This is a genomic window from Drancourtella sp. An57 (genome assembly GCF_002161525.1).
In the GTDB taxonomy this organism is placed as follows: Bacteria; Bacillota; Clostridia; order Lachnospirales; family Lachnospiraceae; genus Sellimonas; species Sellimonas catena.
On sequence record NZ_NFHY01000001.1, the window covers coordinates 230,687 to 287,210 of the forward strand.

A 56,524-nucleotide genomic window follows, 5' to 3' on the forward strand; every position below is an offset into this window, starting at 1 on the left:
ATCCCGCTTCCTGCAAACGCCAGCCGCGGAGATCAGATCCTCAATGCCCGTTCCTTTGAGCGTCAGGGATTCAGCATTGTCCTGGAAGAAGAATCACTTACAGACGAAATTCTTCTGGATACTGTCCACCGCCTGTATCAGGATCGTGATACATATACAAAGGCAATGAGCGATTCCGGCATGCAGAATTCGATCGAGACAATTATTGATCTCATTGTCCGGGCTTCGCAAAAATAGTGTTCCATAAAAACTCTGAAATCAAAAAATAGGTGTCGAATCGGCACCTGTTTTTTTATATTATTTCATTTCTCTGTAATCTGCCTCATATTTTGTTTTCATCCACTTCTTTGCTCTGAACAGCATTGACTGGAATGCCTCCAGACGGATACCCATCTCTTCTGCGATTTCTTTCTGTGGAATTTCCAGCACAAACGCGCGGACAACTGCATCATACCATCTTGGATTGTGCTGATACAGCTCTTCCAGCATCGTACTCATCAATTCTGTTTCTTTTCTGCGGCGTTCCCGCATGAAAATCAGCTCATCCGGACCTGGTACTTCCTCGCCCATCTGTGCCACCAATCCCTCATCATCCAACAGCATCTCCAGTTTCCGCCTTCTCATCTGGCTGCAGGCCAGACGATAAGCGGTTGTGCGAAGCCATGACTCAATCGCGTTCTTGTTTCTGATCTTTTCATAACTGATCAGTAAATTTACAAAAGTGAGTTGGGTAATCTCATCGGCATCCGTCTCATTTTCCGAGTAATACTTTGCTGTTCTCCAGACAATATTTACATATTTATCATAGATATCATTAAATAGTATTTCATCCATATGAGCTTCTTACGCCTTACCCTCTTGTTATTCCCTGTTTTACTCTTCGTTGATTCTGGAAAGTATCTCATTCTTCTGTTCCTCATCAAGCTGTCCCATTTTCCAGCCAAGACCTACTTTATCTCCTTTGTATCTTGGAATCAGGTGCATGTGGAAATGGAATACGGTCTGTCCTGCCGCCTCTTTATTGTTCTGTACGATATTATAACCATCGCATCCAAGAATCGGCGTAAGCTTTTTCACCATCTTTTTAGCAAGCACAAGTGCTTTTGCAGCAATCTCATCATCCAGCTCATAAAGGTCTGCATAGTGCTGTTTCGGAAGAATCAGGGCATGTCCTTTCGATGCCGGACTTGCATCTAAAATCACGCGGAAAGCTTCATCTTCATAAAGCGTCGCAGTCGGAATATCTCCGTTTGCAAGTTTACAGAAAATACAATTATCGTCTCTCATATCTCATACTCCTTTACATTGATATTTGAATATTGCCTCCACCAGTGCTAAACTAGAAAGCATCGAACTGTTTAGAAAGGTGGGAAATTCCTATGTCTTTTACATCCGATGAGATGCAGCGTCTTCAATCCTATGTAAATCAGGATGCTGAAGCGTCTGCTCTGTTTCAGAAACTGCTCCATTCTCAGGATATGGAACGTCACAAAATCTGCCACGAAATCCGCAATCCCCTGACTCTTCTTTCCGGCACGCTGCAGCTGATCGAATCCCGGCATCCCGAGGTCCGCTCCTTCGAGTACTGGGACTCCCTTTGCCAGGATCTGGAATACATGATGCATCTTCTGGAAGAATTTTCACTGTTTAACAACAGCAGCTCTCTTCATCCGGAAACTTTTTCGTTCCGGAGCTTTATGGAAAAACTGGTCCTCTCCTTCGCCGCGTCCTGCGCCAATACGGAGATTGAATTTACTTCCCTGCTGGAAGATCTTCCTGTCATCACCGGAGATCCTGTCAAACTCCGTCAGGCACTTTTAAATCTTTTTAAAAACGCCGTGGAATCAATCCACGGTTCCGGGTCCGTCAATCTGAAAGCCTGGTTCCATGACAGCCAGATCCATATCCGGATTCAGGATACCGGCTGCGGCATATCCGAAGAACAGCTGAAGGAAATCTTTACACCGTTTTTCACTTCCAAATCTTCCGGAACCGGTCTGGGGCTTCCTGTCGTTCAGAATATCATTCTCGCACATCATGGAACAGTATCCGTGGATTCCCGCCCCGGATTTGGAACGACTTTTGAGATCACTCTCCCGGTACATCCCGGGCTTTCCGGAGATCCAAAGTGATGGTGCCGATACGGGACATGGCATTGATCCATGTCCCGTATACCGACTCTCTTATTCCCGTAACACATACCTGTTGTCGGCAGTTTTTTGTTATATACATTAAGTCTAGCGCAACCTGCCGGCTCTTTCAATACTTTTTTCTACAGTCAACATTCCGTTGCTCTCTCAATATATCATCCTGAGGTGCTTCCATGCCACGTCCGAATAGACGTTTCACAAACCCCCAGCCTCCTATTTTCTCCTTTATTACATCCCCAACCGGTTTCTCCTCCAGTCCCCAGTCATCATATTGCTCCTCTTCTTCATCATCTTCATATTCATCTCCATATTCATAAAGATCTTCTTCATAATCTTCCTCTTCCGCTTCTTGATCCTCGTATTCTTCCTCCTGATTATTTAAAATTTCCTCAATCACCTGGCAGATCTGATAATTTTCCGCGAGCGTCATTTTATGGAGGGCATAGGAAATATAAATCCCGGAACGATCCTGATAATCGGTCTCTCTGACAAAAAATTCTGTCAGTTCATGAAAGCTTTCCGCGATTCCCTGTTCATTGGCCGGATAATAGCAAAAATAATACCGTCCTTTCTCACAGAAAATACTTCTCGGGTCCAGCAGCAACTGATTCGGGCTTAGCAGATAGTCTCTCATTTCTTCCATAACCGCCAGCAGATCTTCGATAATCGCTATAATCATTTCGTAGGTAACCGGTCCTTTCTGCGTCAGAAATTCCAGTGAATGTTTTCCCTGGATTTCATACTCATACCGGCTTCTTCCGTTTACTCCACGCCCTTTCACCTGCAGAAGTCCGCAGATTTCATTATTTGCCAGCATTTTCAGCTGATAGTCCGATTGATAAAATCTGTCTGATTCGACAATAAAATAGGATGTATTCAGGTCTCTCCGGTATCCGATTTTCAGGTTCCTGTTTCTGCTGCCTTTTTTAGTTTCCTCATATCCCGGATCTTTCTCTCCGGCTCGACAAGTGCTGCTTTTGCTTCGACTGTAATCTTCATTCTTTTCCTCGATGCTTGAGCTGAAATCCACACATACTCCTTCTGACATTCTACTTCTACCTCTGCTTTCCGAAAAAGAATCATCTTTCCGGAAATTCTTTCTTTCCATAATTGTTGTATTTCTTCTTTCTGAAAAGGCGGTTCTTTTTTCTGCTTTCTTCCCGCAATCACCGCGGTCTCATAAGCGGTTCCTGTTAGAATATTTTTATCATGGTAGTAGAAAACCGCCATGATGACCCCATAAGTCAAAAGCAGGACCGCCGAAACAAGAACTGCTGCTTCCACAGTAAAACTACCACTCCATTTTTCTTCTACCATCCGATCACTCCCAAATATCCGGCTGTCAAAAAGGGGAGAAACGGGAATGTATCTTTATATCCGCCATTTTGCAGTACTACTTTTCCCAGACTCCAAATCCCTGCCGCAAAAAAGGCAATGCTCAAAACGGCTGCCAGTTTCCAGATTCCCATATACACACCCAGTACAAAAATCATCCAGCTGTCTGCAAACCCGAGCGCTTCATCTGTACATTTGCTGACGATCAGAAATGCACTGCCGGCCAGAGCACCCCAGACATAAATCCAGGTTCCGCTTCCGATTCCTATAAGCCGTGTCAGCGCTGCCAGCGCGCTTCCGCAAAGCAGAAGCCATCTCGGAACCGCACGGATGCGGATATCATATGCCGAACAAACTGCCTGAAAAATTAAAAACAAGGCATTGCAGATTTTTATTTCCCACACTTTGAGCACGCTCCTTTCCCTGCTGTCTCCGAAACCGGAACCGCGTAAATCTTTCGCTTCAGACCGCTGCAGGACATGGACGTGTGATATTTACTTCCGTAGTCCGTGACATATACTCCCATTCCTGCCACATTTTGTCCGCATCTTTCACAAGGATAATACTTCCCGCCCGACGCATTTCGCAATTCCTCCAGCCCGGAGTACGGAACCATATGGATCGACAGATCCAGATAGGAGCAGTGGTAGTCCTGATGATACACTACCCCGTTTTCTGTCACATACACAATCTTCTGCTCCGCCTGGACAGGGATAGACGATTCATAGCCGCACCACCCTTTTATCCGGATGCTCTCTTCTTTTTCTACATTGAAGATTCCAAATACCGGAACAGGGATCTCCACCGTATACGATGTGTTCAGATACAAAATCTGATTCATAAGATCCACGTAGGAACTGCTGCAGTCAATCCCGGAAGCACCTCCTTTTACCATGCTACGGTTCAGCCGTTCTGTGCTGACTTCCTCCCGGATATCCTCCTCCAGTTCTTCTGTACTGACAAATGGATTTAGATAAGCCTGTTCCGCATATTTTCTGCCCGCATACTGCATCCCCGCCCGGATATTTGTCTGTACTGCCATCACCTCAAACAAGTATAAAAAGGCCAGTACCGCAAACAGGAAAAGAGGAACCACAAAGGCTGCTTCCACAGTCATACTTCCTCCAGAAAAGGAGGTAAAGACAGGTGCCTTTAAGGTACACTTCTTATTTCGTGGGGAAAGCTGCTTCCATCTATGAAGCGAATCAGAATCTGTCTCCTTTCTATATATTTTAGGGTCTGAAAATTCGTTGACCATGGTTTGTATGTAGTTTAAATCACCTGAGTTGTCACAAAAAGGCACCTCGCTTTACCTCCTTTCTGTATATCAGACTGATCTGTCAGATATGAAATAAGAACTGTTTTCACAGATTTGTTATTGATATGCATAATATGTCGAAAATTGGTACGTAATTCCTCTTCTGAGTCTGCATGTACTTTGAATCCTGAGTTTTGTAATACAGGCATCGGCCTGAAAAAACGGACAGTCCAGCCGCATCTTCATATTCCATTCAATCAGATCCAGCATTCGGAGCCGCAGCGTTTCTTTGGATTCCAGAAGAAACAGCATCTTCATGTAGTCATCGTACCCGAATCCGCTTTCTCCGGCTTCACTTGCTCCGGAGTCGTCTTTTGTCCCAAGCTTTAGCAGGCCTGAGAGACTCAGCTTCCATGTCTCTTTACTCTTGGCCGCCGGCACCTTTCCCCCGGCAGTCAGTGTCCGAAGATCCATCACGCTCTCCCCGTATGCCCAGGCCATCAGGATGATCTGGCATACTACATCCGTCAGTTCCGGATTTCCCATCAGGGTACTTACTACACCGGCCAGCACTTTTGCTTCCGCCTTCTTCGTCTCGTCTGTCTGAAGATAGAAATAATTCGGTGCCATTCGGAGATTTCGGATTTTATCCAGTACTTCCTGCAGATTTTCCATGTCATCTGTATTTCCGCCGATCAGGTATTCCTGTTCGTATTCCAGCGGACGATTTTCTCCCGGACTGATATAGCTTCCAAAATGCTCCGGAATATAGGCAATAAAATACAACTTTTCGTTTCCCGTTTCCTCTGTGGCAGGTACATCTCCCTTGCCTTCCCGTCTCTCCCGCCCGGAAATTCCCGGAGTTCCTTCCACACTTTTCTGTGAAATGGTCCGGTCTTTCGGCAGAACAATCTCCGTCAGTACTTTCCTTTTCAGCTTCTGCAAAATCCCCAGCGGATTTTCCGTCTCCTCCCCGCTTCCTTCGGAAGAGCCTTCCGATGTCCCGTGAGATGCCAGAATCTCATCCATCTTCTTTTCTGTCTCCTCTTCCTGCTGCTGATACTTTTCGGCCTCTTCTTCCTGTTTTTTCGCCTCATCTTCTTTCCCGATCAGATCCTTGATAATATCGATTCCGAACCTGTTCTCCATATATCTGCAGACCTGATCCGCGAACTCCCGGCCTTTTCCGTCACTCAAAAAGCGGACGGCTTCCACCTGACTCTCTCCTGCAACCGCTCCATATACGGTTATACGGTTCAATACTCTTTCTTCCGAATAATTTCCTGTCTCGTACGTACCGTCCAGTCCGAAAAGATCATACTCTTCCAGAAGTTCCTTCTGATACTCCGCAAACAATGATTCCACCGCCCGCTCCGTGTCCGCCCGCCTGATATTCTTTGATGTCTGAATGGACGCACTCTCTAAAATCCCGGCTGTAAACGTCAGCAGAATCAGGATCAAAAGGCTCATCATCAATGTCAGCTGTGCATCTTCTTTCTTTTTTCCGGCCGGAATCATGTTTCTAAATCTTTCCGCTTTCACTTGTAATTTTATTGAAAATCGTCTGAACGAGCTCTGTCAGCTGGGTCTTGAAGATAATGACAAGTCCGATCAGTACAACGAGAATCAATATGATTTCCACCACTCCAATTCCACTTTCATCTTTCAGACATTCTTCTATCCTGTTCCAAATTCGTCTTGCATTCATCTGTAACCACAACATTTTGCATCCTCCTTTGTTTCCTGTCTTTGGATTCCTTCAAATTCCCATGCTCCAGAAGGCCGGTACAATAACAATGACCAGTACCACTGCCAGCATCATGATCATCGGCACGAGAAGTTTCGTTCCTGTCTCCTCGCCCTTTCTCTTTGCCCGCGCTTTCCGGTCCTCAAAGGCATGAACCGCTTCCAGACTGAGCAGTTCTGTAATGCCTCTCGTTCCTTTTCTCAGATTCTGGGAAAGAAGAAGTCCAAGTCGCATATATTCCTGTATCTGGCACCGTTTTCCGAAATTCTCATATCCTTCTCCTTCCGGTACACCTCCCTGCATTTCAAAACATGTCCGCATCATCTCCTCATAAGCCGGCCGTTTTCCCCCGGTCTCCCGTCTTTCCTGATAGTTTTCCACAATCTTGTACCATGCTCCTTTCACAGTCATCCCTGCACCGATCAGCAGGGAAAACTGTTCCAGAATCTCCGGATAATCTCTGAGAAGCTGCTCTTTTCTGGCTCTTGCCGCATCATTTACCTTCTGCCTTCTCCATGCAGCGGCCGCCACAAAGACCAGCACTCCCATTCCCATCACCTGATACCCGTTGACGGTTGACCGGTATCCCCAGGAAACCTTTCTTCCCGCAATTTCATCCGGAAGATACAGCGCTTCGTCCTCCCTGCTGATTTCGTTCTCTGAATCCACCAACTGCTCCAGAGCTTCTACGATCTCATCCGGATTCCGAAGCTTCGGCGGATACAGCGTCACTGTTATATCCCTCGTCCGCTCTACTGCTTCATCCGCTCCCTGATCAAAGCTTAAAACAGCTGTCAGCTGAACCCCGATTCCTTCTTTCGGGATTTCCTCCTTAAGACTTCCGTCTATACTTATGTACTGATAATCGTCCAGCGTCCATTGAACGGATACCGGATAATCCGGAAGAGAAGTCAACAGATTCAAATCTGACGTAACATGCTCCAGATCCTGATTCTCTCCCAGAATTCTCTTTTCCAGCTTCTCTGCCTCGTCCGTAAGGATCTTTTCTGCCTCCTCTTTCGTATATCCCTGCTCATCCACCCGGATCTGAATCGGGATATCTGCATCCACTCCCTCGACCGTCGCAAACACCGTTTCATTCCGGCTTCCGCCGCCTTTCTGATTTCTTCCAATCTTCCCGTCTTTCACCGGCCTGTCCTGTCCCGTCCATATAAAAACGGCCACGCTGATTGTGTTGACAAGAAAGAAAAACCAGATTCCCTTTCTGATCCGCTTTCTTTTTTCCCTGTTTCTTATCTTCCCTTTTCCTGTTTTCCAAAGCAGGACCAGCAAAATTAAATATGCTGCTCCGGTCACTGCTATTGCTTTTATGTCCATCCTCTCACACCTCAATCTGTATCATACGAAACCCGGTTCCAAACGCTGCCAGATATAAAACGAGACATCCTGTCATGACCGCCCTGCCCGGGACTCCCTGATAAAGAACTTCCATAAATTCCGGAAAGCTGAGCATCATATAGGCGATCATTCCAAATGGAATTACTGCCATGACAAGAAACTCCATCTTTTTGGCGGAGATTACAGTTTCGATTTCCTGATTCAGCTCCTCCTTCTCCTGAATCTGAGAAATTGTCTGCCGGATCACTCTTGCCATATTTCCCCCGCTCTTTTTTACAGTCGCAGTGACCGTAACAAAATTTCTGACATCCTCCTGATCTATCCGTTCGGAAAACTCCTCCAGGATCCGCTCTACTCCAATATTCATCTTCATCTGCCGGATCATATAATTCCATTCCTTTAAGATCCGGTCCTGCTCCCGGTACATGATCCGCATTTCCTTTCCCGCTTCCAGCAGAGAATTTTCCAGAGAATATCCCACATTTAAGGCGGCGGACACCGACTGAAGCGCATCCAGAAACTGTCTTGTAAATTCTCTTTCTTTTCTTCTTAATTTTTCCTTTTCCCAGACATACAGAAATGTTCCTCCCACCGGGAGCAGAAGTACCAGTGCCGCCACTGTGGACCGGTAGAATAAAAGCGCTGTCAGCCCGGCCGCTCCCACGGCTCCAAGGCATCCTGTCAGATATTCTCCCTTTCTAATATCCTGCCGCCAGCAGTTTTTCTTTTTTCTGTAATTCCTCTTTTTTAACAAGACTTCCCCTCACTTTCCCGTGGCTGCTTCCTTTCTCCTGAAACTCATACAGTGTATGCATCTGTATTCTGCCTTCCTCATATCCAGTAATTTCAAGAATCTCAAGGACCTTCCGGGTCTTGTCCCGCATCCTTCCAAGATGGATGATAATATCAATCCCGGATGCTATCTGTCTTTGTACCGCTTCGATCGGAATCTCCATCCCCATGAGCACCATGGTTTCCAGCCTTCCTATCATATCCTTCGGACTGTTTCCATGACCGGTACTTAAGGAACCGTCATGCCCCGTATTCATAGCCTGCAGCATATCGATCGTCTCTGCGCTTCGCACCTCACCTACAATCACTCGGTCCGGACGCATCCGAAGTGCCGTCCGGATCAACTCACGGATATCAATTTCTCCTTCTCCTTCCATGTTGGCATTCCGGGCTTCCAGCCTTACGAGATTGGGCAGAGACTGTAATTTCAGTTCCGCGTTGTCCTCGATAGTAATAATCCTCTCGTCCTCCGGTATAAACTGGGAAAGGGCATTGAGAAATGTCGTCTTTCCGGAACCGGTGCCGCCGCTGATAAACATGTTGTACTTTGCCTTTACAAGCTTTTCCAGAAATTCCGCAGCTTCTTTGGAGATACTTCCCCAGGCAATCAGCCGTTTCATCGTAATTCCTTCTTTCGGGAACTTCCGGATTGTAATAATCGGACCGTTGAGCGCCACCGGTGGAAGCACCAGGTTGACCCTGGAGCCGTCCGGAAGCCTTGCGTCCACGATCGGTTCCGCCTCATTGACTGTCCGGTTGCAGCCGGAGGCAATCTGCTGCGCGATATCTTCCAGCTTTTTCCGGGATACAAATCTTTTTTCATACTGATAAATCTCTCCTCCCTTTTCCACAAAAATATTTTCCAGTCCATTAATCATGATCTCAGTGATCGACTCGTCCTCCAGAAGTTCCTGGAGAATATCCAGCTTTCTGAATGCATTAAACAGATCTCTACCAAATTCCATCTTCATCCGGAGCGGAATGTACTTGTCTTTGGTATACTCTTCCAGCACCTGATAAATCAATTCGACCAGTTCGCCATCTTCGATTTCTCTCGACAGATCCAGCTTCGCCATGACCTGCTCCTGCAGCTTTTCCATATGCAGTGTTCTTATCATACTGTAATGCCTTCTTTACACATATTTCCGGCTCCCCCTTCATCTCTGTCATCCGCGCCTTCTGCCGCAGCTTCCTGCATCCCATCAGTTCCAGTGTGTCAAAAAACTGCTCCAGTTTCCGCTCTTCGTCCTCGTCTTCGATATAGGGAAGGTACCACTCATCACACATCTTCAGAATTTCAAACAGGCCCTGAACACTTTCACTGAGATCGAGGATCATATTTTGATACGGACCTTTCTTCAGGATCTGAAGAATCAGAGAATTCCAGTCCTCCCATGCCACCTCTTTCAAATCCCGGCTCACCGGTATCGGATCCAGAACAGCAAGTCCTTCCTGATCCTGCACCATAGATGTCAGACGCAGCCCCAGATGATTCTGCTCCTGGCGGGAATAATAGAGAAGATCCGCCAGAGATGCGCTCTTTTCTTCCCTGTGCATTCCCCATCCGGGATATTCCTGCATATTAATATAAAGTGTCTCTTCATCTCTGGACAGCTCATATCCGAGCGCCCTCGCAAAACGTGTTTTCCCGATTCTGTGAATAGGAGAATAAACGACAATCAGACGCTGATTATCTCTGCGCGGCACCTGAAACAGGCCTGCACGGTCGTGATCCAGGCATACTTCCATGATCCTGGCAAAAATCTTATGGACGGACTGGTATTTATAGACCGGGACCTCCTCTTCCCCCACCTCTGCTCCTTCCTGACTTGTCAGCACAAATCTTCTGGCAGCTCTGCTTGTCTGCCTCTTCTCGTAGGGAATCTCATCCCCGATCAGCAGAAGTTCTGCTTCCTGAAACTCCTCCAGTCTTTCTTCCTGCTCAAAAGAGGTGCAGACCTGTACCTGAAGATCCAGCTCTTCCCTGTCGGCAATCATATCTGCAAGCCGCAGTACATACAACTCCTCTTCTCCGCATATAATCATTTGTCTGTTCATGAATCATTACAGCCGATTCGGCTCTGATATAGATAAGCGCTTTCCCGACGCTTTTCAAATAAGACTCCGGGTGATCCGGATAAAACAAAAGAATTTTGTTTTGTGATATGCATTATAGACCGGTTTAGGAGTTTTGTCCACCGGTTTTTTTCATTTCCCTGATCTTTGTGAAACTCTCACAAAATTTCCCAGCATACAATGCCATAAAGGAGCGCAACCCCAGGAAGTCCAAGGATTCCGCCTGTCAAAACGGTAAACGGATTTAATCCTACGGCAACCGGTATTTTCTGAGAATCCAGAAACTGATTCACAAAAAAGATAACAGCCGCCCCAAGAACAGCCCGGACAATAAAGTTGATGATGATCTCGATTCCCTTTTCTTTCATCTCATACTCCCCGCTTCTTTTAGTACATTCTATTCTTCCAAACTGGTATTTTATTCCTGTTTTTGTACATACTATAACTATAACTTTAGGAAGGAAGGGATATCATGCCAACAAACACGAATCACCATTATGAAGCCGATGTTTATCTCAGAAGTTCTTATTCTGATCTTATAACGGAGATTGCACTTGTCAGGAAGGAGATCGAAGCTGCCGACAATCTCTTTCAAAACGCCTCTGATCCGGATTTGATTGACAGCTATATTTTTCAGGGGAATGCCGCCCGTAAACGATACAGTTTTCTTATCAAGCAGGCCAAACGAACCCCTGCATTAACATAGGTCCACCGAAAAAGGGACGTCAAAAACAACGTCCCTTTTCGCATAATTATTTCTATTCATCCGGTTATCATCCTGCATACCGGCAGAGCTTTTCTCCTGACAAAAATGATGTAAATCGCACATGCCGGTCCATCCAGCTGCCCATTACCCCTACACTTTTCCCCATTGTAAATGCCGCCAGAATCGTTCCGGCTCCCAATCCATCCAGATGTCCCAGAAAAATTCCTGTCATTCCGGCAGTCACAGCCAGACAGATAACATCAAAAGAAATTTTTATTTTCGAATACGTGATTCCTGTAATCTGCTCCATCTCCCGCGGGAAAAGGTCCGTCGGCACAATCGGAAGACGGCATCGGTTTGACAACGCGATTCCGAAACTGATCAGAAGATAACTGACAACAAAATAGATGACACGCCAACCGGTTGTCTCCGGCAGAATATGAATCCATAATTCATGAACGTCCAGTAATTCTCCGAACACGAATCCCACCACAAAGCTGAAAAGATATTCCGGGACAAAGCGTTTCCTCAAAATCATAAGGCTCAGTATCAGAAGCCCTTGAAACAGATAGGTTCATGTCCCAAGTGAAAGATGCGGAAAGACCTCCGAAAAAGCAAACGGCACACTGGAGATGGCAGATATTCCGGATCCGGAATACAACATCAGTACTACTCCAAACGTATTCATAATAACAGCCGCCACAAGTGCCGCTTCTCCTCTCCACACCGGTTTCTCAGCTTCCATCTGTTTCTCCCTCATTTTTTCTTTCCTCCTCATAAGATATCCTTGCACTTTCCATCCATTCAGTTTAGTATGGAGATAAATGGTTCGCAAATGAATAATTTGCATAAAATTATAAAATTTTTTTATGATTTAGATGATACCGTTATGGAAGGGAAGGACGTGCCTGTATGAACTTATTTTATCTACGTTACTTTGTCACCCTGGCGCATGTACAGCATTATACAAAAGCAGCCGCGCAGCTCTGTATTTCACAGCCAAATTTAAGCCATGCAATCGCACAGCTTGAACAGGAGCTTGGGGTTCCCCTCTTTGAAAAAAGCGGGCGAAATACAACTCTCACCCGTTTTGGCGAAGAATTCCTTGACTGCGCAGAACACACATTATCTACTCTGGATGCCGGAATGGAATCTATCCGACGCAGTGCACGGGGCGAAGGGCTGATCCGCCTTGGACTTCTGCGGACGCTGGGAGTCGAGTTTGTCCCTCGTCTGGCATCTGCCTTTTTAAAAGCACACCCCGATCTGGATCTCCAGTTTACCTTTCATACCGGGGTGACACAAAGCCTTCTGGACGGCCTTTCAAAGCGGAAATATGACCTGGTCTTCTGTTCTCATCCGCCGGACAGACTGAACTTCACAGCGGTTCCGGTACAGAAGCAGGATCTTGTTCTGATTGTCCCAAAAGGACATCCGCTTGCCTCCCGCCATACTGTTGACCTGGCCGAGACAGCTCCCTACCCACAGATCTTTTTTGATAAAAGCTCAGGTATCCGTGCCGTGGTTGATCAGATGTTTTCCGACATAAACACAGAACCAAAGATCGCCTACGAGACAGAAGAGGATCAGGTCATTGCCGGGCTGACTGCACAAGGCTTTGGTATTGCAGTCGTACCTTATATGGATTTACTCTTAAAGCTGGATCTCAAGATTCTGCAGATCAATACCCCCGCATGTGAACGAAATCTTTTTATGGTACACGACAGCCGCATCTTTCTGCCGCCATGCGTGCAGCATTTTCGACAGTTTGTACTTGACAGTACTGTCCTCCCCGGGCAGGAACTCATCTAGTTTTTTTATAGTTTCATCAGTATTTCGCATAATGAATAAAGAGGGGCATCCGGATTCCCTGGAATCTCAGAATGTCCCTCTTTATAGATACTTCCTGATCAGGAAGCAGAATTTATAATTTAATCTTTACTTCCCGGCCTGTCCGGTGATACTGATAGTATCTTACTCCTGCTGAATCCATCATCCGTTTTGATGCAATCACAGAGGCGGTGTCCTCATACTTGTCACAGTCATAAATTACTTCTTTAATGCCTGCCTGGATAATGGCTTTTGCACATTCATTACACGGAAACAGGGAAACATAAATCTTGGCTCCTTTCAAGCTGCCTCCCCCATAATTCAGAATAGCATTCAACTCGCTGTGGACCGCATACACATATTTGGTCTCCAGCGGATCATCCCCCTCCCTGGCCCACGGGTACTCATCATCGGAGCAACCATTCGGCAGCCCGTTATAACCCATAGAAAGGATTTTATTATCCTGGCTCACAATGCAGCATCCTACCTGGGTATTCGGATCTTTGGAACGCATGCCGGACAGCATGGCAATTCCCATAAAATATTCGTCCCAGGACAGATAATCTTTTCTCTTGGCGTTCATTTTATCACCTTCCTGCTATTTGGTTCCGAAGATACGGTCTCCTGCATCTCCAAGCCCCGGTACAATATAGCCATGTTCATTCAGCTTTTCATCAAGCGCCCCAACATAAATGTCCACATCCGGATGGTCTTCCCGAAGCTTTTCCAGTCCTTCCGGTGCTGCAAGGATACAGAGGAATGTCATATTTTTTACCCCTTTTTCCTTCAGCATGGTGAGCGCCTCGGAACTGGATCCGCCTGTAGCAAGCATCGGATCTACCACGAAGACCTCTCTTTTATCGCAGTCTGACGGCAGCTTGCAGTAATATTCTACCGGCTGCAATGTTTCCGGATCTCTGTAAAGACCGATATGGCCGATCTTTGCCGCCGGAATCATCTTCAGAATTCCTTCCACCATTCCAAGGCCGGCACGAAGTATCGGGACAACAGCAAGCTTTCTGCCCGCCAGCTCTTTTCCTGTCATCTTGCAAATCGGCGTTTCAATCTCCACATCCGCAAGTTTCAGCCCTCTTGTCGCTTCATAGCACATCAGCATGGAGATCTCCTCAATGATCTCACGGAATTCTTTTGTTCCAACCTCTTTGCGGCGGATATAATCAATTTTATGGTGAACCAGCGGATGGTCCATTATATGTACTCTTCCCATTTTTCCTTTGCCTCCATATTCAGCTTTCTAGCCAGTTTTCTCATATAATTTTCCAACTCCATATAGGATTCCTCATATTCCTCCAGAGACTTTCCGTACATGGACTCCACTTCCTTTTCTTCTCCGATATATTCACCCAAAGTGAAAATGTTGCTGTGGAATCCATACTCTGTAATAATTTTTCTCTTCTGCGCTTTCTCCATTGTCAGAATCAGGGTATCCGGAGTAATATCTTTCTCCTCAAAAGGCAGGGCCTCATGCTCTGTCGTGTCCACACCATTTCTCCGCATAATTTCCTCTGCTTTCGGATTTAACGGCTCCGGAAACAGTACGATCATGCCCCTGGACTGAATGTCATATTCCTGCAGAAGAATCTGCCTCTGCAGAAGGCGCTCTGCCATCGGGCCTCGACAGTTATCATCCTTGCTCACAAAAATGATCTTCCGGTATTCCTGCAGCTTGATAATCTCGGAGGCAGGAATCCGCTTGTGGCCTGCCGCTTTTAATAGACGATTCATAATGGCGGTGTCGATTGCTTCTCCGAAAAAACCTTCACTGTAGATAATATCCACGCCTTCTTCGTCAAATTCCCTTAGAATTCCATACAGATTTTTCGTGATTGTCCGACGGTTTTCCCTGCTTCCGATACTTTTCACGGTTCCGTATGTATACTGACTCATCGTCTCCGCAGTAGCAATAATACCGATCCGGTATCCTTCTCCATTTTCTTTTTTCCCAAACATCGCCTTATCATATGCGAGCTGTTTGATCGCAAGAACTGTATCTGAAGGCTTCCCCTCGATCAGAATCATCTGCGCTTTCGGTGCATAATGACGGTATTTCATACCAGGAGCCTTTGGAGCCTGGCTGCTGTTCTCCGAAATCAGGGTCTGATCCATCCTGACCTCACCAATCACCTCTTCCAGCATTTCTTTCGTGACTGCACCCGGTCTTAGAATCATCGGCGGCACACAGGTCATATCCAGAATGGTGGATTCCACTCCAATATTGACACTGCCTCCATCCAGAATCATATCGATCTTTCCGTCCAGATCCTCCGCAACATGCTGTGCAGTCGTAGGACTCGGGCGCCCCGATGTATTTGCGCTCGGTGCAGAAACATAACCTCCGCCTTTCCGGATCAGCTGCAGCGCAATCTCGTCGTCCGGCATACGCACCGCAACCGTGTCAAGTCCTCCCGTCGTTCCGTACGGTACTCTTTCGTTTTTCTTCAAAATCAAGGTAAGCGGGCCCGGCCAGAACTTATCAACAAGCGTTCTTGTTCCTGCCGGAATTTCTTCCACAATTCCATCCAGTGCATCTTTCTCTGCAATATGTACAATCAGTGGATTATCAGAAGGTCTGCCTTTTGCCGCATATGTTTTTCTCGCCGCCTCCTCATCAAGCGCATTCGCCCCCAGGCCGTAAACGGTCTCCGTTGGAAATGCGACCAGGCCTCCCTGCTTTATGATTTCTCCCGCTGTTTCCATGATCGTTTCATCGATCTGCATTCTGTCAATTTTTTCTATTCTTGTTTCCATAAATTTTATTATAACACACTCATCCTCTTTTCGGAACCCTTCACTGCAGACATTCCTCGATACCATCGGCAATCACTCTGGCCAGGGAATTTTGATAATCCTCCTCCGTCAGTTTCTGAGCTTCGCTTTGATTACTCAGAAATCCGCATTCAATAATCAATGTCGGGACTTCTGTACGTTTCAGAAGATAGTAAGTCGTATTGCCCTTTACCGGCCGGTTTTTTGTCCCCTCCAGGTTTTCCATCTGCTTCTGCACGACCGAGGCCATCTCTTCCCCCTCTTTCGAATGCTCATAATAAAAAACCTGAACACCGCTCACATCCGGCGAAGGATAACTGTTCTGGTGAATACTAACCGCAAGCGCCGGGGCCGTCTCATTAATCAATTCTACCCGCCGCTTTAAATCCTGCACCTGCTTATTATCAGCATTTTCATCATACAGTCCCTGATCCTCTTCCCGTGTCATCAGAACCGAAATCCCCCTGGCCTCCAGTTCCTCCTTCAGCTTCCCTGCAATTTGAAGATTAATATCCTTTTCAAGCGCGTCATTAACACCGACCTTCCCCGGATCCTTCCCTCCGTGTCCGGCATCAATCACTACATCCGCCTTCTGCGCCTGTACTTCTCCCTGCGTCACTATACTCTCCACCTTCTGTATCCCGTACAACACAAAAACAAGAATCAGAAGTGCCAGTACCCACTTCACTTTATCCGCCATATTATAATCCCTTTCCGTTCCCGTCTTTAAAACAAATATATGAATAAAGACTGTACGATAGACTTTTCATCGGGGACGTGTTCCGATGAAAAGGAACCTGTCCCCGATGAAAAAAATCTGAAAATTCGAGTTTTTCCTTATTTTATGCGGGTTCCGAGCGTTTTTTTGCCGTTTACGTCGTGTACCTGTGCACCGGAACACGTCCCCTACAGCCTCCACAAAAATAACGGAGCCGCTTCGAGGCAAGCGGCTCCGTCTTTCTTTGTTCGTTATTCAGTTTTTATTTTCTTTTTGTATTCTGTTATCCGTTCACGTACCTGGAGATCAGTTCCCAGATACCTGATTTTTCGAATCCGAGTTTCCATGCGGCTGCTCCTGCAAGATCGTATTCCTGCATGACTTTGAGCTTGGCCTCCAGGGATTGTTCGTCTTCAAGCCATATTTTGTACGTGTTTCCGTCTGCAGTCCACTCTGCGTAGTTCTGCTGGGTCTCTTCATCCCAGGATGCTGTCACGCCTGCATTGGCCACAGCCGTTTCTGCCTCCTGCATGCCGATCGCCTGGCTTGTCAGGCCGCTGGATGATTCGATCCACAGCCTCGTGAAAAACGGAAGTCCGTTAATGACTTTCTCTTTTGGTACTTCTTTGAGTGTCTCTGTGATACCTTCTCTTACAAAGTCAATCGATGCAACAGAGCCGGCTTCTTCAGAGCCCGCGAAGTGTTCGTCATATCCCATGATGATCACGTAATCTGCTACAATGCCCTGTTCTTCTCTGTTGTAATGGCTTGTAAATCCAGGTACATAGTTATCCACGGAAAGAACGATCTGGTTCTTCCTGCACTCAACAGATAATTCCCGGATAAACTGAATATAGTGGTCGCTCATCTCCTCGGTGATCTGCTCGAAGTCCACGTTGATGCCGTCAAGTCCGCTGTTTTGTGCCTCGGTAATCAGCTGGCTGATCATATTGGCCCTGCTCTGTGTGTTGCTTAATACCGCAAGTGTATCGACCTGATTGGTAAAGTTGTCAACCAGCCCCCATATTTCCAGCCCTGCCTGATGTGCGGCATCCACATAGGCACTGCTTGCGAGAGACGTAATATTGCCGTTTGTATCCTGGATTGTGAACCAGGTTGGAGAAATTGTAGTCAGTCCTGTCGTTCCTGCAATGACGGAGGCCACATTTTCATTGGCCGCCTGGCTTGTAACCTGATGCCATGCCAGATTGATCTTGTAGTCTTTCTGAATATTGGTATATTCCGGCTCTTCATATTCAGATTTCCGTGTCTGTTTTTCGGCTTTTTCCAGGGTATTGGATTTCACATAGCCGATATACCCGTCCACGGTTCTCACTTTCATCCAGGATCCGGCTTCTTCGATGACAACCACGTCGTCTGATTTACTGATTTCAGTCAGGATCGGGCTCTTTACACCTCCCAGGATCCGGACCTCGGTATCTTTGCTCACCCTGGCGTGGTTTTCTTCCTTGTTGGTTACAATCACTGCTCTGTCCGGATTTTCATAGACATCCAGTGACATGTCCGTATATTCTTTTACAAAATCCAGCGCGAGATAAACGGTATCATTTTCCACTTTTACAATTTCATAGTCTCTCGTCTGTGTTCCATCTTCGGATTCAAATTCTGTCGCGCCAGCCGGAATGCTGAGCGTCCTGTCCGGTAAAGTATAAAGCAGCCGGTTTTCATTAGAGTCCCAGTAAAATCTCTGATTTACGTAATCGTGTACAGAATCGAAATCCAGATAGACTTCGCTTCCTTCTTTCATGCTCTTTACATCTGGAATCTGATTGTCGATCGCAAGTCCCACCTGGCTGGTGTCTGTAATACCAAAATACTCATTTTTATCTGCTTCTTCCCTCGACGGGCCATATCTGATCCATAATACTATTCCTGCTGCGATCACTGCGATAAGTAAGAGCAGAAGAAGAATCAGGATGCGTTTTCTTCTCTTTTTCCGTCTTCGGATCTGGCGGCGCATCTCAAGCTCTTTCTGGCGTCTGCTTTCCTGATTCCGGCGTCTTGGATCCTGCTGCTGTACCGGCCTTTGTCTTTTTCTGGCCGGCCGTCCATCCGGTCTCCTTTTGCCTCGTCTTTCATCCATGTCCATACCTCCTGTATACGCTCACATTATATCAAGATTTCTTCTGCACGTCATTAATAATTTTGACATTTTCGGCTCTGTTCACTACCTGTTTCTGCGTAAAGGGGGATTATCGCTTTTTACTTTATGTTTGACAGTTTCACAAATCTGACTTCTTTAACTTTACCGTTCTCATCCGCCACATAGTCTCTCATATAGGAAAGTTCTTCCTTCACTGCATGTGCGGACGCAATCTGCAGCGGACTGGCCGGATGTCCGTTCATTTTCATCCGTACTCCCATCCGCTCATACTCCGAGAGTTCTACAAACAGATTCCTGTATTGCTCGTCCTCTATAATATCGCTCTCCATACTGTTTCCCTTTTCTTTCTGATAATCTGAAACAGAATTTTGAAAAACCTTTTTCTATGACTGCGGCCCGGAGTATCCCCTTGTGAAGTGCACAGGTTTCTTATCGTGATATATTATTTATGATACCCCGTATGCTGAAAAAGGTAGCACCGTTCCCGTTATTTTTCAAAATCATGAATCGTCTGAATTTATTAGTGGGTTCTTTTGTGATTAAATGAATATAAACTGAGAATAATTGTGATATGCTCTATTTTGATTCTATCGAACTGATTGCAGAAATGCTTTTAGTGAGATAAATCAAGGACTGCTTTGCATAAACTATATGCAGAAATGCTGACCGGAAAATAGATTCGTAAATATCCCCTCCTTTATTACTGTACACAGTCATCCGGGAATACTACCTCTGTCCAGATATTATACTCCTGTTTTCTGCGAATGCAAGTATTTTTTCTAAATTTTATTTACAGAATTTTATTTTTTGTTTATACTACTATTGAGTAAGTATAAGATTATTTACAGCTAGGAAGTGATTATATGAAAATTGAAAAGATCAATGAAAATCAAATCCGTTGTACCCTGACACGTGCCGATCTCGAGGACAGACACTTAAAGATCAGCGAGCTTGCCTACGGTACCGAAAAAGCGAAATCACTTTTCCATGACATGATGCAGCAGGCAGCCTTTGAATTCGGTTTTGAGGCTGACGATATTCCGCTCATGATCGAAGCGATTCCATCATCATCGGATTCCATCGTGCTCATCATTACAAAGGTAGAAGATCCGGAAGAGCTGGATACACGGTTTTCCAAATTTGCTCCTTCTCCGTTCGATGATACAGATACATCCAAAAAGGCTGTCCCAGACAAGCTGGAGGGTGCGGAAGAGTTTCTGCAGCTCCTTAATAAAGTCAAAGAAGCAGTTGCAGAAATTCCCGGAAAGAGCGGAAAGCCCGAAGCGGTCATCCGCCCGGCAGTCCGGCTGTTCTCATTTGGCTCCCTTGACCGGGTGATTGAAGCGGCGCATCTTCTCTCTCCGATGTATCAGGGTATCAATACGCTTTATAAGGATCCGTCCGATGGATTCTTTATCCTGGCTGTCACACAGTCTGGACATTCAAAAAGTGATTTCAGCAAAATCTGCAATATGCTGACTGAATACGGTATTCTGGAAAAGAGTACTCCGGCGTCTCTTGCATATCTGGAAGAGCACTGTGAGACGATCATTTCCCGCGAAGCTGTACAGCATCTTGCCAGTCTGTAAAATAAAGCGCTAAAAAACACCGTCTGCAGAATTTACTCACCTGCAGACGGTGTTTTTCTATTGCCTTACGGCTTATTCATTTGCTTTTAAGAAAGCATTGATTTTCTCTACTAATAATTCGGCGTCAATTCCATGAACCATTGCTGCTTCTTCCAGAGATTCCATCTGAGAAGCCGGGCATCCGAGGCAGTGCATTCCGATTTCCATAAGAATCGGAGCTACTTCCGGATGTGTATTTACAATCTCGCCAATCGTCGTAGTTTTTTCTACCTGAAAAGCCATTTTGAATTCCTCCTTATTTACTTGGATTTACGTATTCCTTATTATAATACCTTTTTTCCTAATACGCAACCAAAAAGCTTTCCTTTCCTCCGGAAATAATTGTCAGAATTTTCTATAATTTTTTGCCCTTTCAGAATCATAGTTTGATTATGAAAAAGTCAACCTTTTTTTCCGGTTTTTTCGACAAAAACTCAATTTTATTATTTCTTTACAAAACATCCGTTCTTTTAAAAGCCAAAAGTTATCCCCACAATTCACAACTTTTTCTGTGGAAAGTGGGGATAACTTTTGAAAACAACGCTATTTTACCCTTTTTTCATAATTTAAGTGTGGAAAACGATTTTGGCCCTATTTTCCATTTTTTTACAATTTATTACAAATTTGTGCATTTTGCTGATTCGCAATTTTTTCTCTCCGCGCCTGCTTAGAAAATCCGGCGCACTGTCAAAATACTCGTGTATGTTGCGGATGAAATTCCAATCCCATGTGCAGGATCCTGTGCGTTGACAATCTGACCGTCTCCCACATAGATTCCGACGTGACCATTATAACAGATGATATCTCCCGGCTGTGCCTCGGAATAGGAGACCTCGTATCCTGCGCTTCTTTGAGCCGAGGATGTCCTCGGAAGGGAAACGCCAAAATGGGCATAGACTGACTGGACAAAACCGGAACAGTCCGCTCCGTTTGTCAGGCTTGTCCCTCCCCACACATAGGGATTCCCGATAAACTGGCAGGCATAATCCACAACAGCCTGCCTCTGCGCCTGTTTTCTTTCGGCTTCTTCTCTTGCCCTCTGCTCTGCTTCTGCCTGAAGCCTTGCCGCCTCCTCTTCTTTTGTCTCTCCGTAGGAAAATGTAACCTCTGTTCCGTTCTTCAGCGTCTCCGCTTCCATCTGACGCACTTTCTGCTGCGACTGTCCTGCATCCATCAGATATTCCGACCGGATAAACCCGGTAATATTTCCGGACTGAACTGCCGTCCACTCTCCAACCGGTCCCTTCAATGTTACTGCATTTCCCGGATAAAGCTTTCCGGTCCAGTCACTGTCATCAGATGTGGCGCTTCTGACATAAATATAATCAGAAGAAATATTAACAAAGCCTGTATCTTCGTATTTCCCGTTCTGTTCCCTTACAACAAATTCTCCGTTTTTTTCTGTTTCTTCTATTATAATAGAAGATGCCTGATCCTCTGTCTTTTGTACCTGTCTGAGCAGTCCATCTGCATTGACTGCCGGATTTCCTGTCTGAACCGGAAGTTCAGCGGCCTTTGCATGGATCCCGGAGCCTGCTCCGAAAATACCGACAAAGGCAGCCAGTATCAGTCCCTTTTTGAAATAACTATGCATGGCATAATCCTCCTTTTATGATAGTTATGTATATTTTCTTTCGTATTTATTACATTTTTGTTACAAATGTTACGTTTTGTATTCTAACATATTTCGTTTTTTTGTCAAGGCACTTTCCTTTCTATATTCACTTTCAGTTATATTTTTTCTTGACAAAATCCGTGAAATTTTTTATTATAAATATAATAATTATTATCATTATTAATCGAAGGGAGGGTTTTTGTTGACAGCATTGAAATACAGCAGGCAGCGAGAATCGATTAAGGACTACCTGATGCATACAAATGCGCACCCGACTGCGGATATGGTTTACCTCCATGTCAAAGAACAGTTTCCTAATATCAGTCTTGGAACGGTATACCGGAATCTAAATCTTCTTTCTGACATGGGAGAGATCATCAAGATATCGACTCCAGACGGAGCAGACCGGTTTGACGGACGCACTGTTCCTCACTATCACTTTTTCTGTACTGAATGCGGTTGTATGGAAGATATGAACATGGCATGCATGAAACAGATTGACCAGCTTGCCAACGAAGCATTTGACGGCATCGTGGAATCACACTCCATTACATTTTATGGGAAATGCAGCCGGTGTCTTCAAAAGCATTCAGAAGCTGCTGCCATATAATTGTAAATAATTCATGAATTCCAAAATAGGAATTGACAAGCACACGGAAAAGTGCTATATTGATATCAGTAATTATTACTGATTTTTAACTAAGGAAACAAAAAAAACGAAAAGGAGATATGTGTTATGAAAAAATGGGTATGTACAGTATGTGGTTATGTTTATGAAGGAGAAAATCCGCCGGCAGAATGTCCTCAGTGCCATGTTCCTGCAGATAAATTCCAGGAAATGGCAGGAGAAAGAACATGGGCTGCTGAGCACGTAGTAGGTGTTGCTCAGGGTGTCAGCGAAGACATCATCGCTGATTTAAGAGCAAACTTCGAGGGAGAATGCTCCGAAGTAGGTATGTACCTTGCAATGGCAAGAGTTGCTCATAGAGAAGGATATCCGGAGATCGGATTATACTGGGAGAAAGCAGCATGGGAAGAAGCAGAACACGCTGCTAAATTCGCAGAATTATTAGGTGAAGTCGTTACAGACAGCACAAAGAAAAACCTTGAGATGAGAGTAGAAGCTGAAAACGGCGCTACAGCTGGTAAATTTGACCTTGCTAAACGTGCAAAAGCTGCTAACCTTGATGCAATCCATGACACAGTTCATGAGATGGCAAGAGACGAAGCTCGTCACGGAAAAGCATTCGAAGGACTTCTCAAGAGATACTTCAGCTAAGATACACCCAATATTCAGGAATTTAGGAGACGGTTCTTATGAATCGTCTCCTTTTTTCAAAGCCTTCCCCGCTTCACAGCGGAAAGATTGTTCTTTCAGATTAACTGTGCTATAGTAGGGATAACAAGTAATTTGTCATTAAAAGGAGGAAAAAAAGATGTCAAAATACGAAGGAACCAAAACAGAACAGAACCTGATGGCTGCATTTTCCGGTGAGTCTCAGGCAAGAAACAAATACACATTTTATGCTTCCCAGGCAAAAAAGGCCGGATATGTTCAGATTGCAAATATCTTTGAAGAAACAGCAAATCAGGAGAAAGAACACGCAAAAATGTGGTTCAAAGAGTTCCACGGCATCGGTGATGTAGCAGAAAATTTAAAAGACGCTGCTGCCGGCGAAAACTATGAGTGGACAGAAATGTACAAAACCATGGCTGAAGAAGCAAGAGCAGAAGGATTCGATGAGCTTGCTGCAAAATTCGAACTTGTTGCACAGGTAGAGGCCGCTCACGAGAAACGTTACAATAAGATTCTTGCTACATTCGAAGCAGGAAATACTTTCAAAGGAGACGCTCCTCTTGGATGGAAATGCAACAACTGTGGATATATCTATGAAGGCGAAGAGGCTCCGGAAGTCTGCCCGGTATGTGCTCATCCGAAGGCTTATTTTGAAAGAAAAGTAGAAAACTACTAAAATTTACTGATCAGAATCTGACAGGCACACAGAAGTGTGCCTGTTTTTATCAAAGGGGGGGGGGCCGGAATCTATGGATATTCAGGATTTTTACATTTTTCAGACTACAGCCCGTGAGGGGAGCATCACCAGGGCAGCAAAGCTCTTGTATATGACTCCTCAGGGCTTAAGTAAAATTATTAAAAACATGGAAAACGAACTGGACTGTACGCTCATCGACCGTTCCCCGCAGGGCATCCGGCTGACCGAAAGCGGAGAATGTTTTCTTCATCACTCTTTTTCCGTTACCGCTGAATACGGGAGCCTGAAAAAAGAGCTTTTAAATATCCGCCAGAGAAATCACGGCATTGTCGATCTGCTTTCCTCCTATGGAATTCTCCGCCTTGTCACTCCGGATTGTATTATGGCATTTCAAAAGCGTTATCCGGAAATCCAGTTTTCTTACCGGGAATACCCGGATCTTCAGACAGAGCGCCTGTTTCTGGAGAAGAATGGAAATGTTGCGTTTTCCATTGCCGATTTTGAGGATGGCCTCTATGATATCACAGAAATGGAAAGCTTTCCTGTATGCCTTCTTGTCAACGAGTCCCATCCTTTAAGCCGGAGAAAAAGCGTCACCATCGAGGACTTGAAAGGCGAGCCTTTATATATAGAAAGCGGACAATTTAAGATTCATCATCTGATCGTGGACAGATGCCGAAAGGCCGGATTTGAACCGAATATTGTCTTTGAAACGAGCGGCTTCAGCCTCTGCCATAAAATGGTGAAGGCCAATAAAGGGGTATCTGTGACAGTCGATTTTGTCTTCGAGGACATGAAATCCCAGGGACTTTGCCTTATCCCGTTTTCTGACGATACCTACGAATGGAAAATCTGTATGCTGACCCGCCGCGGGGAGCCGGTCAGTGAAGCTGTCACATTATTCTGCAACCATGTCATGGACTGGATGCGGGAAATTAAACTGGGGCATCTATCCAGGTAGTTGATGCCCCTCAATAAAACGCTTCTGCTTTTCTTCTTTTTCTACAATTTTCTCCAAAATATTCTCCTGTTTTTCATTTCCATTTTGTTAAATTTTCCTGCTCTTATAAACAATTTCAATTGATTTCAACAATTATTTCCTTTTTCTATTTCTCACCATTCTTCCTCTGCCTTATACTTTTACCACAGAAGTTACACATTCAAAGGAGGAAGAAAAAATGAACGTAAAAAATGAAGTAAGTGTAAGCAAAGTGCGCAAAGACGCTGAGGACTACTATAGAAACGGGTACTTCTGCTGCGAAGCTGTTATGGCATCTGTAAGAGACAATTTCGAGCTTGATGTTCCGAAGGAGGTCATTGCAATGTCTTCCGGTATGTCCGTAGGAGCAGGACGTTCCGGCTGTATGTGTGGCGCATTAAACGGTGGCATCCTTGCTCTTGGCATGCTTTTCGGAAGAACAGAGCCAAACGGACCGAAGGATCCAAAGGTTGTAAAATGTATGGAACTGACAAACGAACTTCACAGCTGGTTCCGTGAAGCAAACGGAAAGCACTCCGTATGCTGCCGTGTCCTGACAAAAGAATTTGACATGGGCAAGGGCGAACACAAAGAGCAGTGCATCTATTTCACCGGACTCTGTGCCGGAAAAGTAGCTGAGATCGTTGTACGCGAACTTGGACTTACAAATACAGATGAACAGACAGCTTAAGTGAGGGGCCAGCAACAATGAAAAATGTAATCAAAAAAGTACCCGTACCTTTGAGCGGGGTCATGCTTGGTCTTGCCGCCCTCGGCAATCTTCTGCAGAGTTATTCCGAGGGAGTCCGCTATTTCTGCGGTATTCTCGCAGGCCTCCTTCTGATCCTGCTTATCTTGAAACTGATTCTGTTTCCGGGCATGATCAAAGAGGACATGAAAAATCCGATCATGGCAAGTGTTGCTGCCACCTTTCCTATGGCACTCATGCTTTTGAGTACTTATGTAAAGCCTTTTATCGGAAATGCAGCATTTGTGATCTGGATTCTGGCAATCCTGCTTCACATCGTAATGATCCTGTATTTTACAGTAATTTTTATCGTGAAGCTTCAGATGCCAAAAGTATTTGCAAGTTACTTTATCGTTTATGTAGGAATTGCAGTTGCAGCAGTGACAGCTCCGGCATTCGGCCGGCTGACCATCGGAGCGGCCGCTTTCTGGTTCGGCCTGATTTCACTTGTTGTACTGCTGATTCTTATTACATACCGGTACATCAATTTTAAGGAAATTCCGGAACCTGCAAAGCCGCTGATCTGTATCTATGCGGCGCCTGCAAGCCTTTGTATCGCAGGTTATACCCAGTCGGTAGAGACAAAATCCTATGGACCGCTCATCGGACTGATGATCGTGGCAGCAATCCTGTATGTGTTCTCGCTTGTTAAAGCAGTGACATACCTGAAGCTTCCATTCTATCCGTCCTATGCATCCTTCACTTTCCCGTTTGTCATCAGTGCCATCGCGATGAAACAGGCTTCCGCCTGCCTGATGAACATGGGCAGACCAATCTCTTTCCTCTCCGGTGTGGTGACGATCGAGACCGTGATCGCAGTCCTGTTTGTTGCCTATGTCTTTATCCGGTTTATGGGATTCTTATTCGCAGGAAAGAAATAAGACACAGAAAAAAGGAAGAAATCATCCGCGATTTCTTCCTTTTCTTTTTACATCACTCTCTGATAAATCCGTTTCACCGGCAGATACAGGATGCTGACCGCCACAGCCATAAAGACTGCATTGAATACGGTTGCCGGAATCGAAGCGGTGGATGCTGCCACTGCCGCGCCGATACCGCTTCCTGTGAGAACCAGTCCAAGGATTCCCATTCCCCACTCAATGAAAATATTTAAAACTGCGTAGGCAATACTGCAGATCACAGCGCCCTGGTACTCCTTTTTCTGATCGCCGTCTGCTCTTTTTCGGAACCATGCGAACAGCGCTCCCACCAGAAGACATTTCACAATCGTCTCCACAAATACCTGCGGGATGGACTGTACATATCCATTGAGGAGGTCAAAAACGACAAGCCCTGCTGTTCCGGTGACGGCCCCTTTCCTGCCGCCCTGAAGAAGCATTCCCAGTACCACAAATACGTGTCCAAAGTGGATAAACGGTGTTCCGACCACCGCCGGAACCGGAATCCGGAACGCCTGAATCCCAAGGAATGTAATCGCCGTAAAAAAAGCCATACTTACTATCGTCTTGATTTTCCGGTCGTTCATTTCTTATACCGCCTTTGTCCTTCTTATCTCTTTCGTAATCAACCCGCTCTTTAAGAGAACCGGGCGGACCGCATTGTAAAGCAGTCCGGCAAGCACGATCGATACGACCGCATTGATCAGTGTCGCCGCCCCGTTGATCTTGGCCAGTGTCTCCGCCATCTGCTGCGGCTGTCCGAGAATATACTGCTTATAAAAATACCCCACAACAGGATCTGCGATCACATTAAATCCAAGCCCTGCCACACACGCCAGTGTGCTCCATTTCATCACATACTTTTTATCGGTACTGTCGTTGATCTTGGCGATTCTGTGCGCAACAAGCCCGACAATCAGACCAATCATGAATTTCAGCACGAATGTCTTCGGTGCTCCTACAATATAAATCGGATCCAGGAGGTCTCCGATTGTCATGCCGACTGCTCCGGCCAGCCCTCCGTAACCGCCTCCAAGGATCAGCGCCGCCAGCGCGCAAAATGCATTTCCTGCATGGATCGACGTCGCATCGCCGCCCGGAACCGGAATTTTTATCTGCAAAAACGCAAATGCTACATAACACAATGCCGCGAAAATCGCGGTCTGCGCAAGTTTAGTTGTTGTCTGATGTCTCTGATTCATAATTCTGCCCTCTTTCCTCTGTTTCTTGCCTCATATTATCACCAAACTGGATTCTTTAAAACATCCAGTTTTATTATTTTTAACCAGTCCAGTTGTGAATTTTAAATATTTTCTGTTCAAATCTTTATTTTTCTTTCGCAATTTTACTATTGATTTTTTGGAATATCGGATATAATATTAGCATATAGATTACGTAGTATCAAAAACTACATGTTGTTTTTCCAGCATGTTCAGACAGGAGGTAGTTTTATGAATAGACATAGCAGACATTTAAAAGATCCAGGAAGCGCCATTACACATTTTATCGGAATGCTGATGGCTATTTTTGCTGCAGTTCCGCTGTTAATCAAGGCCGCAAGGGAGCCGGATCATATTTATCTGATTTCCCTGAGTATTTACGCCCTCAGCCTGATCTTATTGTATGCGGCGAGCACCACCTACCATACGTTTGATCTCTCTGAGAGGGCAAATACGATTCTCAAAAAAATTGACCACATGATGATATTCGTCCTGATTGCCGGAAGTTACACCCCGATCTGCCTGATTACGTTAAAAGGGCGGACAGGAACCATCCTTCTTGCTCTCGTGTGGGGCATCGCCATTGTCGGAATTATCCTGAAAGCCTTCTGGGTATTCTGTCCGAAATGGGTTTCTTCCGTTCTCTATATCGGAATGGGCTGGACCTGTGTTCTTGCTTTCACTCAGATTTTAAATGCCCTTTCCCCGGCAGCATTCGGATGGCTTCTTGCGGGCGGTATCATTTATACAATCGGCGGTGTCATCTATGCACTGAAGCTTCCGATTTTCAACAACCGCCACAAAAATTTCGGTTCCCATGAGATTTTCCATCTCTTTGTAATGGGCGGAAGCATGTGCCACTTTATCGTGATGTATGCCTTCGTACTGTAATAATCTTACCGTAATAACCGGATTGCAAAATAAAAAGACCATGCACGATGCACAGTCTTCTCACCCGGCTCTGATCTGACATCAGGCCGGGTTTTCTTTTTGATTTTGAATCAGCTTTTCCTTTTCTTTCCGTGTCAAATGTTTGATCTCATATTCCCGCCTCATCGCCTCTTCTTTTGAACAGAAGCTCTCATAGTAGGCAAGCGCAACCGGACGTCTCGTCTTCGTATATCTGGCGCCTCTGCCGTCGTTGTGGGCCTTCAGGCGCTTTGTCAGATCATTGGTCCATCCGGTATAAAGTGTCCCGTCACTGCACTTCAGAATATAAGTATAATTTTTCTGGATCGTTTCTTTCTTCTCCTCCATGTTTCCTCCTAAAAAGGTGAATATGCTCCCTCTTTAAACCGCTTCAAAAGAATAACCGCCGCCACTGCAGCGATGACTTCTCCGGCCGGAAAAGATATCCACACCCCTGCAGGTCCGAAAACGCGGGACAGCAAAAATGCACACGGAATCGTGATGACAAACTGCCGCAAGAGTGAAATTACAAGAGAATGCTTTCCCTCTCCTATCGACTCAAAAACTCCGGAATAAATCACACCGATAGTGGAAACCAGAAATCCAAGGCAGATAATCCGAAGCGCCGTAATTCCCGCCTGCAGAAGAGACTCTTCCGCATCAAACAGCGCGAAAATCTGTCCCGGAACAGTAAGCGACAGCACCGTACCGATCAGCATAATACATCCTGCGGATAACAGGCTGTACCGGATAATGCTTCTCACCCGCTCTTTTTCTCCCGCTCCATAATTATAGCCGATCAGCGGCCTCATTCCCTGCACAATTCCATTCGCCGGCATATAAATGAAAGTCTGAAGCTTATAGTAAACTCCCAGAACCGCCACATACACATCCGAAAATCCTCCCAGAATCCGGTTAAGCACACTGACCAGAACCGATGGCAGCGTCAGCATAATACTGGATGGAATTCCTACACTGTAAATCTGCCGGATCATTGCCTTATCCAGCTTCAGATACTTCGGATGGATCTGAACGGCAAACCGCCGTCTCTTATATACGACAATATAGAGCAGAAACGCCGTAATCTGGCCGATAACCGTAGCGTATGCCGCGCCTTTTACTCCCATGGCCGGACAGCCGAGAAGTCCGAAAATCATAATCGGATCCAGAATGATATTGATGACCGCCCCGGTCGCAAGAAGAATCATCGTAATCTTCATCTCACCGATTCCCTGAAAAATCTTCTCAAAGGCAATCTGCAAAAGGCACCCAAAGGACAGACACAGTACAATATAAGTATAATCGCACGCCAGATCCACAATCACTTTATTTTTTGTGAACATCGCAAGAAACGGTTTTGTGACAAGCAGTCCAAGAATCACAAATAAAATACAGTGAATCACCGTCAGCGCAATTCCAATAGTCGCAGCCCTATTCGCTTTCTCCTGCCTTCCGGCCCCAAGATGGATCGCAATGGCCGAACTGATTCCGACTCCGATTCCGACCGCCACCGATGTCACCACGTTCTGCAGCGGATACGCAAGAGAAACCGCCGTCAAAGCGTCCGTTCCAAGCCTTGATACATAAATACTGTCGACAATATTATACAGCGACTGAATCAGCATGGAAAGCATCATAGGGACCGACATGGACATCAGAAGCGGAAATACCTTTCCGGTCTTCATAAACTCATTCGTCTTTTCCATTTTCTCTCTCCTTCTTCCACAGAATAAAAAAGACCATATGCCTGTTTAATTCTGAAACAGGAAAACCATATGATCTTTGCTTTGCTTTTCAATTTTGACCAATTTATGTTATCACACCACGGCGGGACTGTCAAACATATTTTCTCCGACAGAATTTGACAATAGTTATCAAATGATTCCGCCGTTTGCAATCATTTCTACTCCGCTCGAAACATCCCGTATTCTTTCGGCACATGTAATATGCCATTGGAAGTATGTTGAAGTAACATATTCTTAACATCCTGCTTAGGCACATTCCGCAACGGCATCATGCTGGATAACGAATAAATATATTCGACCATATCGTCCACTTCCCTTACTTGCAGCGAATCCACATATTCTAATTTCTCAACTTTTGAGAAAACTTTTCCTAGTATTTCGTACCCATTTTGAAGTGTGAAATTTTTATTTATGCTGTCTTCAACCCCATATTCAGAAAATAATGTCGTGAGATATTCTGTAATACCATGTTCTCCATAAGTAGCGCAATAAAATTTTCCACCCTTTTTTAACACGCGCCTTACCTCTGTCAACGCTCTATGTAAATCCGGCACATGATACAGCATCATATTGGCAATTACGATGTCAAATGTTTCGTCCCCAAACGGTATATCCTGAATATCAATAACCTGGTATTCAACATTATCATGGATGCCGACAGTTTCTTTGGAAACCTTGACCATACCAGCAGAAAAATCAGAAAGTACCAATTTTGAGCAGGAAGCAATCATTGCTTCTTTGTCTTTCCACATATCTCCTGTTCCGCATCCCAATTCTAACACTTTCATCCCATCAGAAATTTCATAATTAGAAAAGATCCAGTTTCCAAACCCCATTTTATTCGTTGAATATTTTTCGTGAATAGCGATTCTTATATTCAAATTTGTTTCAGTTGCATATTGCTGCTTTACGACTTCTGCATCATTCCAATTACTCATTGCCGTCTCTCCGACTCCTTTCCCCTGGCATTATAAGTTGATTTTAGCATATTTATTTCTCTTAGTCACATACGTTTTCAGAGTTCCCACGGGAGAAGATTGTAGATATTCTGACCTCCCCTTAGCTACAAAAATTCACAGGGAATAGGTTGAATTTCTCCTATTTTTGGATATAATAAAAGTAACGAAAGCAAAGGAGGTTTCCCTATGAATATCAATACAAACAATCTGGTCTCCATTACAGAGGCAAACCAGAATTTCTCTAAAGTAGCCCGCCTTGTAGATGAGAGCGGCGCAGTAGTCATCCTGAAAAACAATGTTCCCCGTTATCTGGTTATGGAGTTTTCGTCAGCTGAACAGGAGCAGCTTGCTGCTGATGAGGATGTCATGTCCATTTCCCGGCGCTTGATTGAAAAGAATCGTCAGGCTTATGAGGTGCTTGCCAAATGATACGGCTATCCAAATCACAAATACTTCTTATCCATGACCAGCTGATTACCGAAACCGGCGGTTCGTCCGGGCTGCTGGAGAGATAGAAGCACAGGAATTGCTTCACTGGATTCTTTCACATCAGATTTAAAAGTCACACCCCTGTGGCAGAAAAGATAGAAGTCCGTAAAAGATTATAAAACAGGGGGGGTACAACACTGAAAAATCCAGGGGGCACTCTCTCCGTCAGAGCCGCCCCTGGATGTTATTCGCTTAAATATTGTAACGGATCAATCGGCTGTCCGTCTTTGCGGAATTCAAAGTACAGATTGCACCCTTCTACGCTGTAGTATCTGGTAGGTTCCGCCAGATAGCCGAGCACGGTTTTTGCTTCTACGCTGTCCCCGGTCTTGACCTGTACATTCTGCAGCTGTCCGTAGATGGCCTCATATCCGTTTCCCATGTCTACTGTAACGGTCGTTCCTTCCTGCGGCGTTTTGTCGATGGATTTGACAATTCCTTTTCCTGCGGAAATGACCTGATCGTTGACAGCTCCTCCGATAATCAGAGCCGGATTGTATTTATATTCCTCCAGTGTTGCAAAGTACACGGTCTTGTCCATGCTGTAATTCATCAGAACCGCGCCGCTGACCGGCCAGATCAGCTTGTCGCCCTCGCTGAAATTGATCTCGCTGCCGGCCCCTGCCGTTTCCGCGGAATCAATCGTACTGCTGTCTGAATCTACTGCGTTTGCGGTACTGTCCGTGCTGGAAGTTCCGCTCTGGGATGTCGTCCCGCCGGAAGCTGTACCGTTATCTGCCGCATCTGTGCCGGAGGATGCAGGATCCTCTGCCTCTTCAGAAATACCGCTGCCGGAAAAATCAGATACTCCTTCTTCTGTCACATCGTCTGTAGAATCATTGATTACATCCCCCGCATCTGCGCTCTGGTATTCTTCCAGCTCCTGACGGCTTTCCTCCTCAATCTTTGCCATCTCATTTTTAACATTGCTTTTGTATTGCTGAAATGTATAGACACCCGTCAGAACTACTGCTGCCGCCATGCAGACTGCCAGCCCGATTTTTGCTCCCCGACGTTTTTTAGGAGCGCGCTTATTGTTGTTCATCTTCATCACCTCTGGCATTATCTTTGCCAGAAACCAGGAAGCTTATTCTGTGTCTTTCAAAATTTCCGCAACTTCTTTTAAGACAGTTTCTTCAAAAAAATAATTCAGAATCTCTTTGTAGTCTTTTCCCTCTTTCGCCATGGATTCGGCCATATTCTGGCTCATTCCAAGTCCATGGCCGATACCCTGAGTGATGACGATCGTTTTTTTATTTTCTTCTTTCAATGTATAGCAGGACGAAGCAAGCTCCCACCGGTCCCGGAACGTATCTCCATCCATTGTCTCTTCTCCCTGCCTGATCTCCAGCACATATCCGGCGCTGTCCTGCTTTGTGATTTCATACCCGGTTCCATCGATTTCTTTTGACTGAAACGCATCCTCCGCATCCTTGTCTTCCGCACAGTCTACACTTTTCAGGTACGGATACTGATCCGTTCCGAGTGCTTCTTTCGCATCTCTTGTCTTTCCATTTGTCAGACGGCAGTACGGTGTATATGCCGGATGATCCTCATAAACAAGAATTCTTTCTTTCGTCTCATTCCACGCTTTTGAAAGCTTCTCATAATATTCCTGCATATGGCTCTTCCACTCTTTTTCCATTTCGTCCACTGTATAAAAATGATCGGTAAAAACAAGTTCTTCTCCTTCTTTTTGCTCTGTCATCTTTTTGTAGATCCCGGTCCGCACAATGACCGCCTGCGCTTTGATCGTCTCTATATCCATCTCCATCGAGATCTCTTTTGCCAGCATGCCCATTCCATACGCGTCCAGAGACATGGTCAAAAGCCTGTCATCTTCCCCGCTTTGCACCATTACTTCTGTTTCCTCCTGCCGTGGAGGCGCCAGGCGCATCGGCCCGTTGATAAAAATCGTGATTACATATGGCAGCGCAATCAGAAGAAACAAAATACAGCCATATTTTTTCCATTTCCGAAGCATAAAAAACCCTCCCATACAACGTATGAGAGGATTTTTATTCTTATTCCTGTCCTTTTTGCAGGCGAATTATGCATCAACCTTAATGTGGTCCAGATGCCAGATGTCATCTACGTATTCCTGAATCGTTCTGTCAGAAGAGAATTTGCCGCAGCATGCAACATTCATGAGCGCTTTCTTAGCCCATCCTTCTCTGTCTTTATATGCTTCTTCCACACGTTTCTGTGCGTCTGCATAAGAACGGAAGTCTTTCAGAATGAAGTATCTGTCCGCACGTTCCTGACCGTGTGTGTTGACAAGTGAATCGTAGAGATCTCTGTACATCTCCCTGTCTCCATTGGAGTACGTTCCGTCGATCAGCTGATCAACGACTCGTTTGATGTCCCAGTCATTAAAGTAAATATCTGCCGGATTGTATCCGCCGTTGTTCTCAAAGTTGATAACCTCATCGGATGAAAGTCCGAAGATAAATGCATTTTCAATTCCAACTTCTTCAACGATCTCTACATTGGCACCATCCATGGTTCCAAGAGTCGGAGCACCATTAAGCATAAATTTCATGTTTCCGGTACCGGATGCCTCTTTGGATGCTGTGGAAATCTGTTCGCTGACATCTGCTGCCGCAAAGATGATCTCTGCATTGGATACACGATAATCTTCGATAAATACAACTTTGATCTTTCCGTTGATGCTCTTGTCATTGTTGATGACATTCGCAACAGAATTGATCAGCTTGATTGTCTCCTTGGCACGGACATATCCTGCCGCTGCCTTCGCACCAAAGATAAAAGTTCTCGGATAGAAGTACATCTCCGGGTGATCTTTGATCTGATTGTACAGGTACATCACATGAAGAATATTCAAAAACTGACGTTTGTATTCATGGAGACGTTTTACCTGCACATCAAAAATCGATCTCGGATCCACTTCAATTCCATTATATTTCTTAATATATTCTGCCAGGCGCAGCTTGTTCTGGTATTTAATCTCACGGAATTCCGCAAGCGCTTTTGGATCATCCACATATTTTTTCAGCCTGCTCATCTGAGACAAGTCGGTAATCCACCCATCTCCGATGCGCTTTGTCACCCAGTCTGCAAGGAGCGGATTTCCATGCATGAGGAATCTTCTCTGGGTAATTCCGTTTGTTTTATTATTGAATTTCTCCGGCATCATGTCGTAGAAATCTTTCAGCTCCTCATGTTTGAGAATCTCTGTGTGAAGTCTTGCCACACCGTTTACAGAATATCCCGCTACAATGGCAAGATGTGCCATTTTCACCTGACCGTCGCGGATGATAGCCATTCTGGCAACTCTTCCTTCATCCCCCGGATATCTGGAGCGGACCTGTTCAATAAATCTGCGGTCGATTTCCTGAATAATCTGATAAATACGCGGAAGGAGTCTGGAGAACAGATCAACCGGCCATTTTTCCAGGGCCTCCGCCATAATTGTATGATTCGTATAGGCAACTGTCTTTGTCGTCACATCCCATGCTTCATCCCACTCCAGTCCTTCCTGGTCAATCAGGAGATGCATCAGTTCTGCAACTGCCAGTGTCGGATGGGTATCATTCATCTGAATGGTTACTTTCTCATGAAGTTTACGGACATCGTCATGCTTCTTCTTATACCGTACCAGCAGCGCCTGAAGGCTGGCAGAGATGAAGAAATACTGCTGTTTCAGACGTAATTCTTTTCCTGCATAGTGGTCATCACAAGGATAAAGCACATCTACAATCATCTTTGCCAGATTTTCCTGTTCCACCGCATGTCTGTAATCACCGCGGTTAAACGCGTCCAGATGGAAGTCCGTAATTGCTTCCGCATCCCAGATTCTCAGTGTATTGACTACATGATTTCCGTATCCGATAATCGGCATATCATACGGTACAGCAAGAACAGAGCTGTAGTTTTCCTGAATGAAATTGTTCCGTTTCGTCACAGGGTCGTATTCGATTCGTACATCTCCTCCGAAACGGACTTCTTTTGCGTACTCATCACGGCGAATCTCAAACGGGTTGCCGTCCTTGAGCCAGTTGTCCGGTACTTCCACCTGATATCCGTTCTCGATTTTCTGCTTGAACATGCCGTAACGGTAACGGATTCCGCAGCCGTAGGCCGGATACCCCAGTGTCGCAAGGGAATCAAGAAAGCAGGCTGCAAGTCTTCCGAGACCACCATTTCCAAGAGCCGGATCCGGTTCCTCATCCTCTACCGCATTCAGATCGATTCCCATCTCATCCAGCGCTTCTTTGACTTCTTTATATGCAGTCATATTGATCAGGTTGTTGCCCAAAGCCCTTCCCATCAGGAACTCCATGGACATGTAATATACTGTCTTTGGATCTTCTTTTTCCATTTCTGCCTGCGTCGCAAGCCAGTAATCAATGATCGTCTCTTTTACGGCAAGGGAAACTGCCTGAAAGATCTGCCGTCCGGTTGCTTCTTCGATTGTTTTTCTATAAAGGTTTTTAATATTATTCTTTACTTCCTCTTTAAAAGCTTCTTTCTCAAATCTTTTACTGTACATCTTCCTTTTCCTTCCTGAACATTTTGAATGTCTGATGATTAGTTTTCTTTTGCCACTCCAATCGTAACAGCCTCGCCGTTAATTTTCCACTCTTTTACATAGCCTGCCGGCTCTGTTTTTTCCATGGATACAGCAAGAACATCTTCTGAAATTTCCTGTCGGTTCTCTGCGAAAACAGTTTCTGCTTTCTCACTTCCAGTATATGTTATATGGATCTTGTCTGTCACTTCGAAACCGGCTTCTTTTCTCATCGTCTGGATCTTACTGATGATTTCACGCACAAATCCTTCTTCCAGAAGTTCCGGTGTCAGATTGGTATCCAGAACAACTGTAATTCCATAATCGCTTTCAGATACATATCCTTCTGTCTGTGTCATGTCAATGAGCAGATCCTCTTTTGTAAGAACTACTTCATTTCCATCAACTGTGAATTTCAGTTCGGAATTGCTCTCAAGATCATCCATTGCCTGATTGCCGTCCAGAGTCTCGAGCTCTTTCTTAATACCGCCAAGCAGCTTTCCGTATTTTGGTCCGACTGTCTTTAACTGTGGTTTGAATGTGTAGGTTGTAAATGCCCGGACATCCTCTGTCTGCTCCATTTCTTTTACATTGAGCTCTTCTGTAATAATCTCTCTGTAATATTCCGGAAGTTCCTCCACACCTTTGACAAACATCTTGCCGATAGGCTGACGGTTCTTGATATTAGCCGCATTTCTGCATGCACGGCCCATTACAACGATCTTCAGAACTTCGTCCATGTAGCGCTCCAGTTCCGCGTCGATGTACGCCTCATTTACCTCCGGGAAGTCGCACAGATGAATGCTTTCCGGCGCACTCTGATCAAGACTTCTTACGAGATTCTGATAGATCTCTTCTGTCATGAACGGAATCATCGGAGCCGCCGCTTTTGATACTGTCACAAGCGCTGTATACAGTGTCATATACGCATTGATTTTATCCTGTTCCATTCCTTTTGCCCAGAAACGCTCGCGGCATCTTCTGACATACCAGTTACTCATATCATCTACGAATTCCTGCAGTGCTCTTGCAGTCTCCGGAATCCGGTAATTGGCAAGATTGTCATCTACCGTCTTTACAAGCGTATTGAGTTTGGAAAGAAGCCATTTGTCCATGACGGACAGTTTTTCATATTCCAGTTTATATTTTGTAGCGTCAAACTCATCAATATTCGCATACAGTACGAAAAATGCGTACGTATTCCACAGTGTTCCCATGAATTTACGCTGTCCTTCCTGGACTGCCTTTCCATGGAACCGGTTTGGAAGCCACGGTGCGCTGTTGACATAGAAGTACCAGCGGATCGCGTCGGCTCCGTAAGTTTCAAGAGCCTCAAACGGATCAACCGCGTTTCCTTTGGACTTACTCATCTTCTGGCCGTTTTCATCCTGCACATGTCCAAGAACAATGACGTTCTTATACGGCGCCTTGTTGAAGAGCAGTGTGGAAATCGCAAGCAGAGAGTAAAACCATCCTCTTGTCTGGTCTACCGCTTCGGAGATGAAATCTGCCGGGAACTGCTGCTCAAACAGTTCTTTATTCTCAAACGGATAGTGATGCTGCGCAAACGGCATGGATCCGCTGTCAAACCAGCAGTCGATCACTTCCGGCACACGGTGCATTTCCTTTCCGCATTTTGGACATTTGATCGTCACTTCATCGATATATGGACGGTGAAGCTCGATATCGTCCGGGCAGTTGTCGGACATTGATTTCAGCTCTTCGATACTTCCAATGGAATGCTGATGTCCACATTCACATTCCCAGATATTCAGCGGAGTTCCCCAGTAACGGTTCCGGCTGATACCCCAGTCCTGAACGTTTTCCAGCCAGTCGCCGAAACGGCCTTTACCGATGCTTTCCGGAATCCAGTTGATCGTATTATTATTTCGGATCAGGTCATCCTTTACTTCTGTCATGCGGATAAACCAGGATTCTCTTGCGTAGTAGATCAGCGGAGTGTCACATCTCCAGCAGTGTGGGTAGCTGTGCTCAAATTTCGGAGCTGAGAAGAGAAGTCCTCTCTTGTCCAGATCCTCAAGAACCATCGGGTCTGCTTTTTTACAGAAGATACCCGCAAACGGTGTCTCCTCCGTCAGTTCTCCCTTTCCGTTTACAAACTGTACAAACGGCATATCATAGCGGCGTCCCACCTTGGCATCGTCTTCACCGAATGCCGGTGCAATGTGAACGACTCCGGTTCCGTCTGTCAGTGTAACATAGGTGTCGCACAACACGTAAAATGCTTTCTTATTCTGCTTTTCTGCTGCCTTTGCAGCTCCTTCATAGAGTGGAATGTATTCTTTGCCTTCCAGCTCTTTTCCTGTATAGCGCTCTACAATTTCATAGGCCTTTTCGCCTTCTTCCTTTGCAAGTCCGCCGAGCACCTGATCAAGAAGTGCCTCTGCCATATAATATACACGTCCGTCAGCTGCATTTACTTTCACATAGGACTCGTCCGGATTTACACAGAGAGCCACGTTGGACGGCAGTGTCCAGGGCGTTGTTGTCCATGCAAGAATATAAGCGTCTTCATCTTTTACCTTGAAGCGCACGATTGCGGAACGCTCTTTTACGTCCTTGTATCCCTGCGCTACTTCCTGCGCGGAAAGCGGTGTTCCGCAGCGCGGGCAGTAAGGAACGATCTTAAATCCTTTGTAAAGAAGTCCTTTCTCCCAGATCTGCTTTAATGCCCACCACTCGGACTCGATAAAATCATTGTCATAGGTAACATACGGATGCTCCATGTCCGCCCAGAAACCAACTGTAGCAGAAAAGTCCTCCCACATACCTTTATATTTCCATACACTCTCTTTACATTTACCGATGAACGGCTCAAGACCATATTCTTCGATCTGATCTTTTCCATCCAGTCCAAGCAGTTTCTCTACTTCAAGTTCTACCGGCAGTCCGTGGGTATCCCATCCTGCTTTTCTCGGAACCATCTTTCCTTTCATCGTCTGATATCTCGGAATCATATCTTTGATAACACGGGTGAGGACATGTCCGATGTGCGGTTTTCCGTTGGCCGTCGGAGGTCCGTCATAGAACGTGTATGTCTCGCCTTCTTTTCTGTTTTCCATACTTTTTTCAAAAATATGGTTTTCTTCCCAGAATTTTTCTACTTCTTTTTCTCTGTCAACAAATTTCAAATCGGTTGAAACTTTCTGATACATGCTCTTCTCTCCTTTTAGAATTTTTCTAAGAAAAAAAACTCCCGTCCGTAATAGGACGAGAGTATAATCTTTCGCTGTACCACCTGTTACTGCATACGTTCATATGCGCTCTTGGTAACGGCAGAATACCGGCAGCGCTTAGTAGGATTCCCGTTCAGCGTCTGCAGCTCGGAAGTGATCTTCAGGCAGGGTCTACTTACACCGGGCTCACACCATCTCCGGCTCGCTGAAGGCTTTTGACATCTGTCTTACTCTCTTCGTCATCGCTTTTTCGATATATTTATGTATGGTCTGTCCCATACTTCGTTTATTATACTTGATAGTTTTCGTATGCGTCAAGTATTTTTACCATCTTTTCCTTCCGCGCCTTCTGCTTCTTCTGGCGGCTCTCTTCATTCTTCTCCGTCTCTGACGCTCCAGACGCTTCTGCCGTCTGCTCGTCCTCAGGAACGATCTCCGTCTTCTTCTGCGGAATACCAGAATCAGAATCACAACTGCCACAATGATTACAGCCGCTGCCGCTACGATCACGATCCACTGTCTTCCCTCGAATACATTTTTGATGGTGTCCAGAACCGATGCTGTTCCCTGCTCTTCTTTTTCCTTCCGGGCCACGGCTTTCTCATCGACATCCGCTTTTGCTTTGCCGACAGTCTGTCCTTCATACGTCAGATACAGCATGGACTCTCCATTTTCTTCTCCGGTCTCAAACTTCAGGTCTTCCTGGGAAGCGTCAGCCGGAAGACTTACATAAACCGGTTCTGTCTCCGTGACAGTTGCATGTGCTTCTTCCTGTGCCTGCTCCAGAACACTGCTTTCTACCTCCTGCCGGGTGAAATTCTCAAACGCGTAATCCAGAATACTTCTTGTATCATCATAAATGTGCTGGCCTCTTGTCTCCATCTCCACGCAGACAAGGTGCATTTTTCCGTTGTCCGCAAGAGTAATCAGCGTATTTCCGGCCTCATCAGTATATCCTGTTTTTCCTCCGACACAGTACTCATAATAATGATCGTTCCAGCTGACCAGCATCTCATGCCTCTGCTGGAATGTCCGGGACTCTGTCTCCAGATTGGTAGGGCCAATCGTATGCTCATATGTCTGCATGATTTCCATGAGCTCAGGATGAGAAAACAGCTCTGACGAAATCAGTGCCATATCATGTGCCGACGTATAATGATTTTCATCCTGCAGGCCGTGCGGATTGACAAAATGCGTATGGGTGGCACCAAGCTCCCCGGCCCGGTCATTCATGGCCGCCACAAACTTTTCATATCCCGTTCCGGTTCCTGAAAGTGTATTGCCGATATTTTCCGCAACCGCGTAGGACACCTCGTTTGCCGATGCCAGGAGTACCCCGTACAGCGCATCCGTCAGGGATATCTCCTCTCCCGGCCGCATCCCGATATAAGCGTCCCCCGGTTCGAGGAAATCCACGCTTTCCTGTGAGATCGTCACCCGTCCAGTCTCCAGATCTCCATTTTCCGCCGCCAGAAGTGCTGTCATCACTTTCGTAATACTCGCCGGATAGTGCTCATCATCAATATTCTTTGCATAAAGTACCGCCTTTGTATCGGCATCGATCACAATGGCCGACTTTCCATAGACTGCAGGACCTTCCGGCCAGTTTTCAACCTCATTACTCTGAACCGGAAGCGCATAGGACTGCTTCGCCTCCTCCTCTGCATCCGCCGCACTGACTCCTGATGCGGGCACTGTAACCGCTGCAATACAGAGCAGTCCTGCCAGTATTTTTTTCATTTTTCTTTTCATCATATGTCTCCCCTGTTTTTCTTCGTACCTTATAGTTTACCATATCTTCGGAAAGAAAGTGAAAAAAATCCACTTTTCCATCCACTTTTCTTTTTACACATCCTGATTCCTTTTTTCCACGATATTCACACCGTTTTTCTCCACATGCAAAACTGTCCACCTTATGTGGATAAAGTTGTGGATAACTTTCTTTTTTTCCTCTTTTCTTTCCCCGGTTTATTAGTATCTATCCTTCAGTTTCTCTTAAAAATCGGGCTTTTCCCTACTATATCCGCTCTATTTTCTTTTATTCCCTCTTTTCCCTATTATGTGGATAACTTTTTCTTCAATCTGGTTTTTTATCCTCCTTTTTTACCCTTTATCCACTTTCCCGTGTCGAAAACCAACTATTTTTTTCTACGTATTCTCCAAGCTTTATCCAAACGTTTTTGGAACATGTCCACAAAGTTATCCACTCTTTCCACATAGTTATCAACATCCTGTATCTAAAATTTTACTTGACACAAGACTATGATACGATTTTCATAAAATTCAAAGAAAAAAAACACATATTTTTTACTTTTTCTTTCTATACTTAATTATAATACCTGGTTTGCTATTGGAACATCAAAGGAGATGATTGGTAATGAAATCTTATAGAGCTTTAAAATGGATACAGGGTATATTCATCGTATTCTTTTTTATGGCGTTTTGTATTCTGCTCCGTGCTGAACACTTTTTATCCACGGAATATTCCATCTTTCTCTTTTCCGGGCTTTTCGGATGCCTTGCGTTTCTGGCTTTTGATCTGATTTCCTGGAACCGTCAGAAAAAGAAAGAACAGCGGCTGTTCCAGCTGGCCCAGACAGATGCTCTGACCCGGCTTCCGAATACCTCCGCACTAAAAAACGAACTCGTAAAGCTTTCTGAAACAGTACTGGAAGATGACATTTCCTGCGCGGTGATTTCTTTTGACAATATCCACCGTCTGAACCGTACTTACGGGCACGAGGCGGGAGATGCTGTATTCCGGGAATTTGCGGATATTCTCCGGGTTTCTGCGGAAGATCTGTGTTTTATCGGCAGAAAAAGCGGCCGTACTTTCCTCGCCATCTTCCGGGAAAACTCCCACGAAAAGACAGAACTGTTTCTGGAAAGGCTGAAACGCGGCGTGGAGATTCACAATGAGACAAACGGACTGCTGCCGATCACCTACCATGCGGAAGCAGCTTACAATGATGAACTTCATTATGTATCTATTTACGATCTGATCAAAATCCGGTCCGGGAAACGACGACAGCAGGCATAACCAACAGGAAAAATGCAAAAATATACCCCGGTCATCCGGTACACACGTGCCGGACGACCGGGGTTTTTGTAAGCTTTTTTATGATTCCCCGTTTTCGTCTTCTATTTCTTTGACGGCATCCTGAAATTCGTCTCTTTCCCGCAAAAATGCGGTATCTTCATCTTCCTTGATCATTTTTAACAACATCTGCTTCATCCTGGATTTGTCCTCAGTCTCCACTTTTTTTGTCTGGATATGCCGGTAAAGGGGAGACTTCTTAAGATCCCACCGCTTTGTTACTGACTTCAGCATCGGCACCAGCACTTTCAGCGTATTCACCCAGTCTTTTTGCGCTGAGTATAACTGAAAATGCGCCACATACGAAGTATACTCCCACTGATCGAAAAGCTTCGATGCATCTCTGGATACATCTGCAATGTACTCCGCGTCTTCAAACCGCTCTTCTTTGATGGCAATTTCCATCAACGTCATGAGTACCGAATGAATCTCCGTCATGGCCATGAGCAGCTTTTCTTCCTCCAGCTTCGCAGCCTCCTGCAGTTTTCCACAATCAATCATTAGATTTGCCTGTACCTGCTTTTTATCCACCGGGCTTTCATCCGGCAGAGCTTCCAGAAGTTCCCATGCCTTATCATACTCTTTCCGTCCCCGGTACCTGGATATCAGCATGGACCGCGCCTGATTCTGTATCCGGGCATCCGTACTCTCGAGTGCTCTCCTGTACAGCGCTTCACACTCCTCCCGGTATTGTTCCGCTTCCTTTACCTTGACATCCATCAATACCGCCCCGTCCAGAAACAGCGCGATATTCAGAATCAGCGGATAGCAGGATGGATATTCCCTTACCTTTTCCATCGCCTCTTCATAGGCCTTTTCTACTCCATCCGCATCGCTCACTTCACTTAAATGATTCAAAAACATGGCAATCTCCTGATCCGAGAGTTCCTCTTTAAAAGAAAGCAGCGTATTTAAATCCGTGTCCAGAAGCCTTGCAAGCGCAGGGAGCAGGGTAATGTCCGGGTAGGAAGTTCCTTTCTCCCACTTGTGGACCGCCGGGGCCGTCACTCCAAGATATCCTGCCATCTGCTCCTGCGTCATATGCTTCTCCATTCGTCTTGTTCTTATGATTTCATTGATTTTCATTTTTCTTTTCCCCTTATACGCGCTAACTGTTGTCCGGTTCTGCTTTGATTATATCAATCTGCCGCTGCATAAAGCAATAAACTGCTTTTTAAACTTTGGGTTAAAAAAGAAACCATTGGTTTTCTTCTGAAAAACAGAACACGATTCTCTTTTCTGGAAGTTTCTTCATCTTGACATTCTCTGTTTTTCTATAGTATGATGAACTCAGAAGAATTCGAACATATGTTTGTTTTGTTTGATCACTATTTTCAGGAAAGGAGACGCTTTGTATGAATCAGACCCTGCACAGTCCAGCTCCCGGTCCACATACCACAGAGCGCATTTATGTCAGTGTTTCTTCCATTTTTGATGCCACCGGCTATATGCAGCCGACAGCCATCACCTGGGCGGACGGCCGTACCTTTCCCATCGAAAGTGTCCGGGACTGCCGGCCTGCATCCGCTTTATCCCGGGGCGACTGTTATACCGTAGTCATTCACGGTCAGGAAAAGCATCTGTTTTTTGAACGTACGGATCCTCTATTTCCAAGCCGTGTCGGAAGATGGTTTGTAGAAAGAAGTGCTTCTGTATAATCTGTTACTCTGAAAAGAAAGAAGGCGACGCAAGATGAAAACCTATCTCGCAATTGATCTGAAATCCTACTATGCATCTGCCGAGTGCGCAGCACGTCATCTCGACCCTTTGACCACCAATCTGGTAGTGGCGGATGAATCCCGCACTGAAAAGACGATCTGCCTTGCCGTCTCCCCTTCTCTGAAGGCATATGGGATTCCCGGCAGGGCACGGCTCTTTGAAGTCATTCAGAAGGTCAAGGAAGTCAATACGCGCAGGCTTCAGGCCGCCATCCAGAGTCATACTGCACTGAATCAAAACGGACGGCTGTCTCTTGGAGAGCCTTCCTTTGACGCAAATGCCTTGAAACAGGACCCGACGCTTACGGTTTCCTATCTGGTTGCCCCTCCCCGTATGGCCTACTATATGGAACTTTCCGCAAAGATCTATTCTATCTATCTGAAATACATTGCCCCGGAGGACATTCATGTCTATTCCATCGATGAAGTCTTTATGGATGTGACCTCCTATCTGGAGCATTATCAGATGTCCGCCCATGACCTTGCCAAAGCAATGATCCGCGAAGTCCTTTACGCCACCGGCATCACCGCCACCGCAGGAATCGGGACTAATCTGTACCTTTGCAAACTTGCCATGGATATCGTTGCCAAACGCACGCCTCCGGACCCGGACGGCGTCCGGATTGCCGAGCTTGATGAGGCATCTTTCCGGTATCTTCTCTGGGATCATCAGCCGCTTACCGATTTCTGGCAGACAGGTGCCGGTACCGTCAGACGTCTGGAAAAGCACGGGATTCATACGATGGGCGAGCTGGCACGGGCCAGCCTCACAGAAGAAGATATGCTTTACAAGGAATTTGGTATTGATGCGGAAATCCTCATCGATCATGCCTGGGGGATCGAGCCGTGCACCATGCAGGATATTAAATCATACCGCCCTTCGGACAACAGCACCAGTGAGGGCCAGGTGCTCTCCTGCCCTTATGACCATCAGAAAGCCCGGATCGTCGTCCAGGAGATGACAGAAAGTCTCTCCTACCGTCTTCTGGAACAGAATCTGACGACAGATTCTCTGACTCTGGGAATCGGCTATGACCGTGAAAACTGCGACAGCGGCTCATATCACGGAGAAGTTCACATCGATCACTACGGCCGGAAAGTTCCGAAAGGCGCACACGGTACGATCCGTCTGGATCCTCCGTCCAATCTGGCAGGCAGCCTGATCCAGGCAGCTTCAGAGCTGTTTGAGCAGATCACAGATCCCCGTCTTCTGATACGCCGTATTACAATCACTGCAAACCGGGTAATGAAAGATGACGGGATCTATCAGCTCAATCTGTTTACCGACACAAAGAAGCTGGAAAAAGAAAAGAAGCTTCAGGAATCCATGCTGGATATCCGGAAGCGCTTTGGAAAAAATGCGGTACTGAAAGGTACCAGTTTTTTAGACGGCGCTACCATGCGGGAGCGCAACGGGCAGATCGGCGGCCACAAGGCCTGATCTGTTTCCGCCATATAAAAAGGAGAAATGTTGCCATGACAGACTATAAAAATTCAGCAGAAGGACGCATCGTCACTGCAAAATATCAGGATATTCTGCATCTTTCCCGTCCGGAACCATCCTACCGGCATCCCCGTATGCCCGTTGCCGGCCGCGCAAAGATCTTCTCACCTTTCGCCGCTCTGCGCGGATATGAAGAGGAAATCGCCGAGGAAGACTGGAAAAAGAATCTGGTCCCGAAAAAACTTCTGTCAGAAGAGAAGTCCCTGCAGATTTCCGTGCTCCTTTCTCGGGTAGAAAAGGGAAGCTCTCTCTCAGTTCGTTTTTTTCAGGAGGACATGCACCATTCTGACACGCCACCTCTTGGAATCTATAAAGAGGTTTCAGGAATTGTAACCAGGATTGATTCTGTCTTTCAGAAACTTGTCATCTCTGACGGAGAAACTGAAACAGTGATTTCTTTTGAATCTCTGTCAGAAATAAAACTTCCGGAATGAGCTGATTTTTTACTCACCCAGGAAGCTTTCTGCTATTTTAACAAAGCATTACATAAAATGTCTCTTTTTCATGATGAAGCCGCTGATTACTCCTCCAAGAGAAATTACGGCTGCTCCGGCCCAGAGAAGTACATTACTGCTGTCTCCGGTTTTTGGTGCCTGTGTTCCTGAATCACTTTCAGAAACGGCAGTCTTATTTTGATCCGCAAAGTTTTGATTCTGAGCATCCATTCCTCCGGCATTCTTGTCTCCGCTGTTCTGGTTTCCACCAGTCTGCTGGTTATCCCCTGTCTGCTGATTTCCTCCAGTCTGCTGTCCATCATCTCCTGATGTCTCACTGTAGTCACAATTCAACGAACCAACTGTCAGTGCACCGGATGTAACTCCATCCCGGAACCGGTATACCGGCCTTTGTCCGTTTACAGTATAAGAAGCATCCGCAATGGCAAAGCCTTCATTATTGGCGGAGGTATCCACACCTGACGGCGGAAGTACATGGACAATTTCCGGTGTCTCCGTTCCATTCAGAGTGATTTTTGCTCCTCTATTACCGTAACCGTCATCCGTCATCACCCAAAGAACATTTTCGTAGGTATCATAGTCCAGTGACATGGCACCTCCAAGTTTGGAATCAATATCTGCAATCTGTACAGATGTACCATCTTCATTCAATACATAGGCGTAAACATGTCCGTTATCTTCCAAAGCTACGAAAAATACACCATCAGCGACCGCATCCGGATAGTCTGCCGGGTCAAATGCAGCCCCTGTATTCTGGTCAAACAGTTTGTCTGTTACAGCCGTGTCAGAAACCCATTCGACTGCTTCAATTCCCATATTTGCAGATACCTGCGGCAGAGAAGACGTCAGATCCCACTCATTGACTGCTGTCAGGTCTGATCCTTCTGTGTCCGGATCTACCACCAGAATAGAATTATAATTGATTCCCTTCTGACTATTATCACGCTCCGATGCAATATAAACAAGTCCGGCTCCATCTACTGTAATTCCTTCCGCGTCCGGTCCGGCAGCAGACGGATCAGATGCATCCTTCTGAAAACGAATCCTCTTTCCTTCTTCAAATCCATTCGCAAAGCTTAATGTGCCGTCTTTTGCAACATCCAGAATCCAGAATTTTCCGGTTCCGTTATCTACCGCATACAACTGTCCTCCAAAAAAGTCAAGTCCTGAAGAATCTTCCAGAAATGTAGATTCTGTATCAAATACGGTAACCTCTTCTGCTCCCGGCCATGCAATTACTTCCGGAATATCCACAAACTTATTCGCTGCTCCCGGAGTTGCTTCCTGCGTATTCCTGTACTCCTGTCCGTTTACATCCGGATAAAGTCCCCAGGTCGGACTTGTATGCCCGGTCCATGTAGTGTTCGCAATCAGATTTCCATCTTCGTACAGACGGACAGAATCATCGCTTCCCAGTCCGAAATTCAGGTCATCAATCACCAGATACCCATTCGCCGGAATGGTCGTCCCTTCCGGTATTACATACTCATGCGAATCATCATTGTCTCTGATGATGATTCCGGAAACATCCAGCGCTTCCTGTGTCGGGTTTGCCAGTTCCACCCAGTCCGCTCCTCCATCCGGATCATTGGACTGCACTTCGTTAAGCACCACGGGATTCACGATCAGGTTCGCCTCTCCTTTAGTGGAAGTCTGGAATTCCGTCAGTTCTCCTGTCCCGTCCGGAATTCTTGCATATACTCCCGCTGCATGAGTCGTCCAGCTGTATTCAGCAACAGCCGCGCCTTCGCTGTTATAAATGGATACCTTGTCCTCATTCCCCAAACCGAATGAAAAGTCACGGTTTCCCTCAAAAACATAGTATTCTCCCGAATTTAAGATCGTTCCTTCCGCTACAGGAGTAATATCGGACGCATGTCCTACCGGATCATTATCATACAGGTACCATCCTGAAATATCTACCGCAGTATCTCCTGTATTTTTGATTTCTACCCAGTCTGTGCTGTCACCATTCGATTCTACTTCGTTGATTACAACAGATGGAGCATACCATTCATTCGCCTGTCCTTTTGTCTCTTTTGTGAGTGCAAATGCTCCTGTTCCATCCGGATATCTTCCATAAGAAGCCTGAGCCGCATCTCCTTCATATGAAGCATGTTCAGTCCAGGAGTATTCATCTAGAAGAGTTCCTTGTGAATCATAAAGCCGGATAGAATCCGCAGACCCGATTCCGATTGCTGCCTCAAACGTATTTTCTTCAAACGTGTCTGTCTGGTCATTATAAATTCTTCCCATTGTTTTAGCATCAACCACCAGCAGCGCTCCCGGTTCTATCGTGGAACCTTCCGAAAATCTCCACCGATGGTCATCGGAATTATCACGAATTTCACACCCTGACAGATCAATGGTTTCATTTCCTGTATTCATCAGTTCTACCCAGTCATCCGGAGAGGAATTGATTTCATTTATCACAAGCGCCGTCATATTCTGTCCGGATTCGCCGTTTTCCCCTTCTCCTGGTTCCTGTGCGGTAACATTTACCGCTCCCTTCGTAGAACTCTGATCAACAAACTCTCCTGTCCCATCTGGTACTCTGGAATAAGTTCCCAAAGCATGTCCGTCATAGCTGTAGGTATCCTTCAGACTGCTGTTTGCGTTGTACAAGGAAACAGTATCGCTTTTCCCAAGCCCAAAACTAAAATCAATACTGTCCTCCAATACCATTACCGCTCCTGCTTCCAGCACTGTTCCATCTGGAAATTGCTTTGTCTCATTGCTCGTAAGCCGTTCCAGACCCTTGTCGTCTGTGACAAACCAGCCACTGATATCCACGGCCTGATCTCCTGTATTCACTATCTCAATCCAGTCATTCCCTCCATTCGGATCATCAGACTCGACTTCATTGATAAAAACCGTATTTCCGGAAGATGCAGCAGACACAGGCATGCCTGCTGCCGGGGCAACTGCGGATGCGGTTAAAAATGCTGCAAGTGCTATACTGAGCTGTCGTTTCTTCATATTTAGACGTTCTCCCTTCTCAAATTATGATTTTTTTAAGTCTAACAGGAGAATGTCAAATCTGAAGTTGCAACACGTAAAATCATCGTAAAAAGAAAGCAGAGCAATCTTACGCTCTGCCTTTTTCCCTTCCTAAAACACCGTTATCAGTTCAGCTCCTTCCAGATCCGTTTCCTGCATCTCTACTTTCCGGATCCGGCTGTCATCGTATGTTTTGTAATAATATGCACCTGTCCGTGTATTAATACAGCAGGAATAAGTGGTGATATCATATGTTCCGGCCTCTGTAATCACAGACCCGCGCACCATCGATACCCCGTCCAGAATATGAAAGAACTGGGAAACATTCGATTTCTCGTCCTGCGGCGATACAGAATTCCATTTCAGGAAAGCAGCCCTTACAAACCGTGACGCGGAAGAAGCATCTCCCGGCAATCCTGCCGCTCCCATTCCCTGGGCATAAGGCTTTAAGCTCAGCTTGTCACAAAAGCGGTTCTCCGGGCTTTTTGCGCTGAGATTCATATAATTGTTCATATTCAGCCTGTGATATTCAAACGGCGGATTATTCGTCAGCACACCAAATGGATTTTCGTAAATTTTCAGTCCTTCCTGAACAGCCTCCAGAACAAGACACTGTTCCCGGTCCGCCAGCATCCAGTGAAGCGGCGCCGGAGGCATCTTCTCAGAAAACGCAATGTCCACAATTTTCATTTTCTCAAGATCATTTTTCACTTCCGCCACCGTGGAATAGTTTCCCAAAATCCAGGCAATGATCTCAAAAGAGGCAAGTTCCATTCCCTGACCTTCCGGTTTCTGATAGTATGCGTTTCCCGGGAAATTCAGCCCTGCCATACACAGCCCCTTTTCATTTACCGCTTCCGCATACAAAGGGAACCGGCTGACAGCTGATGCCATGCCGATCATGGCATAATGCTGTTCCTTACGCCCTGCCAGACGGAAATCCAGCGGGAAATTCCTCGGTGTGATCACAACCTTCTCCCCGAAAGAGCAGTCCAGATCCAGATTCCTTCCAAAGTAAAAATCTCCATTGTCATACGTAATACAGGTACACATATCATTCTTTCCTTTCCGCTATCGCACGTTTTGATTCTATTATTCACTTTCCTCCATCCGGACATTCATTCCCTCTATGTAATTTTCTTCCCGATCGTTGTCTGCCTCATAATCAAGACACACACAAAGGACACTGCCGCAATCACAAAAGTCAGCCCCGGTATTGCAATCCATGCCGTAAAATCAGTTGGTTCCATATATTTTTTGTAATTATCCAGAAATAAAATATGGATCAGATATATGCCAAACGAACAGTTGCAAAAAAGGTCTATTATACGCTTTCTGCGGTCTGAAGGCTGAAAATTTCCATCATTCACCCTTATCATAATAATAAAAAACATAACGGATGCCAAAATCACAAACGGTGAACCATAAGTCAATTCTTTTTCATAATGATACCCTTTTGCAAATGTTGCCCCCATGGTTGCTCCAAAAGATACCGCCATACTGAATATACAAATCAGCACTGCTGTTTTCTGGCGAATCGGGATTTTTTTTCCTGTACTTGCTAATATAATAACCGAAAAACAAGTAGTATGTATAGACTTTATCTCCAATCAACGGCAGATCATAATACAGTTCCTCACCTGTAAAAGTAGTACGAAAATTCAGAAGCACTGCTCCTGTCGAAATAATCAGGAGTGCAGTTTCAAGATTCTTCGACAGGTTTCTGCACATAACCTGCAGAAACGGAAGCACAAGATAAATCGGTATCATAGCATACAGGTACCAAAGATGGGCTTCCGCAGGAACAAAAATAATTTCCTGCAGTTTTACTTCTGTTTTCATATAACAGGTATTCCACAGATAATAAACCACGCTCCATACAGCCAATACCGACAAAAAGCGTAAGATCCTTCTGCAGTGCTTTTTCAGTGTCTCCTCTCTTCCCAGCAGCAACGCCCCGGAAATCATAAAAAAGGAAGGTACACTTACCCTCGCTGCCGTATCGATCACCAAAGAAAATGCATACTCGCTGTTCGGAATTTCTCCATAAGCTCTGCAGAAATAATTACTTACGTGAATCGCAATGACCAGAACAAAAGAAATCATCCTGATCAGTTCAAGATTATAATTCTTTTCTTTCATCTCATTTGTTCTCCCCCGACTTCAGGAATCGCCGGATTCCATATCATCCCTTTTCTCCTTTTTACATTTTAAAAATTACAATCCGTTCCCGGCTGTCTTTTCCATCATATAAATCTCCACAGTCAATCTCATCATAAAATGTCAGTTCATTCACCGTCATCAGAAAAGAAATATATTCATCTGACGGGTAATAGAAAAACAGTAAAATTTCTCTTGGCGCCTCGTAATACGAATCCCGAATCCTGCTGATCACTTTTTGCAGGATTTCCAGAGAAAACGGGTTGAAAAAATAGATCCGGTCCACACTTTCCGGCACCGGAAATTCTCCCGCATCGACAGCCTGAAACGTTACCCTTCCCGAAACTGACGACATGTTCTGATTTTCCACTGCTTTTTCATAAATCCGCTCATCATACTCGATTCCAATGGACCTGCACCTGGTCTGCCACGACAAAAAGAAATCAACACGGCCTTTGCCGCATCCATAGTCCAAAAGCGTATTTCCTTTCCGGATATATCCGCTGTTTGCCAGACGCTCCAGAACCGGATACGGCGTCGGCTCATATGGATACCGGTACTGGTCTGCATGAGAATCATCTCGCCCGGTTGTGCGGATCTGCAGCAGCTTGTCCCATTTTTCCTCTTTCATATCAGATCAGAATTCCTTCCAGATGATCGAGTTCATGCTGGCAGATCTGAGCCTGCCAGCCGCTCAGCTTCTGCCGCTGCTTTGTCCAGTTCATATCATAATATTCCACCTCAATGTTCTGATAACGGGTGGTTTTCCGGACACCGGGAAGGGAAAGACATCCCTCTTCTGTCTCGTACGGCGTGTCCTTTCTGACCATGACCGGGTTAAACATGACAACGTCAAACATCCCCATATTCACAATAATCACCCGTTTTCTGACTCCGATCATATTGGCCGCCATGCCGACACACGCCTCCCGGTTAGCCGCCAATGTATCCTGCAGATCTCTCCCGACCTGCAAATCTTCCCTTGAAGCAGGCTCAGACTTCTGCCCAAGGAAGAAAATATCTTTCATAATTGTTTTTACCATTTGTATCCATCCTGTCTATGCACTAATTTTCAGCTGAATCTATGATATCATAAATTTCTTTCAAATACATGAAAGAAGCTGAAACTCCTTATTGTTTAAAGAATTTTCCGCTTCTTTCATTACATTTTATATCATTCTAATACTTGTCCTGTCAACCAGGAGTATCAATCGTTTATTTCCCGATCAAAAATTTTACTCCCTTGATTCTGCCAAGAATCATCTCCTTATTTTTTTCGTGCAAATATCTTTCGTTTAATTTTTTCTTATTATATCTAAGATAAGAATCCTTGGTTCGTTCTGTCAAAACACTTGTAAAAAATCTTTCCCAGCTGAAATATTCTCTGCTGTCAAGGTAGTTCTCCGGATTTTCCAATATAGACTGGATGTCCTTTCCCTGTATCAGTCCCGAACTCAAAATCAGCCATTCAAAAGACTCCGGAAAATACAAATGAATATTTTTCTTTTTTAACGTATACTTATACAGACGATCCATCTCCGGACCAATAGCGGCTCCATCTGCTATCACGCATATTGGTTCCTGTCCTTCTTTCTGCAACAGTTGAAAAATGTTTGATTTGCCTCCGGCACTCTCACAGACAATCTCTCTTTCTTTCCCAACAGCTTTAAAAAATTCGTATCCAGAATTAGAATCTTCTGTAATAATTTTTTCCGGTACTATTGGAAGTTCTTGATAATCAGAATAAATCTGATACATCTGATTATACATTTTCTTTGTATCATGATATTTTCCTGAACAATGGATACCATAAATTTCTTCCACACTATATGGAAGATTATATAAATTTTCCCTTGTAATCAGTACATAATAATTATCCGAATTCTTAACAGCTGTCGCAAATTCTTCTGTATTGATAAATGTATTTTCTTCGTCTGTAAAAAAAATCGTTCCTGATGAATTTTCCAAAATTAACTTCCAGTTTGGCCCTTCCAGAATTCTGCAGGGAACACTGCATACCACCTCAATACCGCTTGAAGCACCCAGATTTTCTGACTGTCTCAACATGTTAATCAGTGTTGTTTTTCCAGTAGCACTATCGCCCCGGATAACGGTAATATTTCTTTTTATTTCAAATTCATAGTGAAGCCGGTTATTTTTTACAACGATCTTATATTTTCCTCTCATCACTCTTCACCTACACATATCTACCAGCGATTTCCACAAACTGCCCCATATCATGAACAATTTCTCCCGTATTGAGAATTTTGATTTCAAATTTTTCATTTCCAAAATCCATAATATGACGAAGATTAATCGTCAGGTCTTTTTCTTCGCCTATTTTCAAAATCCATTTTGCGCAGTTGTCTCCGCAGGCAGAAGCATTAAATATTTTACCCGACTGGTCAAATGCCATCAGGATAAGCGTTTTTACTCCACCCGAAATCTCTTTTACAGAAATAGGACCCAGTACAGGACTTTCTATTAAATGCGGTCCGATAACTTCCGATTTATCTACGTCCTTTATCATTTCCATGGATAATTTATCTGTAATCCACTCATCTTCATACTGATTGTCAAAGTATACAGGCGGATAGTAAATTGCCTGATCCATTTCTCCCAGATATATGCTCAGCATAACAGCCCTCCAAAACAGCAGATATTTTTCTTGCAATCCGATTATCATAATTATAAGCAAATTTGCAGGAACTGTCTATCTGCAAATCTTCTCCCTATTGCTAACGTATCTTATTCCCTTTGCACATCTTTTCCATTTTTCATCTTTCTAAACGCTTCAAGAATCAGAACGTAGCTTATCACGTGTTCAAAGAAATCACTAAATTCCTCAGAAGTAACATATAGTAACCTGTCAGTCCGAAATTCTCCCAAATGTATCCGCCCGTTCTTTTCGTCCACTAACGAAGGCATTCTCATCCTTACATACTCAAGCACTTCCTGCACTTTTGCCCTGCCTTTGCGGCCGACATTAATTTTCCCGCTGTGGTTTATAAAGCAACGCACTCCTTCTTTGGTATGACATAGTTCCATATTTGTATCTAATATTAATTGCAGCGCATGATGGCATCTATTCCCATCGTCTACTGCTGCGGCCTGTATCGTTTTTTCTTCAGATGCTCCCTGGTCTGTCTTCCTATATAGCTGTCATAATGTCTGCGTACATATGTGATATTCTCAAGCGTCTTTAAATCCGGACGTGAAGAAAGTGTCATTGCCTGTGGTGTTTCATTACAGTTAGATCTGCACATCCGTTTGTATGAGGCAGGACATTCTGTCTCTTTATATCCGGATCTCTGATCAAACCGAAATACTCTCAGATCACTTCCGTTCGTTGCGAAAGCAAATTCTGAATTTAAAGCTTTGGCGTAGCGCAAAAGCTGAGCAATTACCTTCTCATCGATCGGAATATACGCCGCCTTGCACTCCACTACAGCCAGAATTGTATTTCCATCGGGCTGTAAAATCAGTATATCTGCCCGGTCTCTTCGCTCCGGATATCCGTACCGCTTCATGGAAACTTCGGTCTGTATGTTTCTTAAAGGGGTATGCAGTTTCCATCTGAAAAATTTGACTGTTGTCTGCCGTATGATTTCTTCCGGTGTTTTTAAAATGTACTTTTTCCTGCATTTATCATAAAAATACTTCTTCCCGTCAAATGTATATTCTCTGTGAAATGAGAGAAGTTTTTGCATAAAAATTCCCCTTTCAAAAAATAAAAAGCAGGAACTGTTTCGCATTTTCAGCTAATAATTCCTGCTTTTGAAACTCATTCCTCCGTTTCCAGTTCTAACCTCTGCAATATATCCCTGATGATCCCTGCATCTTGAATAAGGTTAATCCCAAAACACTTTTTTCCTGCATCCTTTAATGATGCTCCCACATGATAAGCTGTACCTCTATCAAGAATTAAAAAGCGATCATGGAACACCTTTGTGTATTTCACTTCCAGAGTTGGATACTGTGCATTGAAATTCTCCACATCTGTTTTGGTAAGTCTTGTCCGTTTTTGAGTGTAGATTGTAACAGACACGTTTTCATTTTTCTTGGAGAGTAAATTTAATGTTCCCACATCCACATATCCATCTATCAGTGTAATTTCTTTTTCTGCCTTTTGTATCAGACTGACAATCAAACTGAATGCATCATAAATCTGACCATCAAAAAACACTTTCTGGCCAGCTTCCTCATGCCCGGATATGTACTCAAATATCTGCTCTAATTTCTCATCAGTCTGTTTCTGGTATTCTAGCTGTTTTAGTTCTATGTTGCTGATACGTTCAAAAAGCAAAGCGTTATTGGCTATAAAACGCCTCATCTCTACAAATGCATTCATAATATTGATACTAACTTGAATAGCAACATCGCTTCTTAAAACAGCCGATAACATTGCGATTCCCTGTTCAGTAAAAACATAAAGTAAATATCTTCTGCCACCTTTTTTGTTACCATTAGCATCCTCCTCTTTTGAGGTCACAATTTGTGATCTCAAAGCCTCATACTCGTCTTTACTAATTTGAAACCTAAAACTATCCGGAAAGCGTGCTATATTTCTTTTTACAGCCTGATTAAAAACTCTTGTTTCCACCTGATACAACATGGCTAAATCGCTATCCAGCATAACCTGCTGGTTGCGTATAACATAAATCATGCTCTTAATATTATAGTGTGCCACTTCACTGTTTGGTGCCTGGGCTTTTTCATCAATAACTACCAATTCTTTTTCTGTTTTGCTCATAGCTATACCTGCCTCTCGAATTTCAACGAATCAATTCAGCA

The 56,524-nt window shown here is 45.0% G+C and carries 61 protein-coding genes and 1 pseudogene (1 of these 62 only partly in view); 17 read left to right on the plus strand and 45 right to left on the minus strand.

Annotation, left to right across the window (positions count from 1 at the left end; genetic code table 11):
• Positions 1–237, plus strand: partial view of an undecaprenyldiphospho-muramoylpentapeptide beta-N-acetylglucosaminyltransferase gene (locus tag B5G11_RS01185; RefSeq protein WP_087166572.1) — the 3' portion only. It extends 831 nt beyond the left edge of the window; 237 of the gene's 1,068 nt are visible here — the last part of the coding sequence; its start codon lies off the left edge, out of view; the stop codon is at positions 235–237.
• Between the two features lie 60 nt (positions 238–297).
• Here B5G11_RS01185 and B5G11_RS01190 read toward each other — a convergent pair whose 3' ends face one another.
• Both B5G11_RS01190 and B5G11_RS01195 read right to left on the minus strand, forming a co-directional pair.
• A complete protein-coding gene (locus B5G11_RS01190) occupies positions 298–834 on the minus strand; it encodes a sigma-70 family RNA polymerase sigma factor (protein ID WP_087251871.1) in 537 nt (178 codons plus the stop codon).
• A 39-nt stretch (positions 835–873) separates the two neighbouring features.
• A complete protein-coding gene (locus B5G11_RS01195; RefSeq protein WP_087251872.1) occupies positions 874–1,287 on the minus strand; it encodes an HIT family protein in 414 nt (137 codons plus the stop codon).
• Positions 1,288–1,379: 92 nt separating this feature from the next.
• On the opposite strand from B5G11_RS01195, the gene B5G11_RS01200 reads away from it, so the two are divergent.
• Positions 1,380–2,132 carry a HAMP domain-containing sensor histidine kinase gene (locus B5G11_RS01200; protein WP_087251873.1) on the plus strand — a complete coding sequence of 251 codons (753 nt, stop codon included), beginning with the start codon at positions 1,380–1,382 and terminating at the stop codon, positions 2,130–2,132.
• Between the two features lie 127 nt (positions 2,133–2,259).
• Here the strand turns inward: B5G11_RS01200 and B5G11_RS16590 are convergent, their stop codons facing one another.
• From B5G11_RS16590 to B5G11_RS01250, 11 genes are all read right to left on the minus strand, one after another.
• Positions 2,260–3,162, minus strand: a complete 903-nt coding sequence (locus B5G11_RS16590) for a DUF6382 domain-containing protein (protein WP_242958855.1) — start codon at positions 3,160–3,162, stop codon at positions 2,260–2,262.
• On the minus strand, positions 3,051–3,467 hold the full coding sequence (locus tag B5G11_RS01210) for a TadE family protein (RefSeq protein ID WP_087251874.1): 417 nt from the start codon (positions 3,465–3,467) through the stop codon (positions 3,051–3,053). Before B5G11_RS01210 ends, B5G11_RS16590 begins: the two co-directional genes overlap by 112 nt.
• Complete coding sequence (locus tag B5G11_RS01215) at positions 3,461–3,889, minus strand: A24 family peptidase (protein WP_158099174.1); 429 nt, start codon at positions 3,887–3,889, stop codon at positions 3,461–3,463. The genes B5G11_RS01210 and B5G11_RS01215 overlap by 7 nt, the downstream gene beginning before the upstream one ends.
• Entirely contained in the window at positions 3,877–4,602 is a 726-nt protein-coding gene (locus B5G11_RS01220; protein WP_087251876.1) for a hypothetical protein, read from the minus strand. Before B5G11_RS01220 ends, B5G11_RS01215 begins: the two co-directional genes overlap by 13 nt.
• Positions 4,603–4,860: 258 nt before the next feature.
• Positions 4,861–6,261, minus strand: coding sequence for a DUF5702 domain-containing protein (locus B5G11_RS01225; protein ID WP_087251877.1), 1,401 nt, complete (start codon positions 6,259–6,261; stop codon positions 4,861–4,863).
• A 4-nt stretch (positions 6,262–6,265) separates the two neighbouring features.
• Complete coding sequence (locus B5G11_RS01230; RefSeq protein WP_330616860.1) at positions 6,266–6,466, minus strand: Flp1 family type IVb pilin; 201 nt, start codon at positions 6,464–6,466, stop codon at positions 6,266–6,268.
• Between the two features lie 36 nt (positions 6,467–6,502).
• On the minus strand, positions 6,503–7,828 hold the full coding sequence (locus B5G11_RS01235) for a type II secretion system F family protein (RefSeq protein WP_087251878.1): 1,326 nt from the start codon (positions 7,826–7,828) through the stop codon (positions 6,503–6,505).
• 4 nt (positions 7,829–7,832) lie between these two features.
• Entirely contained in the window at positions 7,833–8,603 is a 771-nt protein-coding gene (locus B5G11_RS01240; protein ID WP_087166562.1) for a type II secretion system F family protein, read from the minus strand.
• Entirely contained in the window at positions 8,548–9,690 is a 1,143-nt protein-coding gene (locus B5G11_RS01245; protein ID WP_242960062.1) for a CpaF family protein, read from the minus strand. Before B5G11_RS01245 ends, B5G11_RS01240 begins: the two co-directional genes overlap by 56 nt.
• Positions 9,593–10,699, minus strand: a complete 1,107-nt coding sequence (locus B5G11_RS16595; protein WP_242958839.1) for a hypothetical protein — start codon at positions 10,697–10,699, stop codon at positions 9,593–9,595. The genes B5G11_RS01245 and B5G11_RS16595 overlap by 98 nt, the downstream gene beginning before the upstream one ends.
• A gap of 176 nt (positions 10,700–10,875) precedes the next feature.
• Positions 10,876–11,085 carry a pro-sigmaK processing inhibitor BofA family protein gene (locus tag B5G11_RS01250; protein WP_087166560.1) on the minus strand — a complete coding sequence of 70 codons (210 nt, stop codon included), beginning with the start codon at positions 11,083–11,085 and terminating at the stop codon, positions 10,876–10,878.
• 104 nt (positions 11,086–11,189) lie between these two features.
• Between B5G11_RS01250 and B5G11_RS01255 the strand changes: the two genes are divergently transcribed.
• Entirely contained in the window at positions 11,190–11,423 is a 234-nt protein-coding gene (locus tag B5G11_RS01255) for a YaaL family protein (protein ID WP_087166559.1), read from the plus strand.
• A 67-nt stretch (positions 11,424–11,490) separates the two neighbouring features.
• Here the strand turns inward: B5G11_RS01255 and B5G11_RS01260 are convergent.
• Positions 11,491–12,273: pseudogene (locus tag B5G11_RS01260) on the minus strand (DUF6198 family protein).
• A 62-nt stretch (positions 12,274–12,335) separates the two neighbouring features.
• Between B5G11_RS01260 and B5G11_RS01265 the strand changes: the two are divergent.
• Positions 12,336–13,235, plus strand: a complete 900-nt coding sequence (locus tag B5G11_RS01265) for a LysR family transcriptional regulator (RefSeq protein ID WP_087251879.1) — start codon at positions 12,336–12,338, stop codon at positions 13,233–13,235.
• 112 nt (positions 13,236–13,347) lie between these two features.
• On the opposite strand, the gene B5G11_RS01270 is transcribed toward B5G11_RS01265, so the two are convergent.
• From B5G11_RS01270 to B5G11_RS01295, 6 genes are all read right to left on the minus strand, one after another.
• Complete coding sequence (locus B5G11_RS01270; protein ID WP_087166557.1) at positions 13,348–13,836, minus strand: dCMP deaminase family protein; 489 nt, start codon at positions 13,834–13,836, stop codon at positions 13,348–13,350.
• 15 nt (positions 13,837–13,851) lie between these two features.
• On the minus strand, positions 13,852–14,481 hold the full coding sequence (gene upp / locus B5G11_RS01275) for a uracil phosphoribosyltransferase (RefSeq protein ID WP_087166556.1): 630 nt from the start codon (positions 14,479–14,481) through the stop codon (positions 13,852–13,854).
• A complete protein-coding gene (locus tag B5G11_RS01280) occupies positions 14,463–16,022 on the minus strand; it encodes an L-threonylcarbamoyladenylate synthase (RefSeq protein ID WP_087166910.1) in 1,560 nt (519 codons plus the stop codon). The genes upp and B5G11_RS01280 overlap by 19 nt, the downstream gene beginning before the upstream one ends.
• Before the next feature lie 40 nt (positions 16,023–16,062).
• Positions 16,063–16,740: an N-acetylmuramoyl-L-alanine amidase gene (locus B5G11_RS01285; RefSeq protein WP_087166555.1), complete on the minus strand. Its 678-nt coding sequence runs from the start codon at positions 16,738–16,740 to the stop codon at positions 16,063–16,065.
• A 301-nt stretch (positions 16,741–17,041) separates the two neighbouring features.
• Positions 17,042–18,862: a glycosyl hydrolase family 18 protein gene (locus B5G11_RS01290; protein WP_242958841.1), complete on the minus strand. Its 1,821-nt coding sequence runs from the start codon at positions 18,860–18,862 to the stop codon at positions 17,042–17,044.
• A gap of 119 nt (positions 18,863–18,981) precedes the next feature.
• Entirely contained in the window at positions 18,982–19,212 is a 231-nt protein-coding gene (locus B5G11_RS01295; protein ID WP_087166553.1) for a hypothetical protein, read from the minus strand.
• 534 nt (positions 19,213–19,746) lie between these two features.
• Between B5G11_RS01295 and B5G11_RS01300 the strand changes: the two genes are divergently transcribed.
• The gene (locus B5G11_RS01300; RefSeq protein WP_087251881.1) at positions 19,747–20,472 is read left to right on the plus strand and encodes an adaptor protein MecA; all 726 of its coding nucleotides are present in this window, start codon (positions 19,747–19,749) and stop codon (positions 20,470–20,472) included.
• Between the two features lie 72 nt (positions 20,473–20,544).
• Here B5G11_RS01300 and B5G11_RS01305 read toward each other — a convergent pair whose 3' ends face one another.
• The gene (locus B5G11_RS01305; RefSeq protein ID WP_087251882.1) at positions 20,545–20,754 is read right to left on the minus strand and encodes a DUF1858 domain-containing protein; all 210 of its coding nucleotides are present in this window, start codon (positions 20,752–20,754) and stop codon (positions 20,545–20,547) included.
• A gap of 424 nt (positions 20,755–21,178) precedes the next feature.
• The gene (locus tag B5G11_RS01310) at positions 21,179–22,105 is read right to left on the minus strand and encodes an NlpC/P60 family protein (RefSeq protein ID WP_087251883.1); all 927 of its coding nucleotides are present in this window, start codon (positions 22,103–22,105) and stop codon (positions 21,179–21,181) included.
• 223 nt (positions 22,106–22,328) lie between these two features.
• On the opposite strand from B5G11_RS01310, the gene B5G11_RS01315 reads away from it, so the two are divergent.
• The 6 genes from B5G11_RS01315 to B5G11_RS01340 all read left to right on the plus strand — a co-directional run bounded on the left by B5G11_RS01315 (position 22,329) and on the right by B5G11_RS01340 (position 26,728).
• Positions 22,329–22,736 carry a transcriptional repressor gene (locus tag B5G11_RS01315; protein WP_087251884.1) on the plus strand — a complete coding sequence of 136 codons (408 nt, stop codon included), beginning with the start codon at positions 22,329–22,331 and terminating at the stop codon, positions 22,734–22,736.
• A 126-nt stretch (positions 22,737–22,862) separates the two neighbouring features.
• Positions 22,863–23,405: an NADH peroxidase gene (locus tag B5G11_RS01320; RefSeq protein WP_087166548.1), complete on the plus strand. Its 543-nt coding sequence runs from the start codon at positions 22,863–22,865 to the stop codon at positions 23,403–23,405.
• A gap of 157 nt (positions 23,406–23,562) precedes the next feature.
• Complete coding sequence (rbr, locus tag B5G11_RS01325) at positions 23,563–24,099, plus strand: rubrerythrin (protein ID WP_087251885.1); 537 nt, start codon at positions 23,563–23,565, stop codon at positions 24,097–24,099.
• 73 nt (positions 24,100–24,172) lie between these two features.
• The gene (locus tag B5G11_RS01330; protein ID WP_087251886.1) at positions 24,173–25,081 is read left to right on the plus strand and encodes a LysR family transcriptional regulator; all 909 of its coding nucleotides are present in this window, start codon (positions 24,173–24,175) and stop codon (positions 25,079–25,081) included.
• Positions 25,082–25,298: 217 nt separating this feature from the next.
• On the plus strand, positions 25,299–25,790 hold the full coding sequence (locus tag B5G11_RS01335) for a C-GCAxxG-C-C family protein (RefSeq protein ID WP_087251887.1): 492 nt from the start codon (positions 25,299–25,301) through the stop codon (positions 25,788–25,790).
• 17 nt (positions 25,791–25,807) lie between these two features.
• The gene (locus B5G11_RS01340; RefSeq protein WP_087251888.1) at positions 25,808–26,728 is read left to right on the plus strand and encodes a TDT family transporter; all 921 of its coding nucleotides are present in this window, start codon (positions 25,808–25,810) and stop codon (positions 26,726–26,728) included.
• 47 nt (positions 26,729–26,775) lie between these two features.
• On the opposite strand, the gene B5G11_RS01345 is transcribed toward B5G11_RS01340, so the two are convergent.
• A complete protein-coding gene (locus tag B5G11_RS01345; protein WP_087251889.1) occupies positions 26,776–27,333 on the minus strand; it encodes an ECF transporter S component in 558 nt (185 codons plus the stop codon).
• A 3-nt stretch (positions 27,334–27,336) separates the two neighbouring features.
• Entirely contained in the window at positions 27,337–27,948 is a 612-nt protein-coding gene (locus tag B5G11_RS01350) for an ECF transporter S component (RefSeq protein WP_087251890.1), read from the minus strand.
• Between the two features lie 249 nt (positions 27,949–28,197).
• Between B5G11_RS01350 and B5G11_RS01355 the strand changes: the two genes are divergently transcribed.
• Positions 28,198–28,857 (plus strand): hemolysin III family protein, encoded by a 660-nt coding sequence (locus B5G11_RS01355; RefSeq protein ID WP_087166544.1) that lies wholly within the window; start codon positions 28,198–28,200, stop codon positions 28,855–28,857.
• Positions 28,858–28,938: 81 nt separating this feature from the next.
• Here B5G11_RS01355 and B5G11_RS01360 read toward each other — a convergent pair whose 3' ends face one another.
• The 3 genes from B5G11_RS01360 to B5G11_RS01370 all read right to left on the minus strand — a co-directional run bounded on the left by B5G11_RS01360 (position 28,939) and on the right by B5G11_RS01370 (position 31,558).
• Positions 28,939–29,223 (minus strand): GIY-YIG nuclease family protein, encoded by a 285-nt coding sequence (locus B5G11_RS01360; RefSeq protein ID WP_087251891.1) that lies wholly within the window; start codon positions 29,221–29,223, stop codon positions 28,939–28,941.
• Between the two features lie 8 nt (positions 29,224–29,231).
• Positions 29,232–30,581: an MATE family efflux transporter gene (locus tag B5G11_RS01365; RefSeq protein ID WP_087251892.1), complete on the minus strand. Its 1,350-nt coding sequence runs from the start codon at positions 30,579–30,581 to the stop codon at positions 29,232–29,234.
• 197 nt (positions 30,582–30,778) lie between these two features.
• On the minus strand, positions 30,779–31,558 hold the full coding sequence (locus B5G11_RS01370) for a class I SAM-dependent methyltransferase (RefSeq protein ID WP_087166541.1): 780 nt from the start codon (positions 31,556–31,558) through the stop codon (positions 30,779–30,781).
• Positions 31,559–31,765: 207 nt separating this feature from the next.
• Here B5G11_RS01370 and B5G11_RS01375 point away from each other — a divergent pair, with 207 nt between their 5' ends.
• A complete protein-coding gene (locus B5G11_RS01375) occupies positions 31,766–32,008 on the plus strand; it encodes a type II toxin-antitoxin system Phd/YefM family antitoxin (protein WP_087166540.1) in 243 nt (80 codons plus the stop codon).
• Between the two features lie 244 nt (positions 32,009–32,252).
• On the opposite strand, the gene B5G11_RS01380 is transcribed toward B5G11_RS01375, so the two are convergent.
• The 6 genes from B5G11_RS01380 to B5G11_RS01400 all read right to left on the minus strand — a co-directional run bounded on the left by B5G11_RS01380 (position 32,253) and on the right by B5G11_RS01400 (position 41,536).
• Positions 32,253–33,131: a M23 family metallopeptidase gene (locus B5G11_RS01380; protein WP_242958844.1), complete on the minus strand. Its 879-nt coding sequence runs from the start codon at positions 33,129–33,131 to the stop codon at positions 32,253–32,255.
• A gap of 24 nt (positions 33,132–33,155) precedes the next feature.
• Positions 33,156–34,052: a SpoIID/LytB domain-containing protein gene (locus B5G11_RS01385; protein WP_158099175.1), complete on the minus strand. Its 897-nt coding sequence runs from the start codon at positions 34,050–34,052 to the stop codon at positions 33,156–33,158.
• 66 nt (positions 34,053–34,118) lie between these two features.
• A complete protein-coding gene (locus B5G11_RS01390) occupies positions 34,119–36,581 on the minus strand; it encodes a glycogen/starch/alpha-glucan phosphorylase (RefSeq protein ID WP_087251895.1) in 2,463 nt (820 codons plus the stop codon).
• 38 nt (positions 36,582–36,619) lie between these two features.
• Positions 36,620–39,775, minus strand: coding sequence for an isoleucine--tRNA ligase (gene ileS / locus B5G11_RS01395; protein ID WP_087251896.1), 3,156 nt, complete (start codon positions 39,773–39,775; stop codon positions 36,620–36,622).
• Positions 39,776–39,982: 207 nt separating this feature from the next.
• Positions 39,983–40,114, minus strand: a complete 132-nt coding sequence (locus B5G11_RS16845; RefSeq protein ID WP_255396377.1) for a hypothetical protein — start codon at positions 40,112–40,114, stop codon at positions 39,983–39,985.
• A 6-nt stretch (positions 40,115–40,120) separates the two neighbouring features.
• Positions 40,121–41,536 carry a D-alanyl-D-alanine carboxypeptidase family protein gene (locus tag B5G11_RS01400; protein WP_158099176.1) on the minus strand — a complete coding sequence of 472 codons (1,416 nt, stop codon included), beginning with the start codon at positions 41,534–41,536 and terminating at the stop codon, positions 40,121–40,123.
• A gap of 637 nt (positions 41,537–42,173) precedes the next feature.
• Between B5G11_RS01400 and B5G11_RS01405 the strand changes: the two genes are divergently transcribed.
• Positions 42,174–42,836 carry a GGDEF domain-containing protein gene (locus tag B5G11_RS01405; RefSeq protein WP_087251898.1) on the plus strand — a complete coding sequence of 221 codons (663 nt, stop codon included), beginning with the start codon at positions 42,174–42,176 and terminating at the stop codon, positions 42,834–42,836.
• 78 nt (positions 42,837–42,914) lie between these two features.
• Here B5G11_RS01405 and B5G11_RS01410 read toward each other — a convergent pair whose 3' ends face one another.
• Positions 42,915–43,979 carry a helix-turn-helix transcriptional regulator gene (locus B5G11_RS01410; protein ID WP_087251899.1) on the minus strand — a complete coding sequence of 355 codons (1,065 nt, stop codon included), beginning with the start codon at positions 43,977–43,979 and terminating at the stop codon, positions 42,915–42,917.
• 269 nt (positions 43,980–44,248) lie between these two features.
• On the opposite strand from B5G11_RS01410, the gene B5G11_RS01415 reads away from it, so the two are divergent.
• From B5G11_RS01415 to B5G11_RS01425, 3 genes are read left to right on the plus strand one after another with little or no spacing between them, the layout of a single operon-like run.
• Positions 44,249–44,551, plus strand: a complete 303-nt coding sequence (locus tag B5G11_RS01415) for a hypothetical protein (RefSeq protein WP_087251900.1) — start codon at positions 44,249–44,251, stop codon at positions 44,549–44,551.
• A 34-nt stretch (positions 44,552–44,585) separates the two neighbouring features.
• Positions 44,586–46,052, plus strand: a complete 1,467-nt coding sequence (locus B5G11_RS01420; RefSeq protein ID WP_087251901.1) for a DNA methylase — start codon at positions 44,586–44,588, stop codon at positions 46,050–46,052.
• A 35-nt stretch (positions 46,053–46,087) separates the two neighbouring features.
• Complete coding sequence (locus B5G11_RS01425; RefSeq protein ID WP_087251902.1) at positions 46,088–46,549, plus strand: hypothetical protein; 462 nt, start codon at positions 46,088–46,090, stop codon at positions 46,547–46,549.
• A 48-nt stretch (positions 46,550–46,597) separates the two neighbouring features.
• On the opposite strand, the gene B5G11_RS01430 is transcribed toward B5G11_RS01425, so the two are convergent.
• From B5G11_RS01430 to B5G11_RS01475, 11 genes are all read right to left on the minus strand, one after another.
• On the minus strand, positions 46,598–49,549 hold the full coding sequence (locus B5G11_RS01430) for a lamin tail domain-containing protein (RefSeq protein ID WP_087251903.1): 2,952 nt from the start codon (positions 49,547–49,549) through the stop codon (positions 46,598–46,600).
• Between the two features lie 132 nt (positions 49,550–49,681).
• Positions 49,682–50,623: a choloylglycine hydrolase gene (bsh, locus tag B5G11_RS01435; RefSeq protein WP_087251904.1), complete on the minus strand. Its 942-nt coding sequence runs from the start codon at positions 50,621–50,623 to the stop codon at positions 49,682–49,684.
• A gap of 74 nt (positions 50,624–50,697) precedes the next feature.
• Complete coding sequence (locus B5G11_RS16600) at positions 50,698–51,090, minus strand: acyltransferase family protein (RefSeq protein WP_242958845.1); 393 nt, start codon at positions 51,088–51,090, stop codon at positions 50,698–50,700.
• Complete coding sequence (locus B5G11_RS01440) at positions 51,011–51,712, minus strand: acyltransferase family protein (RefSeq protein ID WP_242958847.1); 702 nt, start codon at positions 51,710–51,712, stop codon at positions 51,011–51,013. The genes B5G11_RS16600 and B5G11_RS01440 overlap by 80 nt, the downstream gene beginning before the upstream one ends.
• 61 nt (positions 51,713–51,773) lie before the next feature.
• A complete protein-coding gene (locus B5G11_RS01445) occupies positions 51,774–52,361 on the minus strand; it encodes a class I SAM-dependent methyltransferase (RefSeq protein WP_087251905.1) in 588 nt (195 codons plus the stop codon).
• A gap of 1 nt (position 52,362) precedes the next feature.
• Positions 52,363–52,773 (minus strand): peptide deformylase, encoded by a 411-nt coding sequence (locus B5G11_RS01450; RefSeq protein WP_087166526.1) that lies wholly within the window; start codon positions 52,771–52,773, stop codon positions 52,363–52,365.
• Positions 52,774–52,945: 172 nt separating this feature from the next.
• The gene (locus B5G11_RS01455) at positions 52,946–53,917 is read right to left on the minus strand and encodes a translation initiation factor 2 (RefSeq protein ID WP_087251906.1); all 972 of its coding nucleotides are present in this window, start codon (positions 53,915–53,917) and stop codon (positions 52,946–52,948) included.
• Positions 53,918–53,927: 10 nt separating this feature from the next.
• Positions 53,928–54,368, minus strand: a complete 441-nt coding sequence (locus B5G11_RS01460) for a DUF4869 domain-containing protein (RefSeq protein ID WP_087251907.1) — start codon at positions 54,366–54,368, stop codon at positions 53,928–53,930.
• Positions 54,369–54,478: 110 nt separating this feature from the next.
• A complete protein-coding gene (locus B5G11_RS01465) occupies positions 54,479–54,682 on the minus strand; it encodes a hypothetical protein (RefSeq protein ID WP_158099177.1) in 204 nt (67 codons plus the stop codon).
• Between the two features lie 146 nt (positions 54,683–54,828).
• Positions 54,829–55,440 (minus strand): type I restriction enzyme HsdR N-terminal domain-containing protein, encoded by a 612-nt coding sequence (locus B5G11_RS01470; RefSeq protein ID WP_158099178.1) that lies wholly within the window; start codon positions 55,438–55,440, stop codon positions 54,829–54,831.
• A gap of 74 nt (positions 55,441–55,514) precedes the next feature.
• Positions 55,515–56,483 carry an ORF6N domain-containing protein gene (locus tag B5G11_RS01475; RefSeq protein ID WP_087251910.1) on the minus strand — a complete coding sequence of 323 codons (969 nt, stop codon included), beginning with the start codon at positions 56,481–56,483 and terminating at the stop codon, positions 55,515–55,517.
• Between the last annotated feature and the right edge of the window lie 41 nt (positions 56,484–56,524).

What these genes read in the sequence shown, in the direction of transcription:
- B5G11_RS01190 (WP_087251871.1), bottom strand. Translation starts at nt 834, where the DNA reads ATGGATGAAATACTATTTAATGATATCTATGATAAATATGTAAATATT.
- B5G11_RS01195 (WP_087251872.1), bottom strand. Translation starts at nt 1,287, where the DNA reads ATGAGAGACGATAATTGTATTTTCTGTAAACTTGCAAACGGAGATATT.
- B5G11_RS01200 (WP_087251873.1), top strand. Translation starts at nt 1,380, where the DNA reads ATGTCTTTTACATCCGATGAGATGCAGCGTCTTCAATCCTATGTAAAT.
- B5G11_RS01210 (WP_087251874.1), bottom strand. Translation starts at nt 3,467, where the DNA reads ATGGTAGAAGAAAAATGGAGTGGTAGTTTTACTGTGGAAGCAGCAGTT.
- B5G11_RS01220 (WP_087251876.1), bottom strand. Translation starts at nt 4,602, where the DNA reads ATGACTGTGGAAGCAGCCTTTGTGGTTCCTCTTTTCCTGTTTGCGGTA.
- B5G11_RS01225 (WP_087251877.1), bottom strand. Translation starts at nt 6,261, where the DNA reads ATGATTCCGGCCGGAAAAAAGAAAGAAGATGCACAGCTGACATTGATG.
- B5G11_RS01230 (WP_330616860.1), bottom strand. Translation starts at nt 6,466, where the DNA reads ATGTTGTGGTTACAGATGAATGCAAGACGAATTTGGAACAGGATAGAA.
- B5G11_RS01235 (WP_087251878.1), bottom strand. Translation starts at nt 7,828, where the DNA reads ATGGACATAAAAGCAATAGCAGTGACCGGAGCAGCATATTTAATTTTG.
- B5G11_RS16595 (WP_242958839.1), bottom strand. Translation starts at nt 10,699, where the DNA reads ATGAACAGACAAATGATTATATGCGGAGAAGAGGAGTTGTATGTACTG.
- B5G11_RS01250 (WP_087166560.1), bottom strand. Translation starts at nt 11,085, where the DNA reads ATGAAAGAAAAGGGAATCGAGATCATCATCAACTTTATTGTCCGGGCT.
- B5G11_RS01255 (WP_087166559.1), top strand. Translation starts at nt 11,190, where the DNA reads ATGCCAACAAACACGAATCACCATTATGAAGCCGATGTTTATCTCAGA.
- B5G11_RS01265 (WP_087251879.1), top strand. Translation starts at nt 12,336, where the DNA reads ATGAACTTATTTTATCTACGTTACTTTGTCACCCTGGCGCATGTACAG.
- B5G11_RS01270 (WP_087166557.1), bottom strand. Translation starts at nt 13,836, where the DNA reads ATGAACGCCAAGAGAAAAGATTATCTGTCCTGGGACGAATATTTTATG.
- upp (WP_087166556.1), bottom strand. Translation starts at nt 14,481, where the DNA reads ATGGGAAGAGTACATATAATGGACCATCCGCTGGTTCACCATAAAATT.
- B5G11_RS01280 (WP_087166910.1), bottom strand. Translation starts at nt 16,022, where the DNA reads ATGGAAACAAGAATAGAAAAAATTGACAGAATGCAGATCGATGAAACG.
- B5G11_RS01285 (WP_087166555.1), bottom strand. Translation starts at nt 16,740, where the DNA reads ATGGCGGATAAAGTGAAGTGGGTACTGGCACTTCTGATTCTTGTTTTT.
- B5G11_RS01290 (WP_242958841.1), bottom strand. Translation starts at nt 18,862, where the DNA reads ATGGATGAAAGACGAGGCAAAAGGAGACCGGATGGACGGCCGGCCAGA.
- B5G11_RS01295 (WP_087166553.1), bottom strand. Translation starts at nt 19,212, where the DNA reads ATGGAGAGCGATATTATAGAGGACGAGCAATACAGGAATCTGTTTGTA.
- B5G11_RS01300 (WP_087251881.1), top strand. Translation starts at nt 19,747, where the DNA reads ATGAAAATTGAAAAGATCAATGAAAATCAAATCCGTTGTACCCTGACA.
- B5G11_RS01305 (WP_087251882.1), bottom strand. Translation starts at nt 20,754, where the DNA reads ATGGCTTTTCAGGTAGAAAAAACTACGACGATTGGCGAGATTGTAAAT.
- B5G11_RS01310 (WP_087251883.1), bottom strand. Translation starts at nt 22,105, where the DNA reads ATGCATAGTTATTTCAAAAAGGGACTGATACTGGCTGCCTTTGTCGGT.
- B5G11_RS01320 (WP_087166548.1), top strand. Translation starts at nt 22,863, where the DNA reads ATGAAAAAATGGGTATGTACAGTATGTGGTTATGTTTATGAAGGAGAA.
- rbr (WP_087251885.1), top strand. Translation starts at nt 23,563, where the DNA reads ATGTCAAAATACGAAGGAACCAAAACAGAACAGAACCTGATGGCTGCA.
- B5G11_RS01330 (WP_087251886.1), top strand. Translation starts at nt 24,173, where the DNA reads ATGGATATTCAGGATTTTTACATTTTTCAGACTACAGCCCGTGAGGGG.
- B5G11_RS01335 (WP_087251887.1), top strand. Translation starts at nt 25,299, where the DNA reads ATGAACGTAAAAAATGAAGTAAGTGTAAGCAAAGTGCGCAAAGACGCT.
- B5G11_RS01340 (WP_087251888.1), top strand. Translation starts at nt 25,808, where the DNA reads ATGAAAAATGTAATCAAAAAAGTACCCGTACCTTTGAGCGGGGTCATG.
- B5G11_RS01345 (WP_087251889.1), bottom strand. Translation starts at nt 27,333, where the DNA reads ATGAACGACCGGAAAATCAAGACGATAGTAAGTATGGCTTTTTTTACG.
- B5G11_RS01350 (WP_087251890.1), bottom strand. Translation starts at nt 27,948, where the DNA reads ATGAATCAGAGACATCAGACAACAACTAAACTTGCGCAGACCGCGATT.
- B5G11_RS01355 (WP_087166544.1), top strand. Translation starts at nt 28,198, where the DNA reads ATGAATAGACATAGCAGACATTTAAAAGATCCAGGAAGCGCCATTACA.
- B5G11_RS01360 (WP_087251891.1), bottom strand. Translation starts at nt 29,223, where the DNA reads ATGGAGGAGAAGAAAGAAACGATCCAGAAAAATTATACTTATATTCTG.
- B5G11_RS01365 (WP_087251892.1), bottom strand. Translation starts at nt 30,581, where the DNA reads ATGGAAAAGACGAATGAGTTTATGAAGACCGGAAAGGTATTTCCGCTT.
- B5G11_RS01370 (WP_087166541.1), bottom strand. Translation starts at nt 31,558, where the DNA reads ATGAGTAATTGGAATGATGCAGAAGTCGTAAAGCAGCAATATGCAACT.
- B5G11_RS01375 (WP_087166540.1), top strand. Translation starts at nt 31,766, where the DNA reads ATGAATATCAATACAAACAATCTGGTCTCCATTACAGAGGCAAACCAG.
- B5G11_RS01380 (WP_242958844.1), bottom strand. Translation starts at nt 33,131, where the DNA reads ATGCCAGAGGTGATGAAGATGAACAACAATAAGCGCGCTCCTAAAAAA.
- B5G11_RS01385 (WP_158099175.1), bottom strand. Translation starts at nt 34,052, where the DNA reads ATGCTTCGGAAATGGAAAAAATATGGCTGTATTTTGTTTCTTCTGATT.
- B5G11_RS01390 (WP_087251895.1), bottom strand. Translation starts at nt 36,581, where the DNA reads ATGTACAGTAAAAGATTTGAGAAAGAAGCTTTTAAAGAGGAAGTAAAG.
- ileS (WP_087251896.1), bottom strand. Translation starts at nt 39,775, where the DNA reads ATGTATCAGAAAGTTTCAACCGATTTGAAATTTGTTGACAGAGAAAAA.
- B5G11_RS01400 (WP_158099176.1), bottom strand. Translation starts at nt 41,536, where the DNA reads ATGAAAAAAATACTGGCAGGACTGCTCTGTATTGCAGCGGTTACAGTG.
- B5G11_RS01405 (WP_087251898.1), top strand. Translation starts at nt 42,174, where the DNA reads ATGAAATCTTATAGAGCTTTAAAATGGATACAGGGTATATTCATCGTA.
- B5G11_RS01410 (WP_087251899.1), bottom strand. Translation starts at nt 43,979, where the DNA reads ATGAAAATCAATGAAATCATAAGAACAAGACGAATGGAGAAGCATATG.
- B5G11_RS01415 (WP_087251900.1), top strand. Translation starts at nt 44,249, where the DNA reads ATGAATCAGACCCTGCACAGTCCAGCTCCCGGTCCACATACCACAGAG.
- B5G11_RS01420 (WP_087251901.1), top strand. Translation starts at nt 44,586, where the DNA reads ATGAAAACCTATCTCGCAATTGATCTGAAATCCTACTATGCATCTGCC.
- B5G11_RS01425 (WP_087251902.1), top strand. Translation starts at nt 46,088, where the DNA reads ATGACAGACTATAAAAATTCAGCAGAAGGACGCATCGTCACTGCAAAA.
- B5G11_RS01430 (WP_087251903.1), bottom strand. Translation starts at nt 49,549, where the DNA reads ATGAAGAAACGACAGCTCAGTATAGCACTTGCAGCATTTTTAACCGCA.
- bsh (WP_087251904.1), bottom strand. Translation starts at nt 50,623, where the DNA reads ATGTGTACCTGTATTACGTATGACAATGGAGATTTTTACTTTGGAAGG.
- B5G11_RS01440 (WP_242958847.1), bottom strand. Translation starts at nt 51,712, where the DNA reads ATGAAAGAAAAGAATTATAATCTTGAACTGATCAGGATGATTTCTTTT.
- B5G11_RS01445 (WP_087251905.1), bottom strand. Translation starts at nt 52,361, where the DNA reads ATGAAAGAGGAAAAATGGGACAAGCTGCTGCAGATCCGCACAACCGGG.
- B5G11_RS01450 (WP_087166526.1), bottom strand. Translation starts at nt 52,773, where the DNA reads ATGGTAAAAACAATTATGAAAGATATTTTCTTCCTTGGGCAGAAGTCT.
- B5G11_RS01455 (WP_087251906.1), bottom strand. Translation starts at nt 53,917, where the DNA reads ATGAGAGGAAAATATAAGATCGTTGTAAAAAATAACCGGCTTCACTAT.
- B5G11_RS01460 (WP_087251907.1), bottom strand. Translation starts at nt 54,368, where the DNA reads ATGCTGAGCATATATCTGGGAGAAATGGATCAGGCAATTTACTATCCG.
- B5G11_RS01470 (WP_158099178.1), bottom strand. Translation starts at nt 55,440, where the DNA reads ATGCAAAAACTTCTCTCATTTCACAGAGAATATACATTTGACGGGAAG.
- B5G11_RS01475 (WP_087251910.1), bottom strand. Translation starts at nt 56,483, where the DNA reads ATGAGCAAAACAGAAAAAGAATTGGTAGTTATTGATGAAAAAGCCCAG.